The sequence below is a fragment of the Acinetobacter sp. YH12102 genome (assembly GCF_013419125.1).
Taxonomy (GTDB): domain Bacteria; phylum Pseudomonadota; class Gammaproteobacteria; order Pseudomonadales; family Moraxellaceae; genus Acinetobacter; species Acinetobacter pseudolwoffii.
The window spans coordinates 1-48620 of record NZ_VPAS01000016.1 but is presented as its reverse complement, the minus strand read 5'-3'; the positions used below and the strand labels follow the sequence as shown (position 1 = coordinate 48620).

At 43.7% G+C, this 48620-nt stretch carries 41 protein-coding genes and 1 pseudogene; 23 read left to right on the top strand and 19 right to left on the bottom strand.

Annotation, left to right across the window (positions count from 1 at the left end; all coding sequences use genetic code 11):
• Nucleotides 1-292: 292 nt before the first annotated feature.
• Nucleotides 293-865, bottom strand: coding sequence for a peptidylprolyl isomerase (locus FTU42_RS13110; RefSeq protein WP_074383779.1), 573 nt, complete (start codon nucleotides 863-865; stop codon nucleotides 293-295).
• Between the two features lie 103 nt (nucleotides 866-968).
• Here FTU42_RS13110 and FTU42_RS13105 point away from each other — a divergent pair, with 103 nt between their 5' ends.
• Nucleotides 969-1643, top strand: a complete 675-nt coding sequence (locus FTU42_RS13105) for an acetoacetate decarboxylase family protein (protein WP_100535518.1) — start codon at nucleotides 969-971, stop codon at nucleotides 1641-1643.
• 71 nt (nucleotides 1644-1714) lie between these two features.
• On the opposite strand, the gene FTU42_RS13100 is transcribed toward FTU42_RS13105, so the two are convergent.
• On the bottom strand, nucleotides 1715-2785 hold the full coding sequence (locus FTU42_RS13100; protein WP_180083541.1) for an alpha/beta hydrolase: 1071 nt from the start codon (nucleotides 2783-2785) through the stop codon (nucleotides 1715-1717).
• Nucleotides 2786-3001: 216 nt separating this feature from the next.
• Between FTU42_RS13100 and FTU42_RS13095 the strand changes: the two genes are divergently transcribed.
• From FTU42_RS13095 to FTU42_RS13070, 6 genes and pseudogenes are all read left to right on the top strand, one after another.
• Complete coding sequence (locus tag FTU42_RS13095) at nucleotides 3002-3511, top strand: hypothetical protein (RefSeq protein ID WP_180083538.1); 510 nt, start codon at nucleotides 3002-3004, stop codon at nucleotides 3509-3511.
• Nucleotides 3512-4363: 852 nt separating this feature from the next.
• Entirely contained in the window at nucleotides 4364-4912 is a 549-nt protein-coding gene (grpE, locus tag FTU42_RS13090; RefSeq protein ID WP_005173545.1) for a nucleotide exchange factor GrpE, read from the top strand.
• A 155-nt stretch (nucleotides 4913-5067) separates the two neighbouring features.
• Nucleotides 5068-7011: a molecular chaperone DnaK gene (dnaK, locus tag FTU42_RS13085; protein ID WP_074383783.1), complete on the top strand. Its 1944-nt coding sequence runs from the start codon at nucleotides 5068-5070 to the stop codon at nucleotides 7009-7011.
• 170 nt (nucleotides 7012-7181) lie between these two features.
• Nucleotides 7182-7442 (top strand): annotated as a pseudogene (locus FTU42_RS13080) (OXA-134 family carbapenem-hydrolyzing class D beta-lactamase); the annotation flags it as partial.
• A 60-nt stretch (nucleotides 7443-7502) separates the two neighbouring features.
• Nucleotides 7503-8411: a matrixin family metalloprotease gene (locus tag FTU42_RS13075; RefSeq protein ID WP_100329869.1), complete on the top strand. Its 909-nt coding sequence runs from the start codon at nucleotides 7503-7505 to the stop codon at nucleotides 8409-8411.
• A gap of 105 nt (nucleotides 8412-8516) precedes the next feature.
• A complete protein-coding gene (locus FTU42_RS13070) occupies nucleotides 8517-8894 on the top strand; it encodes a hypothetical protein (protein ID WP_167381287.1) in 378 nt (125 codons plus the stop codon).
• A gap of 55 nt (nucleotides 8895-8949) precedes the next feature.
• Here FTU42_RS13070 and erpA read toward each other — a convergent pair whose 3' ends face one another.
• The 4 genes from erpA to FTU42_RS13050 all read right to left on the bottom strand — a co-directional run bounded on the left by erpA (nucleotide 8950) and on the right by FTU42_RS13050 (nucleotide 12875).
• Nucleotides 8950-9285 (bottom strand): iron-sulfur cluster insertion protein ErpA, encoded by a 336-nt coding sequence (erpA, locus tag FTU42_RS13065; protein ID WP_004281944.1) that lies wholly within the window; start codon nucleotides 9283-9285, stop codon nucleotides 8950-8952.
• A gap of 121 nt (nucleotides 9286-9406) precedes the next feature.
• The gene (locus tag FTU42_RS13060; RefSeq protein WP_257225595.1) at nucleotides 9407-10414 is read right to left on the bottom strand and encodes a putative solute-binding protein; all 1008 of its coding nucleotides are present in this window, start codon (nucleotides 10412-10414) and stop codon (nucleotides 9407-9409) included.
• A gap of 192 nt (nucleotides 10415-10606) precedes the next feature.
• Nucleotides 10607-11617, bottom strand: a complete 1011-nt coding sequence (locus FTU42_RS13055) for a putative solute-binding protein (RefSeq protein WP_159138959.1) — start codon at nucleotides 11615-11617, stop codon at nucleotides 10607-10609.
• A 253-nt stretch (nucleotides 11618-11870) separates the two neighbouring features.
• Complete coding sequence (locus FTU42_RS13050; RefSeq protein ID WP_100329866.1) at nucleotides 11871-12875, bottom strand: putative solute-binding protein; 1005 nt, start codon at nucleotides 12873-12875, stop codon at nucleotides 11871-11873.
• A gap of 217 nt (nucleotides 12876-13092) precedes the next feature.
• Between FTU42_RS13050 and FTU42_RS13045 the strand changes: the two genes are divergently transcribed.
• Together FTU42_RS13045 and FTU42_RS13040 are read left to right on the top strand one after the other, a co-directional pair.
• Nucleotides 13093-15024, top strand: a complete 1932-nt coding sequence (locus FTU42_RS13045; protein WP_180083536.1) for an ATP-binding cassette domain-containing protein — start codon at nucleotides 13093-13095, stop codon at nucleotides 15022-15024.
• Nucleotides 15025-15368: 344 nt separating this feature from the next.
• Nucleotides 15369-16532, top strand: coding sequence for a zinc-dependent alcohol dehydrogenase (locus FTU42_RS13040; RefSeq protein ID WP_005173519.1), 1164 nt, complete (start codon nucleotides 15369-15371; stop codon nucleotides 16530-16532).
• A 1177-nt stretch (nucleotides 16533-17709) separates the two neighbouring features.
• Here the strand turns inward: FTU42_RS13040 and gyrB are convergent.
• The 4 genes from gyrB to dnaA form a co-directional block, all read right to left on the bottom strand.
• Nucleotides 17710-20181, bottom strand: coding sequence for a DNA topoisomerase (ATP-hydrolyzing) subunit B (gene gyrB / locus FTU42_RS13035; protein WP_005173515.1), 2472 nt, complete (start codon nucleotides 20179-20181; stop codon nucleotides 17710-17712).
• Nucleotides 20182-20237: 56 nt separating this feature from the next.
• A complete protein-coding gene (recF, locus tag FTU42_RS13030) occupies nucleotides 20238-21320 on the bottom strand; it encodes a DNA replication/repair protein RecF (protein WP_005173511.1) in 1083 nt (360 codons plus the stop codon).
• 25 nt (nucleotides 21321-21345) lie between these two features.
• Nucleotides 21346-22494 (bottom strand): DNA polymerase III subunit beta, encoded by a 1149-nt coding sequence (gene dnaN, locus FTU42_RS13025; RefSeq protein ID WP_100355779.1) that lies wholly within the window; start codon nucleotides 22492-22494, stop codon nucleotides 21346-21348.
• 108 nt (nucleotides 22495-22602) lie between these two features.
• On the bottom strand, nucleotides 22603-23979 hold the full coding sequence (dnaA, locus tag FTU42_RS13020) for a chromosomal replication initiator protein DnaA (protein ID WP_074383792.1): 1377 nt from the start codon (nucleotides 23977-23979) through the stop codon (nucleotides 22603-22605).
• A gap of 660 nt (nucleotides 23980-24639) precedes the next feature.
• Between dnaA and rpmH the strand changes: the two genes are divergently transcribed.
• The 5 genes from rpmH (at nucleotide 24640) to mnmE (ending at nucleotide 28745) form a co-directional block, all read left to right on the top strand.
• Nucleotides 24640-24774 carry a 50S ribosomal protein L34 gene (rpmH, locus tag FTU42_RS13015; protein ID WP_000831329.1) on the top strand — a complete coding sequence of 45 codons (135 nt, stop codon included), beginning with the start codon at nucleotides 24640-24642 and terminating at the stop codon, nucleotides 24772-24774.
• Nucleotides 24775-24803: 29 nt separating this feature from the next.
• On the top strand, nucleotides 24804-25196 hold the full coding sequence (gene rnpA, locus FTU42_RS13010; protein WP_005173501.1) for a ribonuclease P protein component: 393 nt from the start codon (nucleotides 24804-24806) through the stop codon (nucleotides 25194-25196).
• 9 nt (nucleotides 25197-25205) lie between these two features.
• A complete protein-coding gene (yidD, locus tag FTU42_RS13005; RefSeq protein WP_005173498.1) occupies nucleotides 25206-25526 on the top strand; it encodes a membrane protein insertion efficiency factor YidD in 321 nt (106 codons plus the stop codon).
• Nucleotides 25527-25531: 5 nt separating this feature from the next.
• The gene (gene yidC / locus FTU42_RS13000) at nucleotides 25532-27295 is read left to right on the top strand and encodes a membrane protein insertase YidC (RefSeq protein WP_005173495.1); all 1764 of its coding nucleotides are present in this window, start codon (nucleotides 25532-25534) and stop codon (nucleotides 27293-27295) included.
• A gap of 91 nt (nucleotides 27296-27386) precedes the next feature.
• Nucleotides 27387-28745 carry a tRNA uridine-5-carboxymethylaminomethyl(34) synthesis GTPase MnmE gene (gene mnmE, locus FTU42_RS12995; RefSeq protein ID WP_180000549.1) on the top strand — a complete coding sequence of 453 codons (1359 nt, stop codon included), beginning with the start codon at nucleotides 27387-27389 and terminating at the stop codon, nucleotides 28743-28745.
• A 388-nt stretch (nucleotides 28746-29133) separates the two neighbouring features.
• Here the strand turns inward: mnmE and FTU42_RS12990 are convergent, their stop codons facing one another.
• On the bottom strand, nucleotides 29134-30279 hold the full coding sequence (locus FTU42_RS12990) for an MFS transporter (RefSeq protein WP_180083546.1): 1146 nt from the start codon (nucleotides 30277-30279) through the stop codon (nucleotides 29134-29136).
• Nucleotides 30280-30695: 416 nt separating this feature from the next.
• On the opposite strand from FTU42_RS12990, the gene FTU42_RS12985 reads away from it, so the two are divergent.
• On the top strand, nucleotides 30696-31397 hold the full coding sequence (locus FTU42_RS12985) for a DsbC family protein (RefSeq protein ID WP_100358100.1): 702 nt from the start codon (nucleotides 30696-30698) through the stop codon (nucleotides 31395-31397).
• A gap of 77 nt (nucleotides 31398-31474) precedes the next feature.
• Here FTU42_RS12985 and FTU42_RS12980 read toward each other — a convergent pair whose 3' ends face one another.
• The 5 genes from FTU42_RS12980 to FTU42_RS12960 all read right to left on the bottom strand — a co-directional run bounded on the left by FTU42_RS12980 (nucleotide 31475) and on the right by FTU42_RS12960 (nucleotide 36666).
• Nucleotides 31475-31732, bottom strand: coding sequence for a GlsB/YeaQ/YmgE family stress response membrane protein (locus FTU42_RS12980; protein ID WP_005173486.1), 258 nt, complete (start codon nucleotides 31730-31732; stop codon nucleotides 31475-31477).
• A gap of 172 nt (nucleotides 31733-31904) precedes the next feature.
• Nucleotides 31905-32432 (bottom strand): hypoxanthine phosphoribosyltransferase, encoded by a 528-nt coding sequence (gene hpt, locus FTU42_RS12975; protein ID WP_005173483.1) that lies wholly within the window; start codon nucleotides 32430-32432, stop codon nucleotides 31905-31907.
• A gap of 218 nt (nucleotides 32433-32650) precedes the next feature.
• Nucleotides 32651-33988, bottom strand: a complete 1338-nt coding sequence (gene guaD, locus FTU42_RS12970; protein ID WP_180083533.1) for a guanine deaminase — start codon at nucleotides 33986-33988, stop codon at nucleotides 32651-32653.
• 187 nt (nucleotides 33989-34175) lie between these two features.
• Nucleotides 34176-35141, bottom strand: coding sequence for a TerC family protein (locus FTU42_RS12965; protein WP_100329858.1), 966 nt, complete (start codon nucleotides 35139-35141; stop codon nucleotides 34176-34178).
• Nucleotides 35142-35472: 331 nt separating this feature from the next.
• On the bottom strand, nucleotides 35473-36666 hold the full coding sequence (locus FTU42_RS12960; RefSeq protein ID WP_005173477.1) for a sugar transporter: 1194 nt from the start codon (nucleotides 36664-36666) through the stop codon (nucleotides 35473-35475).
• Nucleotides 36667-36819: 153 nt separating this feature from the next.
• Here FTU42_RS12960 and FTU42_RS12955 point away from each other — a divergent pair, with 153 nt between their 5' ends.
• Complete coding sequence (locus FTU42_RS12955) at nucleotides 36820-37104, top strand: GNAT family N-acetyltransferase (RefSeq protein WP_005173474.1); 285 nt, start codon at nucleotides 36820-36822, stop codon at nucleotides 37102-37104.
• A 24-nt stretch (nucleotides 37105-37128) separates the two neighbouring features.
• On the top strand, nucleotides 37129-37419 hold the full coding sequence (locus tag FTU42_RS12950; RefSeq protein ID WP_005173472.1) for a GNAT family N-acetyltransferase: 291 nt from the start codon (nucleotides 37129-37131) through the stop codon (nucleotides 37417-37419).
• Nucleotides 37420-37560: 141 nt separating this feature from the next.
• Here FTU42_RS12950 and FTU42_RS12945 read toward each other — a convergent pair whose 3' ends face one another.
• Nucleotides 37561-38643: a zinc-dependent alcohol dehydrogenase family protein gene (locus FTU42_RS12945; RefSeq protein ID WP_100329855.1), complete on the bottom strand. Its 1083-nt coding sequence runs from the start codon at nucleotides 38641-38643 to the stop codon at nucleotides 37561-37563.
• Nucleotides 38644-38951: 308 nt separating this feature from the next.
• A complete protein-coding gene (gene mpl / locus FTU42_RS12940; protein ID WP_005173468.1) occupies nucleotides 38952-40316 on the bottom strand; it encodes a UDP-N-acetylmuramate:L-alanyl-gamma-D-glutamyl-meso-diaminopimelate ligase in 1365 nt (454 codons plus the stop codon).
• Nucleotides 40317-40558: 242 nt separating this feature from the next.
• Here mpl and FTU42_RS12935 point away from each other — a divergent pair, with 242 nt between their 5' ends.
• The 4 genes from FTU42_RS12935 to FTU42_RS12920 all read left to right on the top strand — a co-directional run bounded on the left by FTU42_RS12935 (nucleotide 40559) and on the right by FTU42_RS12920 (nucleotide 44702).
• Nucleotides 40559-40900: a DMT family protein gene (locus tag FTU42_RS12935; protein WP_074384157.1), complete on the top strand. Its 342-nt coding sequence runs from the start codon at nucleotides 40559-40561 to the stop codon at nucleotides 40898-40900.
• A 199-nt stretch (nucleotides 40901-41099) separates the two neighbouring features.
• Nucleotides 41100-41612, top strand: coding sequence for a 5-(carboxyamino)imidazole ribonucleotide mutase (purE, locus tag FTU42_RS12930; protein WP_005173464.1), 513 nt, complete (start codon nucleotides 41100-41102; stop codon nucleotides 41610-41612).
• 27 nt (nucleotides 41613-41639) lie between these two features.
• On the top strand, nucleotides 41640-42761 hold the full coding sequence (locus FTU42_RS12925) for a 5-(carboxyamino)imidazole ribonucleotide synthase (RefSeq protein ID WP_180083530.1): 1122 nt from the start codon (nucleotides 41640-41642) through the stop codon (nucleotides 42759-42761).
• A 645-nt stretch (nucleotides 42762-43406) separates the two neighbouring features.
• Nucleotides 43407-44702, top strand: coding sequence for a lytic murein transglycosylase (locus FTU42_RS12920; protein WP_218949830.1), 1296 nt, complete (start codon nucleotides 43407-43409; stop codon nucleotides 44700-44702).
• A gap of 73 nt (nucleotides 44703-44775) precedes the next feature.
• Here FTU42_RS12920 and FTU42_RS12915 read toward each other — a convergent pair whose 3' ends face one another.
• On the bottom strand, nucleotides 44776-45903 hold the full coding sequence (locus FTU42_RS12915) for an anhydro-N-acetylmuramic acid kinase (RefSeq protein ID WP_100355773.1): 1128 nt from the start codon (nucleotides 45901-45903) through the stop codon (nucleotides 44776-44778).
• An 80-nt stretch (nucleotides 45904-45983) separates the two neighbouring features.
• Here FTU42_RS12915 and tyrS point away from each other — a divergent pair, with 80 nt between their 5' ends.
• Together tyrS and FTU42_RS12905 are read left to right on the top strand one after the other, a co-directional pair.
• Entirely contained in the window at nucleotides 45984-47198 is a 1215-nt protein-coding gene (gene tyrS, locus FTU42_RS12910) for a tyrosine--tRNA ligase (RefSeq protein ID WP_100535507.1), read from the top strand.
• A 519-nt stretch (nucleotides 47199-47717) separates the two neighbouring features.
• The gene (locus FTU42_RS12905) at nucleotides 47718-48005 is read left to right on the top strand and encodes a hypothetical protein (RefSeq protein WP_074383803.1); all 288 of its coding nucleotides are present in this window, start codon (nucleotides 47718-47720) and stop codon (nucleotides 48003-48005) included.
• Nucleotides 48006-48620 lie beyond the last annotated feature (615 nt).

Here is a 48620-nt window from a genome sequence, read left to right as displayed (position 1 = left end):
ACAAGTTGTTCTTCATAATCTCTTAATGATCTTTCTAACACCTCGTCAGTGCCAGAAGCTGGACTTCGATATACTTAACAACTCAGCAATCTGCTTCGTTCGTTTCCGTCTATCTCGTCGGTATGGGCTCATTATAGGGTAATTTCCTACAGGTGCAAGCGCTTTTAACTCACAGGAATCACGACTGTTTTATTTTTATGCACCAATTTGGTTCGTATTTATACAAAACATCACATAACTACATATTTTTAAAACAGAAATATGAATTAAATATTTCTGTTTTATTCTGTACCTAGTTTCTCACAACTGGCGCTTTAATGTTCACACTGTTGATCTTGATAGGCTTCACCGGCACATTTTGATGCATTCCATAGTTTCGAGTCGGCACTTTGGCAATCTGATCGACAATATCCATACCTTTAGTGACCTTACCGAAGACCGCATAGCCTGCATTTCGGGCAGAACGATCCAGAAAATCGTTATCGACCAGATTTACAAAGAATTGTGCTCGTGCAGAATCCGGCTGATTGGTACGCGCCATCGCTAAAGTACCGCGTTTATTTTGCAGACCATTCGATGATTCATTTTTAATTGGAGCTTGGGTATTGGCCTTTTCCTGCATATTGCTATCAAAGCCCCCACCCTGCACCATAAAGCCAGGAATGACCCGGTGAAAGATAGTGTCCTTATAGAAGTTGCTCTTTACATAGTTTTCAAAGTTTTTTGCCGAGATCGGGGCTTGATCATTAAAGAGCTCAATTTCAATATTTCCCGATGAAGTTTTCATCTCAATAAGGGTATTGGCAGCAAAACCTGGCAGACTGATGGCAGTAAGGGCGATCGCATATAATGATTTCTTTAACATTTTTTAACTCATCTACTTAGAAGTAATGGTTGTGAATGACTGTATATTAATCTTTTATAACTCATAATGCAGTTGCCTGCCGACTAAAGACAAGAGAATAAGAATGAGCCATGCATTATTACAGGAGCAAAATATCCACCAGTTTCCGCCTTGGCATTTACAGGGCGAAGGTTTTATTTTGAATTACTGGCTAACACCCGGCTTTATTCAGCAAGCCAAGCAGTTCCGTATTGCCCCCTCCCCACTGGGTCGCGTGGTACAAGTGTTATTGGTGCGTTATCATTCTTCACCCATTGGTCCTTATGATGAGTTACTGATTCTGGATCATCCTTTAATTAGTAAACGACGCCTCAGCTCGATTCCTAAAATTTATGTGTCTACTCATGAATCTGTCATACACGGCCAGCATTTATGGGGTATTCCCAAAGAACATGCAGAATTTGAATGGCAGGAAAAAAATCAGGAAATATTGTGTCATATTCAGCATCAAAACCAGCGTATGACGATTCGACTCAAAAAAACCAAATCTGCGCGCAAGTTCTATATTAATAGTCATCATATTCCAGCCTCTATGCTCAAAATTCAGCAAGCCTGGAAAGGCCAGCGTTTTCAGTTCAGCCCACAATTCCGTGGCCATCTTTCCAAGCTGTCCCAAGTGGAATGGCAAAATATCAATAATATATTTCCAGATTTTTCTAAAGCCAAGTTGCTACAGAGCTTTTATGTCCCCAAGTTTAATCTGATCTTCCCTGAAGCAAAGATTGCGACCAAGCCATAACAACTTATATCAAGCCAGGTATAAAAAAGGCATTTCCATGAGAAACACCTTTTTGTATGTACGTTTTGGATTTAACTATGTTTATCCCAAAATTTGCGAAAATCCTTGCTGATCTCGATTACATATTTTTTAGCACGGCGGGAAATCGGGGTTAAATTGATAAAACCATGGGCCTGATCGATATAGTCATGATAAGAAACACTTACCCCATTTTGACGTAATTTATGTGCATAAATAGAACCTTCATCATGCAAAACATCATGTTGTGCGGTAATCACATAAGCAGGCGGCAAGTTTTTCAATTGACCATAGGTGGGAGAAACCAATGGATCATCCAGTTCAATCTGGTGGGTTTGGGCATACATCAAGGTCACCAGATCAATATCCTGATCTGACAATACCAAGCCGTCTTTATAAGCATAAAAAGAGGGATGGCGGCTTTTAAAATCAACCGCCGGATAAAGCAAGAGCTGGGCACGTGCTGCATAAGATTTGCCTGCACTACGCTGCGTCACCACTGCCGCCAGATTTCCACCTGCACTGTCTCCCGCCACCGCAATCCGGTTTTTATACACTTTCAGCTGTTTACTATGCTGATGTGCCCAGGCCAGGGCATCTTCACAGACCTGTACCATCTGCAAGGGACTAAATTCCGGTGTCAGCGGATAAGCCACACTCAGCACCTGTGCTTTGGCATGCACTGCCAGAAGGCGACAGAACTCATCATGGCTGTCCAGACCACCCACCATAAAGGCACCGCCATGATAAAAAATCACCATAGGCAACTTCTTTTGCGGTGCAGGATGATAATGCCGGGCAAAGATGCTGCCACTTTGCAAAGGCAGACGCAGCTCTTCTATCATTTTCACAGCAGTCGGTCTGGCCTGAATTGTTTTCATGCGCGCATCAAACGCCACCCGTGCCTGTGCGACATCTTCACTCAGAAAGCTGCCATGCCCCTGTTTAAGCTGAATCGCCATCAGGCATTTGACCATGGGGTCTAAATCAGGATAGTGATGAGGATAGTCCAAAGCCTTAACCAATGCGTCTTGTGCAATACCAGGTAAGAGATCCAGCATACGCGCTGCTGTGCCTTGCCCTTTCTCCATGACACTTTTCAGTACTGGATGATTCACAGTCATTATTTTTAGTCCTTATTCTCTTAATTCTTCATAGTTTCTACACGATTAGCGTTTCAGTGACCATATTCTTATATAAGTCTTAATATCTAAGTACATATAGTTTTATCCAATACGTTAACCTGATTTATAAAAGATGTCATTGACCGTTTAAATGGTATTTTTGACGTAGTTTTGCGAGCTTCAGTATATTTTTTATTTCAAGTTGGGAGAATGCCTATGGCTGGCAAAATTATAGCTCTGTCTCTGGCGACTACATTTTTGGCTGTAGGCTGTGTTGCTTTCCCTGAAGATGGTGGCTACTACGATGGCCGTTATGATCAGCGTTCTGATCGCCGCTATGAACAGGACCGTCGTTATGAGCAACAGCGTCGTTATGATCGGCAACGCTGGGAATATGAACAGCAACGTAAACGTATTGAACTGGATCGACGTAAACAGGAAGTGCAGCGTCGTAACTGGGAACAGGACCGTAAAAGACAGTTAGAACAGGACCGACGTAAAAGCCAGCTGGAACGACAACGCCAGGAACAGCAGCGTAAAAACATGATGAGCCAACGGCAAAAACAGGCTGAAGCAGAACGTAATAAACGCCGCCTGGAGCAGGATCCTAAACGGATCACCGATCAGCGTGTCAGAAAAGCCCAGCAAAACCGTTCATCTAACCCACGCTGGAGCGATAATCGACGTCAACAGCAACAACAGCGCCCACGCGATCGCCGTGATTAATACTTTGATTTCACTCTTTGTTAAAAAAGCCTGTAGCAGGCTTTTTTAATGGAAAATTTTATCTCAAGCTGATTGAATAAAAGCAGTATTTTTGCATGAAGGTCGGACTAAGCCGCCAAGCAATCATTTTTATCTTGATCAGATCAAGAATGCTCAATTTTAGCAAAAAAAAGGCCTATCTTAGAGAAAAAGATAAGCCACGAAAACACATTTCAAAATAAGAAGAAACTACAGCGATAGAATCTGGAATAAATATTAATCAAAAGTTCATCTATTGAGAAATACTTTATTGCTTAGATATTAATCGCTTTTATGTCTAATAAATAATCAGGCAAAAAAAAGCCAAGTCTTGGGGGAACTCAGCTTGAAAAAAGTAACTTGAAATAAGGCAACAGCAACCGAGTTCGGCTCTCTCCTCTGAACAAGGTCGCTGTCTATGTCAGTATCATGCAATTTTTTTACTAATATTTAAAACAGATTAAAATTATTAAATTTATTTAAAAATACGATTATCAATTTTTTATATTTATTTTCAAATAATTCATGTTTTATTTTAAAGCTCAGACTGTCTATTCAGCGACGTATACAACAATGATCAGATGACTCCTTGATCATTTACTTCAATTTATCTCCGCCTATATCGCGGTAAAAGCCTGCCATCTGCTCGCTGTTTTATTCAGAATTTTGTATAAATCTTAAATTTAATCTTGACTGACGCTTGAATTTTTACACCCTGCCCCGATTTCTTTAGGTAATCAAGAACTTCAACCATGGCAGTTCAGCATTAACGCAGTGAATACTGAGGCCTGAGGACTGTACATGTTTAAGAACCCATTTAAACGGAGTAAATCAATGGCGACTGAGCAAAACGAGCAAGCTCAAAAATTTGAGCAAGAGCAAGCGGAGCAAGATACAGCGCAAACTCAAGCTGAAACCGAGCAGGCTGAAGTTTCCGTTGAGTCTTTACAAGAGCAGATTGCGCAGCTTGAAGGTGACTTAAAGTTAGAAAAAGCACGTACGGCCAATGCAGTCTACGAAGCACAAAAAAGTGTGGAACGTATTCAGCGTGAATCTGAAAAGCATAAAGATACCGTTTTAGAAAAGTTCTCTAAAGAACTTTTAGAAACCGTCGACAATCTCGAGCGCGCCATTGTTGCCGCAGGTGAAGAGAAAACTCCACTGCTGGAAGGCGTTGAACTGACACTTAAATCTTTATTGAATACCTTAGAGAAATTTGGAGTCGTGGTGGTAGACACCAGTAACGGCTTTAATGCTGATCTGCATCAGGCAGTTGGGATTGATCCAAATGCCAAAGCCAATGAAATTGGCACTGTTTTGCAAAAAGGCTACACGCTGAATAATCGCCTGTTGCGTCCGGCGATGGTCATGGTTGGCGCTTAAGCCAAATAAATTCGGGAGTTTGTGAAATTTTTTCAACAATTTTACTTGAAAAAAATCGAACGGCTCTCATATCGGATAACAAGTAAATCCCTTTTAATTTCCCTTTGATAAAGGGAAAAGTTTGGGAATAAAAAAATTTTTGAGGAAACATCCAAATGGCTAAAATCATTGGTATTGACTTAGGTACTACAAACTCATGTGTTGCAGTACTTGAAGGCGACAAAGTTAAAGTAATCGAAAACGCTGAAGGCGCGCGTACAACGCCATCAATTATTGCCTATAAAGATGGCGAAATTCTGGTAGGTCAATCGGCAAAGCGTCAAGCGGTAACGAATCCGAAAAATACCTTGTTCGCGATCAAACGTTTGATCGGTCGTCGTTATGAAGACCAAGCGGTACAAAAAGATATCGGTCTGGTACCGTACAAAATCATCAAAGCTGACAACGGTGATGCTTGGGTTGATGTCAACGACAAGAAACTTGCGCCACAGCAAATCTCTGCTGAAATCTTGAAAAAGATGAAAAAAACAGCGGAAGATTACCTGGGTGAAACAGTAACTGAAGCGGTCATTACCGTTCCTGCTTACTTCAACGATGCCCAGCGTCAAGCAACGAAAGATGCAGGTAAAATTGCAGGTTTAGAAGTGAAACGTATCATCAACGAACCAACTGCTGCTGCACTTGCGTTCGGTATGGACAAGAAAGAAGGTGACCGTAAAATCGCGGTTTATGACTTGGGTGGTGGTACATTCGACGTTTCAATCATTGAAATTGCGGATCTTGATGGCGACCAGCAAATCGAAGTATTGTCTACTAACGGTGATACATTCCTGGGTGGTGAAGACTTCGATAACGCATTGATCGAATTCCTGGTTGAAGAGTTCAAGAAAGAACAAAACTTCAACTTGAAACAAGATCCGCTTGCGCTGCAACGTTTAAAAGAAGCTGCTGAAAAAGCGAAGATCGAGCTTTCTTCTTCGAATGCAACTGAAATCAACCTGCCATACATCACTGCAGATGCGACTGGTCCTAAACACTTGGTGATCAACGTAACACGTGCGAAACTTGAAGGTTTGGTTGCTGACTTGGTTGCGCGTACCATTGAGCCATGTAAGATTGCACTTAAAGATGCTGGTCTTTCGACTTCAGACATCTCTGACGTGATTTTGGTGGGTGGTCAATCACGTATGCCAATGGTTCAACAGAAGGTTCAAGAATTCTTTGGTAAAGAGCCACGTAAAGACGTAAACCCTGATGAAGCAGTTGCAATGGGTGCTGCGATTCAAGGTGCGGTACTTTCAGGTGACAAAACTGACGTACTTCTTCTTGACGTAACTCCGCTGACACTTGGTATCGAAACCATGGGTGGCGTGTTAACAGCAATCATCGAGAAAAACACCACGATTCCTGCGAAGAAATCTCAAGTGTTCTCGACTGCTGCTGACAACCAGCCTGCTGTAGACATTTCTGTGTTCCAGGGTGAACGTAAAATGGCACAGCAAAACAAATTGTTGGGTAACTTCCAATTGGGCGATATCCCACCTGCGCCACGTGGTGTGCCACAAATTGAAGTGTCTTTCGATATCAACGCTGATGGTATCTTGAAAGTATCTGCAAAAGACAAGAGCACGGGTAAAGAGCAATCGATCCAGATTAAAGCAAACTCAGGTTTGTCTGATGCTGAAATCGAAGCAATGATCCGTGATGCTGAAGCGAATGCTGAAGAAGATCGCAAATTCGAAGAATTAGCGAAAGCACGTAACGAAGCGGATGCGTTAGTTTCTTCTGCTCAAAAAGCAGTGAAAGATTTGGGCGAGCAAGTGACTGCAGACGAAAAAACTGCAATTGAAACTGCGGTTTCTGAGCTTGAAGCATCAACTAAAGAAAATGATGTTGAAGAAATCAAAGCGAAAACTGAAGCGCTTCAAAACATCATCATGCCGATCACTCAGCGTGCCTATGAAGCAGCTCAAGGCCAAGGCGGTGCGCAAGGGTTTGATCCGAACGCATTCGGTGGTGACGCTGGTCAACAACAGCAAAAAGCGGACGACGGCGTTGTAGATGCTGAGTTCACTGAAGTAAAAGATGACAAAAAATAATTTGTCGCTTTAACTGAAAAACCGCGCAATAGCGCGGTTTTTTTATGTCCAAATTTTAAAGCATGAAGGTAAAATGACTAAAAATGGATCGTATGTTCAAGTAAAGCTGTTTAAGCTAAATCCAGCATGAAACGACCATCAACCCTGAAAATTCTGATTTTGCGGCCTTTCAGCAATGGGTTAAAGCCATGTTATTGCTACAGGAACGCCACGCTTGTCGACTGTATGCCAAATCCGGCCGGGGTATGGAGCTGGAAGCGCAAGTTGGCTGACGCACGGGCTGGATCGAAACACCACAGGCTGACATCGTGGCCTTTTCCCTGAATATGCAGATGCACAGTCATATGGATCCGGCGATTCGCCTGGACATTTTACAGCAAACCTTGGCCGAATTAGGACTTTATCCAAAAGCTGAGCAGGAAGGCAAATAAGCATGGGAAATGCCTTAAAATTAAGCTATATTTTTTAAAAATAAGCATCTCAATAGCAATATGCGCCTTCTATTTTGTCTGGTCATCGTTGGGTTAATCCTGTCTGCCTCTATGCATATGCAGACCAAAGCTCATCCACAACTGCGCTACAACTCGCTTGCAGACCGGCTCAGTCATCCTTTTGACACACGTTTACGCTTTAAGGTCGATCAGGTAGATGCAGGCTTTGGGCTGAGTAAAGAGCAAGTGATTCAACTGAGCAAAGAAGCCGTCGAGATCTGGCATCAGGGCACCCATCGCGATGATCTGCTGCTCTATGATGAAAATGCCCAGCTGAGTATTCATCTGATCTATGATCAACGGCAACAGGAATATAATGCCTTAAAGAAAGTCGAAAAACAGTTGCTGGCAGATGATGCCCAGTATCAACGTCAGGTCAAAAATCTGGAAGCATCTTATCAACATCTGGAAAGTCAGCAACAGCGCTTGATCCAGCAAAGAGATCAGATTAATTATGAATTTCAGAAGCTACAGCAACGACGGCATCAGCCAAATTTATCTGCCTATGAGCACGAACAATTAGAATATGAGTTTCAGGCTTTACAGCGCAAATCGGAAAATTTTAAACGGGAAGCCGAGTATCTTCAGCGACAGCAAAGTTCTTTTAACCTGAATGTTTCGCTACATCAACATAGTCTTGAAAATCATCAACAGAATATCATTCAGGCCCAGCAACGTTTTCCTGCCCGTGAATTTCATAAAGGGGTATTTATGGGTCATCAGATTCATGTATATCAGTTTGATGCAGAAGATGATCTGCGTCTGACACTGGCTCATGAACTGGGGCATGCTTTGGGCCTGTATCATCATGATGATCCAGAGGCGCTGATGTATCCGGTACTGGGAAAACAGAATTTACAACACTTTCAGTTGCGACCTGCCGACAAGACTTTGCTGTATCACCGTTAAGTGATCAGCCTGAATTCCTTAATTAATTTAAGTGTATAAGTGTTATAAAAAACACTCTATTCGGATTTCATGTTATTGTGAACGGCTACATTGTTCAGGCCATCTTTGGAGATTCATGTGAGTTACTACCATATTTTAATTGAAGTAAATGACCACATTAGTACGATTGATGAAACGCGTGATATCGAGATCTTTGATATTGAGGATATTCAGCCACATCTTCATGCGATTTTATTGCCTTATTTCAATGAACAGCTGATTGAACTGGACGATGAGAATCTGGAATATAAAGATATTTTACATCTGGAAATCAAACAGACCCTCTTGCCGATCAATGACCTGATCGAAGAAGAGCAGCGCCTGTTGCCAAGTGATACCGATATTACCATTAGCGCTTATGAGATTTTTAATAATCGCGAGCTGAGTCAGGATGTCACATCAGTAATTTTTGACCTCTTGGAAGCGGTAAAACTGGAAAATTAAGTTTTCTTCAGATATAAAAAAGTCCTCATCAAGAGGACTTTTTTATTGTGCGCGTTTAGATCGAGAATGAAGATCCACAACCACAAGTGGTGGTCGCATTCGGGTTCTGCACCACAAAGCGTGAACCTTCCAGACCTTCTAAATAATCTACAACGGAACCGACCAGATATTGATAGCTGAGTGAATCGACCAGTACTTTCACATCGCCGTTGGCAAATTCTGCATCATCTTCATTCTGACTTTCGGCAAAGTTAAAGCCATAAGAGAAACCTGAACAGCCGCCACCGGTAACATACACACGGAGCATTAAGTCTTGGTTACCTTCACTGTCACGCAACTGGCGTACTTTATTTGCGGCATTGTCGGTGAGCACAAGCGCTTGGGCATTCATGGCGGATTCCTCTGTTGAATGGAATGTCTTTAAAAAGAAAAGACCATATCGAAGTATAACACACTCAATATATGGTCAGTCTCTACAGATTAAAAGTCAAATCAGAGTAATTTTATCAGGATTATTTGTAGTTCTCATCCTGTAAGGCACATTCGAAGTTTTGCGGGTTCTGCTTACAACGGAATTGCCACAGCAGTTTCATCATGCGTTTGTCATATACGCCGCGTTTGGTCAGGTTGATTCTGGAATCGCGCATCATTTTCTGATAGCCCGGTTTATCTGCAGCCGGAATATCCATCCAGTATTTTGCAGGAATATCGGCTTTCATTTTGCCCAGAATACCAAAAGCGCGCGGCAACTGGCTTCTCACCCATTCACGTGATTTTTGACCATAACCCGCCGGGAATTTATCGGGACGGATAATGATATTACCGGTCACTTGCAACACCGGATAATTCACAATCGCACCTTTTGTACCTAAGCCTTTGTGTAATTCTAGCGGCTTAAATACCGCAGCGGGTGCGCCAATGATATCAACCTGACCATTGTTAAACTTGGCGCCAAAGTTGGTGACATCGGCACTGACGGCTTGAGCACCAACCTGCTGCACCATGATTTTTTGTGCTTCATCATAGTCGAGTACCGCAATTTTTTTACCTGCGGCTTTGGCCACGGTATTAATACTACGGTCATTGACCAACAGAAAAGCATCACCGACAGGAATCACCCCCACCACTTCATATTTGCCATTGAGCATATGTTTGGCAAAAGTCGGACTCGCCAGACCCTGCATCACTTTAACGGCCAGATTCAGATCTGGAATCGCCCCGATAGCATCGAGTGAGCCGGTAAAGCTGTTAAACTGACGTCCGCGCATTCCAGTGACACTAATCCCGTCACATTTTCCAGCCTTAAAATCTTCTGCAACCACGGCTTCATTGGTATTCACTCTAAGCTCGATATCAGCGCCCCAGTTTTTCGCTGCCAGCTGATAATCTTTCATGACGCTATACACATCGCCATTTTTGCCCACCAGATCAAATACGCACATCACCTGTTTGGCCTGTACCAGACCTGAAACAGTAAATGTCGCTGCGGCCAATGCCAGTATTTTCCATCTTCTTTGCATCATCCTAATGTCCTTATACCTTGTTTTTGTTATTGCGATTTCAGCCGCATCTAATTGTTTTTATATCAATCATAAGAAATCAATCTTTAGATCAAGCTTAAGCTATTTAATCAGCTGTACAATGGCTGATCTGCCTCAGTTCAACCACAAAAAAAGCTTAGACTCAGCTAAGCTTTTTCTTTAAAAATCAAATTACTCACCCGAAAGTGAACACTCAAAATTGGCTTTGTCGACAGAACAGCGTGCGCGTTTTAACACTGACATCATGCCAGCATCATAGATTCCGCGTTTGGTCATGTCCATACGGCCATCACGTAACATTTTCTGATACTTGGTTCTATCTTCAGCGCTCAGATTCATTTTATATTTCGACGGAATTCCGGCTTCCAGACGGCCGATCATGGCCATACTTTTTGGCAGGTTTTTGATAAACCAGTCACGCGATTTTTGCCCAAAACCTGCCGGGAATTTTTCCGGGCGAATGACAAAATCGGACGTCACATGCAGCACCGGGAAATTAAACATCGCGCCGTTATTGCTAAGGCCTTTATAAATCTCTAGCGGTTTATAAGCATAGGCTGGTGCCCCCACCATATCCACCTGACCATTGTTAAATTTGGCCACAAAATTGGATACATCGGAAATCACGGCCTGCGCGCCCACACGCTGCACCATAATTTTCTGGGCATCGTCATAGCCCAATACCGCGAATTTTTTACCTGCGGCTTTTTCGATCGAGTTAATATTTTTGTCACGGACAAAGATGAACGCCGAACCAAGTGGTGCAATCCCGGCAATTTCGTATTTTTTACCACCCAGATTAGTCACCATTTTGCTGGCATTGCGTTTGTCCAGCGCAAAACTAATGGCACGCTGTGCAATTGCATTGCTCGGTGCACCGCCCAGTGCATCGATAGAACCGGCAAATTTATTGTATTGACGGGCGCGCATGGCAGTCATAAATACGCCATCACATTTTCCGGCTTTAAAATCATTATCAGCAACAGCTTCATCCTGGCGGGCAATCAGATTGATTTCTGCGCCCCAGCCTTTTGCAGCCAGTGCCCATTCTTGCGCCATCTGGAAAGACTCACCCGATTTACCCAGTAAGTCAAACACGCAGATATCGACTTTTTCTGCATGCACCGCATTGGCAAAACCAAATGTAGAAAGTGCAGCCAATGATAAGAGTGCTTTTTTCATTGTATTATCCTTTGGAATCTTGTTATTCGCTGAGTGTCCTTACACGGAACAAATATTAAGCAAGTTTAATTAAAAAAAATAGAGCATTTACTCCATTTAAAACCCGTGTTTTGGCCTATAAAGATAAATAAGCGTATTTTCTAAATATTATTTTATAAAATATTTTTAAATATCAATTTCTTAATATTTAATAGAAGTTTCGTATCATTACATTTAATCCGTAAGAGTTACAAAGATATACATCATTTGAATTTTATTCGCCACTAATTGAACATTCAAAATTGGTTCTTTCGACGGTACAGCGGGCACGCTTCAATACCGTCATCATGCCGGGATCATAAATCCCCTGCCGGGTTAAATCGATGCGGCCTTCGCGCAGAATCTTCTGATAGGCAATGCGATCTTCACGGCTTAAGTTCAGCTTATATTTATTGGGAATTTCCGCTTCCATACGTTTCACCATGGCAAAACTGCGCGGCAACTGTTTCACAAACCAGTCTCTGGATTGTACTGCGAAAGAGTCAGGAAATTTATCCTGCCGGATGATCAGGTCGGCAGTGACATTGATTACTGGAAAATTAATCATGGCGCCTTTATTGCCCAGACCTTTTTCTAATTCAAGCGGTTTAAAGGCATAAGCCGGTGCAGCCACAATATCGACTTCGCCCTGATTAAATTTACGGATAAAATTGGAAATTTCCGACATTACCGGCACGGCTTCAATCCGATTGACCATAATTTTCTGGGCATAGTCATAATGTAGCACGGCAAATTTCTTGCCTTTTACCTGTTCCAGTTTATTCAGCTCGCGATCACGGACAAAAATATAAGCCGGGCCAATCTGTCCGATCCCAGCCACTTCAAATTTTTCTTTGCCAATCTGGGTGATCAAGCGCTTGCTGTTGCGTTTGTCCAGTACATAACTGATGGCTTTCATGGCAATGTCATTATTTGGCACACCACCAATCGCATCAATCGAGCCGGCGAATTTGTTATAGGCGCGGGCCCGCATGGAGGTCATATAGAAGCCATCGCATTTACCTGCCTTGGCATCCTGATCCACTTTGGCTTCGTCCTGATAGGCAGTCAATTGAACATCAGCATTCCAAGCTTTTGCAGCTAAGGCCCATTCTTCCAGTAATTTAAAAGATTCGCCAGACTTGCCCAGCAAATCAAAAACACAGACATTTACTTTGGCATGACTTGAAGTCGATGCCAGTAGACCCAGTGCAGATAAAACTAAAAATCCCTTTTTCATTTTTATTTTACTCTATCGTATTTTTTGCTCGATCAGCTTCTACTATAAACAACTGTTAATGCTGAAAATAGAGCTTATACTCAACTTATGCGTCCATAATATATAAATTCACAGTATTTAAAAGCTGGCTCATTTCAGTAAAAGTCGCAAGATTTTTCATTTTCACAAGGCTTTCCTTTAGAATAGGCGCATCTTATTTCTTAGCTTTGATTTCTCAATGATTCAGTTAGACCAGTTATCTATACGTCGCGGTGGACGTGTTTTATTTCAAAAAGCGTCGATGCAGTTACACCCAGGATGGAAAATTGGCCTAACCGGTGTCAATGGTGCCGGGAAATCGACCCTGTTTTCAGCCTTGCTCGGTGGCATGGAGTCAGACACCGGTTCGTTGACCCGTCCTGCGGTTTGGACCGTGGCGCATATGGCACAGGAAATCAAAGCGCTGAATATGAAAGCCATTGATTTCGTCTTGTCCGGCGATGAAGAATACTGGGATATTCAGCAGAAACTGGAGCAGCCAGATCAGCTGGATGATGCAGAACTGGCGCATTTATATGGCCGTTTTGATGAAATTTCAGGTTATTCTGCGCCGGCCAAAGCTTCGCAACTGATGGCCGGTCTGGGCTTTTTTGAACATCAATCCCAACTGGATGTGTCCAGTTTTTCCGGTGGCTGGCGCATGCGCCTGAATCTGGCGCGTACCCTGATGAGCCGTTCCGATTTACTGCTCCTTGATGAACCGACCAACCATTTAGACCTGGATGCCATTCTCTGGCTCGAAGACTGGCTGAAAGCCTATGAAGGTACGCTGGTGCTGATTTCGCATGACCGGGATTTCCTCGATGCGATTACCGATCATATTTTACATATTGAAAATCAGGAACTGATTTTATATACCGGTAACTACTCGACCTTCGAGCGCACCCGCAGTGAACGTCTGGCGCAGCAGCAACAGGCTTATGAAAAGCAGCTGGAAACCCGTGCACATCTGCAAAAATATATTGACCGTTTTAAAGCGCAAGCCACCAAAGCCAAGCAGGCACAGAGCCGGATCAAACAGCTGGAGCGTATGCAGGAACTGTCTGCTGCCCATGTTGATACACCATTTACCTTCAGTTTCCGTGAACCGACCAAAATGAGTTCGCCTTTATTGCAACTGGAACATGCCGATATTGGTTATGGTGACAAGCTGATTGTCACCAATGTCAATGTACAGATCACGCCAAGCAGCCGGATTGGTTTACTCGGGATGAATGGTGCCGGTAAATCTACCCTAATTAAATCGCTGGTCGGTGATTTAAAATTGCTTCAGGGTCTGCGCAAAGACTCGGAACTGCTCAATATTGGCTACTTTGCCCAACACCAAATGGATGCACTGGATGGCAATGCCAGCCCGATGTTACAGCTGGCACGTATTGCCGATAAAAAAATCAGTGAAGCCAGCTTACGTTCTTTCCTGGGCAGTTTTGGTTTTAGCGGCGAACGCATGGATACGCCGAGTGAAAGTTTCTCGGGCGGTGAACGTGCCCGTCTGGCTTTGGCATTGATTGTCTGGCAGCGTCCAAACGTGTTGATTCTGGATGAACCGACCAACCATTTAGACTTGGATATGCGTCATGCATTGACCATGGCCTTGCAGGATTTTGAAGGTGCTGTGGTGCTGGTATCGCATGAACGCCAGCTGATTGCCAGTGTCTGTGATGAATTGCTGCTGGTACATAATGGTCAATGCCGTGAATTTGACGGTGATCTGACCGCTTATGCCGACTGGTTACGTCAGGCCCGCATTGAGATGATCAAAAACGGGCAGAAGCCAGCCGAGCCGGTGAAATCTCAGGTCGAAGTCAAAGCAACCATTTCCAAACTGGACAAAGAAGCACAGCGTAAGGAAGCGGCACGCCAGCGGGAACTGAGCCGCCCGATTCGTAAAAATATCGAAAAATGCGAAGCACAGATTGCAAAGGTTACGCCGCGTCTGGCTGAAATTGAAACTTTACTGGGTGACAGTGCTTTATATGAAGCCTCACGTAAAAATGATTTGCTCAAACTGATGAATGAGCAAACCGAGCTGAAAGCCAAACTGGAAACAGCCGAGGAACAGATGCTGGAACTGATGATGGAACTGGAAAGTCTGGAGCAGTCCTTCTAACGCTATTTCAATACCCCCCATTATCTGAGAGATGAGTAACAAGCGTTATTCATCTCTTTTTTTTTATTAAAACCACCCATTTTTAATATTTTCCTCCTGCTTTTCATCTTCGTGTAGTTCCTCGCTATTCTTGAGTGCTGCATCTCTTCTTCAAAACTCGACACATTTTGTCGTGAATTACGCAAGTGCCATATAAGTTTATTTTTTAAACAGTGGAGTGGCTTTTTTCATACATTAATTTACAGCGTCAGCTTGCATCCTAAGGCTCTAATACAAGTGTTTTTTAATTTTTGGCAGCCTTGATTCGAGTCTGTTTAATGTTGAACTAGAGAGAGGAAATCCGCATGCGTGCTCTTACTTATCACGGTACTCGCGATGTACGAGTTGAATCTGTTCCTGATCCAGTCATTCAGGAAGCAGATGATGTCATTCTCAGAGTAACTGCTACTGCTATCTGTGGCTCAGACCTGCATCTTTATCGTGGGAAAATTCCCGCAACCGAACAGGGTGATATTTTCGGTCATGAATTTATGGGGGTGGTCGAAGAAGTCGGTCCTGAAGTCACTTCAGTAAAAAAAGGCGATCGGGTGATTATTCCCTTTGTGATTGCATGTGGCCACTGTTTTTTCTGTGAACACGAGCTGATGGCTGCCTGTGAAAATACCAATAGCGGACGTGGTGCAATTATCAATAAAAAACAGATTCCACCAGGTGCCGCCCTGTTTGGTTATAGCCATCTGTATGGCGGTGTGCCAGGCGGTCAGGCCGAATATGTGCGGATTCCCAAAGGCAATGTCGGACCGTTTAAGGTTCCCGGTTCCCTGCCTGATGAAAAAGTATTGTTTCTGACCGATATTTTACCCACAGCCTGGCAAGCTGTGACCAATGCCCAGATTGGCCGAGGTTCCAGTGTCGCCATTTATGGAGCTGGGCCGGTCGGTCTGCTGGCTGCGGCCTGCGCACGCATGCTTGGTGCTGAACAGATCTTTATGGTCGATCACCATCCTTATCGCTTGCGTTTTGCTCATCAAACTTATGGGGCGATTCCGGTCAATTTTGATGACGTGGATGCAGCCGAATTCATCATTCAAAATACGGCAGGTTATCGTGGTGTCGATGCGGTGATTGATGCGGTGGGTTTTGAGGCCAAAGGGAGTATGCTGGAAACGGTAATGACCAATCTAAAACTGGAAGGTTCGAGTGGTTCTGCGCTAAGACAATGTATTGCGGCGGTGCGCCGTGGCGGTGTGGTCAGTGTGCCGGGGGTTTATGCCGGTCCAATTCACGGTTTCCTGTTTGGTGATGCCTTCGATAAAGGCCTGACCTTTAAAATGGGACAAACCCATGTGCACAAGTTCCTGCCACAATTACTGGAACATATTGAAAATGGTGATCTTTCGCCAGACCTGATTATTACCCATCGCATGAAACTGGAAGATGCTGCTGAAGGTTATCGCATTTTCGATAAACGTGAAGAAGACTGCCGCAAGATTATCCTGACACCATAAAAATTTAAGCAATAAGAAAGCGCCGTCAGGCGCTTTTTTTGTTTTTTACCGCATTTGATGAATTGTATTTTTTCTATTTTCAATTCACAAAACTTTGATGTCCTTTTCTGTTTTTTCTAAACATCATGCATAGCATGATTGTCAAAATGAAATTTAGACCTTAACCAGCAGATACAAATCTAAAGAGTTAAGAAAGGAAAGTAATAACACGATGATTTTAAATTAAAAAAATGAAAATTCACTTGATTGTTAAATTAATTATGTAGTTTAACTACACCCTCTATTTTTCAATCAAAATATGTTTCACGCTCATTATTAAATAAAACTACAATAGATATATAAGTAATTAATTTTAAAAGTATTTATAGTTTTCAATAAAAATAGCTGCTCAAGCATGCTGACGAGTAGCTATTGATTTTACAGGGTTGTATAACAGAGGAAATATAACTCTAAATAGCACTTTAAATTCAAAACGCCATTTTAAATTCAAAAGCACTTGTCCACAAGCCAAATATTTTTAAATTTAAAACCAGGAGCTAACTAGAGAGGGAGTTGGTTTGTGGATAAATACAATCTTATTCACATAATTAATTAGGGATAACTTTGTAGTTATCCACATATTTGATCATATTTAGAGCAGACCTTAAAATAATCCTATTCACATATTATTTGAGATACGGCAGGATATTTTAATAAGCCATTCAAATAATAGAATTTAAAAAAACCAGCTTTATCATTTTGTATTTATTATTTTCCAGCTCTATCGCTCTCCACTCTTCAATTCGGCCTTCGCTACGGGTATTTTTCATACACCAACTTTGGCTTCAATGGCTTCTACACGCTATTTTGCAGCACATGTACAATTGATCCTAGTATCGGTAGTTATCCTTTAAACCCTGCTAAAATCTTCATATTTATAGTGGCACAATTACTTCCCCACCATGATAAATTGCATTCATCCAGATCTCATACTTGTCTTTATATTGCTTACTTATGGATAATTTTTTAGGTCGATTAGCCACCGCTTAATTCGACTTTTTTTGCAGCTAAAATCAGCTGATCATTTGGCAGAAAAGCACGCTCTAGGTTGGAATTCCTCCAAAAAAATTCAGATGATATTCGCATAAATTTTGCATCAAAAAAGCGCCTCGAAAGGCGCTTTTTAAAATCATCTTAATCAGGTATCAATGTCTGCATTCAAGGCATTTTCTTCAATGAAGGCACGACGTGGTTCCACATCATCGCCCATCAGACAAGAGAACATGCGGTCTGCTTCAATCGCATCGGTGACTGTCACTTGCAGCATGTTACGGTTATCCGGATCCATGGTGGTTTCCCACAACTGTTCCGCATTCATCTCACCCAGACCTTTATAACGCTGGATCATCATACCGCGACGCGAGTCAGACAGAATATGCTGCCAAACCTGATGAAAATTGTTCACGTTAATCTTACGATCACCCTTTTGTAAATAAGCACCTTCTTCAAGCAGGCTGAACCAGCTCTTCGAATTCTTTAATAAACGTGCATATTCACTTGAACCTAAAAGCACAGAGTCTAATAGATAACTATGTGGCAGGTTATGCACATAGATGGTGATTCTTGGTAACCAGCTTTGAGTTTTCTGGCCATCTGCCAGTTCTTTCTCGAAAGATTCCAGCGTTAATTCTGGACGTAGCGTCGGCTGAATGGCTTCAATCGCTGCACGCAGGTTTTCACCCCAAGTTTCGACATAACTTTTATCTTCAAGCTGATCGAGTTTAAAGGCGTCCAGCGACAGCAAAGCATCGAGCAAGCTCGCCGGATAACGCTGGGTTAAACGCGCCAAGCTCTTCTGTGAGGTTTGATAATCGGCAATCACCCTTGCCAGTGCTTCACCACGAATCGCAGGTGCTTCAGCACTGATATGCAGTTCTAGCTCGTCAATGGCATTGGAAATCAGGTAAGTTTCCAGTGCATCGTTATCTTTGATGTACTGTTCCTGCTTGCCTTTTTTCAGCTTGTAGAGTGGTGGCTGGGCGATATAGATATGACCACGCTCGACCAGTTCCGGCATCTGACGGAAGAAGAAGGTCAACAGCAGCGTACGAATGTGCGAACCATCGACGTCAGCATCGGTCATGATAATGATTTTATGGTAACGCAATTTGTCCGGGTTATATTCTTCACGACCAATACCACAGCCAAGTGCAGTAATCAGTGTGCCGACTTCCGCAGAGGAAATCATCCGGTCGAAACGCGCACGCTCTACGTTCAGAATCTTACCTTTCAGCGGCAAAATCGCCTGCATTTTACGGTTACGGCCTTGCTTCGCAGATCCACCCGCAGAGTCACCCTCGACCAGATACAGTTCAGACAAGGCTGGATCTTTTTCCTGACAATCGGCCAGCTTACCTGGAAGACCGGCAATATCCAGTGCGCTCTTGCGACGGGTCATTTCACGGGCTTTACGCGCTGCATCACGGGCACGCGCGGCATCAATAATTTTGCCGGCAATCGATTTCGCTGCTTGTGGATTTTCTAAAAGATATTCAGAAAATGCCTTGTTCATGGCCTGCTCAACCGCAGTTTTTACTTCACTCGACACCAGTTTTTCTTTGGTCTGCGAAGAGAATTTTGGATCAGGCACTTTCACCGAGACGATCGCGGTTAAACCTTCACGGGCATCATCCCCCGAGACTGCAACTTTTTCCTTTTTCAGGATATTTTCGCTGTCCATATAGTTATTTAAACCACGGGTCAGTGCAGCACGGAAACCGGCCAAATGTGTACCACCATCCTTTTGCGGGATGTTATTGGTAAAGCAGCGTACGTTTTCCTGATAAGAATCATTCCACTGTAATGCCACTTCTACCGTAATGCCGGTATCGAGCTGTGCAGTAGTGAAATGGAAAATATCGTTCAGATGCGTTTTGCCTTCGTTAATGTATTTAACGAACTCAGATAAACCACCTTCATAGTCATAGATATTTTCAAGGTTGACGCGCTCATCGCGAAGTACAATGCGTACACCTGCGTTCAGGAACGACAGTTCACGCAAACGACGCGCCAGAATATCGACATTGAATATGGTTTGGCTAAAAGTTTCAGCACTTGGGTAAAAACGTACAGTGGTACCTGACGTTTCGGTTATCCCTGTTTCACGTAATTTATAAACAGGATCACCATGACGGTATTCCTGTTCATAAGTTTTACCTGCACGACTGATGTTCAACAGTAGTTTTTCAGAGAGTGCGTTGACCACAGACACACCTACGCCATGCAGACCGCCTGAGACCTTGTAACTGTTGTCATCAAACTTACCGCCGGCATGCAGAATGGTCAAAATCACCTCTGCCGCAGACACGCCTTCTTCAGGGTGAATATCGGTTGGAATACCACGACCGTTGTCAGAAACTGAAACCGATTCATCTTCATGAATAGTCACTATAATTTCATCACAGTGGCCTGCCAAGGCTTCATCAATCGAGTTATCGACTACTTCGAACACCATGTGGTGCAAGCCTGTACCATCGTCTGTGTCACCAATGTACATGCCCGGACGCTTACGTACTGCGTCTAAACCACGTAATACCTTGATGCTAGAGGAATCATAAGCCTTTTCAATGGTTTGTTCTGTTTGAGAAGCAGCTTGATCTTCTGAACTCATGGTTTCTCCCTAGTGAAAAATAGGTCTATCCCAAGATGGGTAAAACTAAAAAAATACTATTGCACAACAACCTGAACTGTACCGTTTTCAACATTGAATAACTGATATGAGATAGACAAATCATGTAAGTGCTTTTGTACTGATTCATGGTCTAAGGTGGTAATAAAAACTTGACTACCAAGTTGGCTCAATCGCTCAATTAAACGTTGTTGTGCGGTTAAATCTAATTCTGCTGTCACATCATCTAATAATACCACAGTTTCCTTATTACAAGAATGCAGCATTGCGATTTGCGACAGTTTTAACGCCATCATCAGCAGCTTTTTTTGCCCGCGTGACAGGATCACATCAGCATCCCCCAGAGGGGTTTTCAGACGCAAATCTGCGCGATGTGGACCGTATTCTGTATAACGTCTTTCCAGATCTTTTGCATGCTGATTGGTCAGATCATTCAGCAGGCCGGTTTCACTATGAAACCCCGGACTGTATTCCAGACTGATCTGTAGATCAGGCAATAGCTGCTTTAGATCATCTTCAAAAAAGGACTTCCACTGTTCCACGATACCCGCACGTTGCGAATGCAGAAGTTCACCATACTCACTCAGCATCTGGTTCCAAGGCTCCAGATCGGACAGACTCAAGAAACGTTTGCTTTTGAGCAAACTATTGCGCTGCTTCAAGGCACGCGAATAATATTGCCAGGCATGATAAAACTCAGGTTCCACGTGGAACATTAACCAGTCTAAAAGTTGACGTCGTGGCTTGGCACCATGATCAATAATATCGGTACTTTGTGGGTCAATCAGCTGCAAAGGCAATAGCTTGGCGAGTTGGCCCTGCGTTGCCACCAGATCACCATTGACCTTAATCAGCTGTTCCCCGCTGGCCATTTTTTGCATGCCGATTTTTTCGGTCGCGGACTGTGCAAACACAATCGCGTCTTGTGCGCCATGCTGAATATAATTTTTCGGGATATGGGTACGGAAAGAACGACCGGCAGCTAGCAAATGAATCGCCTCTAAAATCGAGGTTTTACCTGAACCATTTTGGCCATAAAAAACATTAAACGGCTGCAATCTGTGGAGAGCAACCGTCTTTAAATTCCGTACACGCTCAATATGTAAACGCGTTATATGCATGATTTATACGAGTATCTCTAGCCGCTTAGACACGCATCGGCATCACGACATAAGTCTGATCGGTATGTGCCGGATCCTGTACCAGTACAGACTGATTGGCTTCAGTCATGGTCATTGATACATCATCGCCATCCAGTACACCCAGTACTTCAATCAGATACTGCGCATTGAACGACATCTCCAGCGGTGAGTCGGCATATTGAATGGCTAAGTCTTCAATCGCCTCGTCCTGCTCCGGGTTATTGGCGCGCAGCTGCAAAGAATCGGCATTAAAATTCAGGAACACGCCACGGAGTTTTTCATTACTTAAAATCGCCACACGCTGCAAAGACTGCTTGAACACATCATGCGCAATCATCACGATTTTGTCACCGCCACGTGGAATCACACGACGATAATCCGGGAATTTACCATCAATCAGTTTGGTGGTAAAACGCACGGTAATATCGGCCTGTTCCTTGTCACGGCTTGGCATATTGATGGTCACATTCAGCAGTTCACGACCAATCAGCAAAGATAACTGCTCATCTTCAACACTGAGCAGACGCTGTAATTCCGCCACGGCTTTACGTGGCACAATCGCTTGAATCGGCTGGGTCGCAGTAGATTGAGCCGCAGTTTCACAAAGCGCCAGACGGTGGCCATCGGTGGTCACAGCACGCAGCTGGTTGGTATCAATTTCCAGCAAAGTACCGGTCAGGTAAAAACGCACATCCTGCACCGCCATCGCAAAGGCAGTTTTCTCGAATAAACGCTTCAGCTCACGCTGGGTGACTGTTACTTGCGTACCTTGGGTGTTTTCAGTATTCAGTAATGGATAATCATCAGCAGGCAAGGTACCCAGCACAAAACGGCTGTTACCTGATTTGAGAATGCAGCGCTGATCTTCAGTAATATGCAAATCCACCAATGCCGCTGAAGGAAGTGACTTACAGATATCAATCAGCTTACGCGCCGGAACTGTGGTTTCCCCGGCCTGCAAACATGCACCTTCAGCCAGTGCGGTACTGGCCACCAGTTCAACCTCAAGGTCGGAACCGGTCACCGTTAATGCCTGGGCAGTCACCTGAATTTTCAGGTTAGATAAAATATTTAAGGTATGGCGACGTTCAACCGCTCCTACGACATGTGAGAGAACATTCAGTAAGCTTTCTTTCGCGATTTTTAAACGCACGGTGCATTCCTCTAAAGCTGAAGATTAATATAGAAAAAGTGAATTTTTAACGGTTTACTATGCGGCAAAAGCAGCCGCATAGCAAGAATAGAATTTGAGCGATTTAGGTCAACTTTGCAACAGACGTTGCAGGTTTTTATAGTCTTCGTTAAAGATTGGATCTTCCTCACGCAGGCTCTGCACTTTCTCGCAGGCATGCATCACGGTACTGTGATCACGACCACCAAAAGCCATGCCAATTTCTGGAAAACTGTCGCCGGTCAGTTCACGTGCCAGACCCATCGCCAGCTGACGTGGACGGGCATAAATTCGGGTGCGTTTCGGTCCGACAATCTCTTTTAAGGGAATACGGAAATATTCACTGACCACACGCTGAATATTTTCAGTACTGATGGTGCGGGCACGAATCGCCAGCACATCTTTTAAGGATTCACGCACCACATCCAGATCAATCGGTGTGCCTTTAAAACGTGAAATTGCCACCACTTTGTTTAGCGCACCTTCTAGTTCACGCACGTTGGCCACCACCTGCTGCGCAATAAACAGGGCACAGTTACGCGGTAAATCCACCTGATTGCTTTCGGCTTTTCTTAATAAAATTTCAATCCGGGTTTCAATATCCGGTGGTTCAACCCCGACCGACAAGCCCCAGGAAAACCGTGAAACTAAACGTGGATCCAGTTCAGTCAGTTCTTTTGGATAGCGGTCCGAGGTCAGAATAATCTGCTTAGATTCATCTAAAAGTGCGTTAAAGGTGTAGAAAAATTCTACCAGGCTGGCTTCTTTACCGGCCAGTAAATGGATGTCATCGACCAGTAACAAATCCAGAGAACGGCAATTTTTCTTAAATTCTTCCACTTTGCCTTGCTGCAAAGAACTAACAAAATCTTGTACAAAGCTTTCCGCGGTCATGTACATCACCCGTGCATTCGGCTTGGCCTGCAACAGTGCATTGCCCACGGCCTGCATCAAGTGAGTTTTACCCAGACCGGTCGGCCCATATAAAAATAAGGGATTATGCTGTGAAGCACCGAGTTGGGTCAGTACCTTGCGACAGGTTTCTGCTGCCATCTGGTTAGAACGGCCTTCGACAAACAGCGAGAAAGTAAATAACGGATTGAGCTGACGTCTACGGCTATTTTTAACCGTATCTTCTTTTTCTTTTTTCGGTTTTTGTACCGGCATTGGGGTTGAAGTCAACGCCGCGGTGGTGGTCGCTGGCTGTTCACTGGCCGATAAAATCGCACCAGGACGTGAATCGACCAAAATTTCGACCTTGCGTACCCGTCCTTCAGACAGCTGTTCGGCCAGAATCGTAATCAGTTCCAGATGATGCTCTTGAATGTAACGCGTCCAGTAAGGATTAGGTGCATACAAACGCAAGCTATCTTCCAGCTCTTCTGCAACCAATGGGCGAATCCACATTGTAAAGACATTTCCAGAGAGCTCTTGTCGCAGGCGATTTAAGCAGTCCGTCCAAAGCATGTGAATCCCCTATTCATTCCATTGTTCATTCAAAAAGATGACCGCGACCAAAAGCGGGTCGCCATTCTAACCAAGTTATCCACATCTGTCATGATCATTTCCACAGAAACTGTGCAAAAAGCCATCATCGTGCATAAATTTAAATTTAAAACCCGGTGTGGATAAGTTTATCCGCAAGCTGTGGATAAAATATAGCACAAAGTTATCCACAAAGTATAAAATTATTAGAAACAGTTTTATCCACAACATAAATGTATGTTTAGTTAAATAAAAAGTGGCTTATCCATAGAAAAAGTGCTCCCTAATAATAATAAACTTAAATTTATAAATTTGAATTTATTTATAAGCTTTGAGTTTTCTGTGGATAAATCGAGAGATTACGAATTTAAATTCAAAAACAGAATCTTGCTTTTCAACACTAAATAGATTGTGGATAACTTTGTTGATAGAGTTGTTTATAAGTTATATATCTATGTATAACAATAATTTAATCTGTGGTTAAGTATAATTTAGTCATTTCACCAACAGTTTTTTTGAAAACTCGTATAAAAATCTTTTTTAAGCTTATTTGAAAAGAAAAGTGCTTTTGCATTGACAGCTCAAGCAATGAGCACTAAAATCGCGGACCTTCATAGAAAGATCATTTTTTGGAGTTTCAATATGAAACGTACATTCCAACCATCTGAATTAAAGCGTAAGCGTGTTCATGGTTTCCGTGCTCGTATGGCTACTAAAGCTGGTCGTCAAGTATTAGCTCGCCGTCGTGCAAAAGGTCGTCATAGCTTAACTGTTTAATCAGTTACGCTAAGACGATTTTGGGTGTTATGACAAAACTTTATAGTTTTGGTACAGAGTTGCGATTACGCTGTGCCGCCGATTATAAAGGTGTGTTTGATGGTGCGCTTTTTAAAGTGCATCAGCCCCATTTCTTATTTCTTGCAAAACATTCCGAACTGCCAAATAGCCGTTTGGGTTTAGTTGTTGCTAAGAAGAAAGTGCGCCGAGCACACGAACGAAATAGAGTAAAACGACTTGCTCGCGAAAGTTTTCGCCTGCATCAACAGCAATTAGATGACTTAGACATTGTAATCATGCCAAAAATGGGTGTGGAAGCAGTGCCTAATGCAGAATTGCATCAGCAATTACAATTTGCTTGGCAAAAACTGAACCGTCTTGCCAAAAAGCATACAAAAATAGCCCCCTCCCCACAAAAGTAGAGTAGGCCAATGGTACGTTTACTACATTGGTTGATACGTTTCTATCAGATTGCGATCAGTCCTTTATTAGGACCGCGCTGTCGTTATATTCCAACTTGTTCTCAATATTCCTTGGAAGCAGTCCAGATACATGGGGCTGGACGTGGAGTGTGGCTGGCTACTAAGCGTATTTGCCGTTGTCATCCGTGGGGGGGCTCGGGATATGATCCTGTTCCCTCTAAAGCGATTCGTTTTATTTCATTTCAGCAAATAGATTCTCAAACGCTTCACGTTGCTGTACCCTTTCGTGATCGTTTATTGAACCAAAATCACTCTCACCACTTGGGGTAATACATATGCAACAATGGGCCAGGATTGCAATTCTCGGAGCCATGTTTGTTGTCGCATATTTGCTCATTTTGGCGTGGCAAAAAGATTATGGAAATGCTGAAACCAAACCGCAGCCAGAAACTGCTGTTGTTTCGCATGACGTATCTGCAGATTTGCCAAATGCTCAGACGGCTACTGTTGCCTCTGATCTGCCACAAGCGAATATGCCAGCGCAGCAAGCCACGGATGCCACAGCACCTGTAAGTCAGCAGCTTATTTCAGTACAAACTGACCTTTATCATCTTTGGATCAATCCGAAAGGTGGTGATATTGTTCGTGTTGAATTACTCAATCATGATAAAAACAAGGACAGCGATGAACCGTTCGTGATGCTGGAAAGCGATGCGAAACGTACTTATGTCGCTCAGTCTGGTCTGATCGGTCTAAATGGACCGGACAGCAGCCGTAACGGCCGTCCGACGTATGAGCTGGAAAAAACCGCTTATACCTTGGCAGACGCGAAAGCAACCAAATCTAAAGAGGGTGAAAACCTTAAAGTCTTGTCTGTACCGTTGGTATTTAAAACCGCCGATGGTGTCGAGATTATCAAAACCTTCAATTTCACTGAAGGTGAATATCCGGTTGTTGTGAACCACAAAGTGGTGAACCGCAGTGCTCAGACCTGGCAAGGTCAGATGTTTGGCCAGATCAAACGTGATAATTCAGAAGATCCGGGTAAATCAGACCAGGGTATTTTCACGCTAGGGACTTTCCTGGGGGGTGCCTGGGGTACGCCAGACGAGCAGTACAACAAGCTTAAATTTGACAACTTTGTTGAAGAAAAAGTCAGTACTGAAGCGACAGGTGGCTGGGTTGCCATGGTACAGCACTACTTTGTCAGTGCTTGGGTACCTGGTAATCTGAAGTTGACTCAGGGTAATGGTGAAGCGTATAGCGCCAAGCTTGAATCACGTAAATCAACCGATAACATGAACATTATTGGTTTTACTTCTCCAACCTTTAATGTGCCTGCAGGTACTGTGGCCGAGATTGATGCGACCTTCTATTCAGGTCCAAAAATCCAGTCAGAATTGAAGGATTTGGCCACAGGTTTAAACCAAACAGTCGATTATGGCTGGTTATGGCCAATTGCGAAACTCTTGTTCGTAGGTCTGGAATTCTTCCATGGTTTAGTGGGTAACTGGGGCTGGGCAATTATTCTATTGACCATTCTGGTGAAACTGATTCTGTGGCCATTGTCGTCGAAGAGCTACCGCTCAATGGCGAAAATGCGTGTGATTGCTCCAGAAATGCAGCGTATGAAAGAAGAGTTTGGTGAAGACCGTATGCGCTTCTCTCAGGAAATGATGGCACTGTATAAACGTGAACAGGTCAATCCGCTTGCGGGCTGTTTACCGCTGTTATTACAAATGCCAATCTTCTTGGCTTTGTACTGGGTCTTGATGGAATCGGTTGAACTGCGTCATGCGCCATGGATGCTCTGGATTCAGGATTTATCCTCAATGGATCCATGGTTTATTCTGCCATTGTTAATGGGTCTGACGATGTATATTCAACAGTCCTTAAATCCACAACCCACTGATCCAATGCAAGCCAAAGTCTTCAAGATTATGCCGGTGATTTTTACCGTATTCTTGCTGTTCTTCCCTGCGGGCTTGGTTCTATACTGGATTGTGAACAACTTGATCACCATCCTGCAACAAGGTTTGATTAACAAGTCTGTTGCTAAAGAACGTGCCAAACGTGATGAAGCAACGCCAGTCAACTAAGTTGTAATGACGGGCTGAATAAATCCGCTTAAGATGATACTCTTAGGCGGATTTTTTTTGGCTGAACTTTTGGATTTTTTAGGTGAATTTTATGCTCAACCGAACCACGACTATTGCTGCGATTGCAACGCCACCAGGACGTGGCGGCGTTGGGGTGATTCGCCTATCGGGTCCAAAATCCTATGAAATTGCCGAAGCACTCACAAAACAACCCCTTGCCGGTGCACGCTATGCTGCCTTTCGTAAGTTTTACGATACCGCTGGTGAAATTATGGATGAAGGCCTAGCCATTTACTTCCCGAATCCGCATTCTTTTACCGGTGAGGATGTAGTGGAGTTACAAGGTCATGGCGGTCCGGTGATTCAAAATGCCTTGCTTGCACGTTTGCTGGAACTGGGTGCGATTGCTGCCAAAGCCGGTGAGTTTTCTATGCGTGCTTTTGAAAATGGCAAGATGGACTTGGTACAGGCTGAAGCCATTGCTGACCTGATTGATGCCACTTCACAAGCAGCTGCGCGTTCTGCGGTTCGTTCCCTGCAAGGTGCATTTTCAACCAAAGTCAATACGGTGCTTGAGCAGCTGGTGCATTTACGTTTGCATGTGGAAGCCGCAATTGATTTTCCAGAAGAGGAAATTGACTTTCTGGCTGATGGCAAGATTCTGAATCTGCTCGATGGTGTGGCGACTGCGGTCACGCAAGTTCAGCAATCAGCACGTCAAGGTCAGTTATTGCGTGAAGGTTTGCAAGTGGTGATTGCCGGTAAACCGAATGCCGGTAAATCTTCATTACTGAATGCGCTGGCCGGGATTGAACGTGCGATTGTGACGGATATTGCGGGTACTACGCGTGATGTGCTGCATGAAAAAATCACCTTAAATGGCTTGCCAATTACCCTGACGGATACCGCAGGCTTGCGTGAGACCGGGGATATTGTCGAAAAAGAAGGGATTCGCCGCGCAATCAAGGAAATCGAACAGGCCGATTTGTTACTGCTGGTCTATGACCTAAGTCAAGGTGAAGATCCGCTGCAACTGGCCCAAGAATATTTTGCTGAACATATTGATGCAAAACGTCTGATGCTGATTGGGAATAAGTGTGATCTGACTGGTGCTGAAGCTGCAATTGCTGATTTGAATGGTTTTCGGCATATCGCAGTCTCTGCCAAGCAGGAAACTGGTGTGCAAGCGCTCATAGAGGCGATTACAGCGCATGCAGGCTTCCAGCCTGAAGAAGATACCTTTATTGCGCGTACCCGTCATTTAGACGCAATGAAGCGCACTCAACTCTATTTGGCTGAAGCACGTGAACAATTGGTGGTGTACAACGCCGGTGAACTGGTGGCGGAGTCCTTACGTCTAGCCCAGAATGCACTAGGGGAAATTACCGGTGACTTTAGTGCCGATGATCTGCTTGGAAAAATTTTCGGTTCGTTTTGTATTGGAAAGTAAGCAAAAAATTATGCATAAATAGCCCTCATCAGAGGAATGCCAGTCAGTTAAGAAATTGACTAGTATTTTCTTTTTTAAATTCATGATCATATTTGACAAGTAGAAAAGTCATCCGCAACTGTTTGAGGCAGGACTAGATTTAAAAATGATTGTTTCTGCGACAAATTTACTAGTCGATGGTGGCTGACGAGTTTTGCGGTGAGGAGTGTTGCTCCGCAAGATGCCTTCCTTGCGAAGCTTCGCTTCTCATTTGGGCGAAACCAAAGTAACAAATTATTTTCAAGTATTTGATTTATAAGGTGAAGACTCCGTCATGAACGACTAAAAAGTTAAAGAGTCTATTTCTAAACTCCTTAACTGATCAGCATTACCTCATCAGAGGGCTATTTTAAGCTTTTACACTGAGCTTCTGGTGGCATAACCAGAGCACGACACATAAAGCACTCATCGCCACACAGAAGCTGATCACAGCGAAATTTAATCCAAAATGGTCGGCCAAGTAACCCACCGCAAGAATCGGCACAATGGTGCCCAAATAGCCAATAAACAAGTAGGTCGACATCACCGCGGCCCGGTTTTGCAAAGTGGTTATAGCATGAATTATGCCAAAAGCCCCCATCAGGGCAAAACCATGCCCAATACCAAATAAGAGATCGCTCACGAAGAATAAGAAACTTGCCTTAAGCAACATACACAATGCAAGGCTGAGCAGGCTAATCAGCATCATGACCAAGCCGATATTCAGACATTTTTTTGCAGCCACCGCTTTGGCCAGGTATTGCACCACTGCAGATACCAGCAGAATACAGGTAATGGCGGTACCACTTACTAAAGGGCCATGCCACGGTAAAATATCTTGCACAAAAGAAGGCGAAAGTGAGGCAAATAAACTAAAGGCAGCAAAGGCATTAAATGCAGTGAACCCAATGATCATAAATACAGCATGATATTGAGCCTCAGGACGCTGTAATTTGGGGGTGATACTAAAGGGCTGACGCTCAAAAGCAGGCACTTTTAACCAGAATAAGCCGATAAAACAAAGCACTGCTCCAACAATAATCGGAATATAGGGAGTCACCAGTGGGGCTTGAGAAAACTGCGCAATGACACCTCCGATAAACGGACCCAGACCAAAGCCAATCGCAGTCAAAATAGAGACCCATTGCGGCGCAAGCTGCTTATGACTCTCCGGAATGGTCTGCATCATGCCAAGCATGGCAGAAGTCGTCATCAAACCAGAGGCAATCCCGATAATGAAACGGCCCAGAGATAAAATCAGGGCATTATTGGCAAAGACCGAAATAATCAAACCCAGACTAATAAACACGAGGCCAATTTGTAGAGTTTTTAAAAAGCCAATGCTATTGCTGGTGCGCCCCAGGAACAATAAGGTGCCCAGACAGCCAAACATATAGGCGACAAAAATATAGGTAATCTGGCTTGGGGATAAATTCCAGAGTTGTTGATAAATCGGATAGAGTGGACTCGCCAAAGCAGTACCAATCGTTCCCATGATTAAAGCCAGGCTGACCATCCAGAAGGGTCGCCAAGTGGTTATTGTTGTCATGAACATGCCGTTATAGTGTTGATCCTTGGCCAATCCATGTCAGGGCATAGCGAGGAAAAAGGAAAGTATATGCAGTGTAGAGCGGGCCAAGAAACATGGTCAAGGGCGAATCAGTAAAATATTTTAAATCAAATAGATATGTTTATATGGATTTCAATAAAATAATATATTATTTTATAAGATATAAAATCTTAACCAGAATGTAATGTGGTGCAAGAATTTATTTTTGTCCGTCATTTAAGCTTCTTTTATCGCTTCTGTTCCACGTGAAACATAATACACTAATTAAACTTGGAATAAACAGTAACATAAATCCGTGGGTAATTTAAAAGCAGACCCATTAGAATCGAAGCATATTTTTATCTGATTCATGTAGAACATTCATGTTAAAAAAAACACTGATTATTGCTTTAAGTACATTTGTTTCAAGCTTCGCATTCGCTAATATTGATATGGTAAAAGCCAATCTGGCAAAGAATAGCCCCAATTTAAAAATCGAAAATATCCAGACCACGGAAATGAAGGGTATCTACAGTGGTTTTATGCAGGGTCAGGTGGTTTATCTGAATGAAGATGCCCAGCATCTGCTTGCTGGGTCGATGCTGCGGATTCAGGATCAGCATAATCTGACCCGTGATTTGATGCTAAAACAGAACAGTGTTGACTGGAAAAAATTGCCGCTTCAAGATGCTGTGAAAAGTGTAAGAGGTACGGGTAAACGTCAGATTGCGATCTTTTCTGACCCAAATTGCCCGTATTGTAAACAGCTTGAAGTAGAGTTGAAAAAACTCAAGGATGTGACGATTTATACTTTTATTCTGCCTTTAAAGCCACAATCGGTTGCGCCTTCAAAACAGGTGTATTGCGCGTCTAATTCTGCTCAGGCCTGGGAAGATCTGATCACTCAAGGTAGCCTGCCAAAATCGAAAAAAAGTTGTGCCAATCCGATTGAGCGAAATAAAAAACTGGCCCAGTCTTTGGGTGTGAATGGGACACCAGCAATTATTTTTTCGAATGGTTTTAAAGTCATGGGGGCCTATCCGGCAGAACAGATCGAACAGATTTTTAAGGAATTTTCACTATAAAGTTGAGAGATATACAAGAGCAAAAAGCACCCGACTGGGTGCTTTTACTGGAACTGCTCAGATTGAGCCAGAACCGCTTAGACCGTACGGCGTTTGGTTAGCATGTTATAAATAAACAGAATAATCACCGCACCGATCACGGAAGCAATCAGACCTGCCGCAGAATCTGCCGAATAAAGACCGAGCATACGACCAGCAAATGTAGCCAATAAGGAACCGGCAATACCTAACAGGGTCGTCATGATAAAGCCTGCCTTGTCATTACCCGGATGAATTGCACGTGCAATCAGACCCGCGATAAAACCAATGACAATCGCAACAATAATTGTCCACATAGGTATGCTCCTTATTATCATGTCTTTGTTTTTACATCATGTTTAATTATCTTGAAACAGAATAGAAAGCAAAAAAAGTTGAATCCTGAAACGAGATGTTATTTTTTGTTCCTATTTTTCTGTCTATTTGAGACATAAAAAAAGTGGCCTAAGCCACTTTTTTAAATAAATTTTAAAGACCGATTTCACCAATAAATGGCAGATGACGATACTTCTGGTCATAGTCCAGACCATAACCTACGATAAATTTATCTTCAACTTCAAAGCCCAAAAATTCGACCTTTAAATCGATTTCACGACGTGATGGTTTACTTACCAAAGTACACAGTTGAATCGAGTTTGGTTGGCGGGTTTGCAGGATTTCCAGCACCTTGCTCAAGGTATTTCCCGAGTCAATAATATCTTCAACCACCAGCACGTCTTTGCCACGGATTTCGCCGTCTAAATCTTTCAGAATTTTTACATCACGCGAAGATAGGGTGCCACCGCCATAACTGGATACCGTCATGAAATCCAGTTCATGGGGTTTGGAAATCACACGACACAAATCGGCCATAAAAATCACTGAACCACGTAATAAACCGATGAGCACAAGGTCTTTGTCACTATTGGCATAGTGTGCATCGATTTGAGCACCAAGCTCTTTGACTTTAGCTTGAATTTCTTCAGCGGAAATCATTACGCTCATTTGAACGGTCATGGGTAGATACCTAAAAAGTAAAAATAGCAAAATAAAAAAGGTGTTGACCTGCAACACCTGAATACACTGTAATTTTAATACATCCCTACTGCAGATGCACCTGTTTTGCATGCTGTAAATGTAATCATTTCTTTGCTGCCTGCGAATCCCTGCGCAGGATGAAAGTACAGGTCAGCAACATGGCAGAGACGATCAGCCAGCAATGGCGGTGCTGGGTTTTAGTCGTCTGAGCGGGTACATCGGGCTTTGACATAGATAGCTTCTCCGTAGACATAGGTCACTGCAATATTACGGTCATCGCCGAGCATGGTCAGTGCAAAAAATGCATCTTCAATATTTTTGGCTCTGCTTTGACGTAATTGCTGTAAGGCAGTGGCATTTAGATCCAGCACCACAAAGTCCGCTTCCTTGCCGATATTAAAGTTCCCCAAACGATCGTCCAGACTTAAGGCTTTAGCACCGCCCAGCGTTGCATGATACAAGGCTTCAAAAGCAGAGAGTTTTTCTCCCTGCAATTGCTGCACTTTGTAGGCTTCATTTAAGGTCTGTAGCTGGTTAAACGAGGTGCCTGCCCCGATATCGGTACCCAGACCGACTTTCACCTGCTTGTCCCACGCTTTCTTTAATGGGAATAAACCACTGCCCAGAAACAGGTTTGAGGTCGGACAAAAGGCAATCGCTGAATTGGTCTGCTGCATGCAATCCCACTCCTGCTCTTCCAGGTGTACACAATGTGCAAACACTGATTTTGCACCGGTTAAACCATAGTGATGATAGACATCCAGGTAGCCTTTACGTTCCGGAAATAACTCTTTGACCCAGGCAATTTCATTTTTATTTTCACTTAAATGGGTATGTACATAGACATCTGGATATTCGGCTTTGAGCTGACCTGCTTTTTCAAGTTGTTCATTGGTGGACGTCGGGGCAAAGCGAGGGGTAATGGCATACAGGTTACGGCCTTGCCCATGCCATTTCTCAATCAGCGCTTTAGAATCGGTATAAGCACTTTCTGCCGTATCCGTCAGCGCTTCCGGTGCATGTCGGTCCATCAAGACTTTACCGGCGATCAGACACATATTTCTGCGGCTCGCCGCTGTAAACAAAGCATCTACTGATTCAGGATGTACGGTACAGAAGACCAGTGCCGTGGTGGTGCCATTTTTAAGCAATTCCTGCACAAAAAATTCGGCGATTTTTTCGCTATAGGCTGTATCTGCAAACTGGATTTCTGTTGGAAAAGTATAGGTATTTAACCATTCCAGCAGTTGTTCGCCATAGGCCCCGACCATCTCGGTTTGCGGGAAATGAATATGGGTATCGATCAATCCCGGCACAATCAGCTGTTCAGGATAATGGGCGACCTGGATATTTTCAGCTAGATGTTTCTGCCCTTCATCCCAGCTGCCAAACCATTGAATCTTGCCATCTTGCATGATGATCAGACCATCTTCTACATAGCGCACCTGGTCATCAATCTCATGTGCCTGGGCAACTGTATGCTGGATATCAAGGAAACGACCGCGGACTGCCGTTGTTGCAATCTGAGAAGACATGTTAAAACCTGTGCTTTTAATTTTTTCAATAGATTGTAACCCACTTCAGTAGATTTATAACGTGATCATGCTGACTTCATTTGCCTGAGTTAAGTCGAAGCTGTGGTAAGGCAGTCGAGCAATAAAAAAAGTCCGCTCATGATTGAACGGACTTTTTTGACGCTAAAGATGATCGTCTATACAGTTATTAGAGCGTGGTTTGGTTATGTTTTTTACTGTGGCGAATCGACAGGATCGCCGTGATCGTCAAGACAATCACAATAAAGCTCAGTGAAATCCAGATTGGCATATGGAATACATCCAGCATCAGCATTTTAAAGCCGATAAAGACCAGAATAATCCCGAGGCCATAGGGCAGATAATGCATTTTTGATGCGGCACCCGATAACAGGAAGAACATCGCGCGCAGACCCAAAATCGCCATCAGGTTAGCAGTCAGTACAATGAAGGGATCGGTGGTCACAGCGAAAATTGCCGGAATAGAATCGACCGCAAAGATCACATCCGAGGCTTCGACCAGAATCAAAACCAGGAATAACGGCGTTGCCCACAGTAAACCATCTTTACGGATAAAGAATTTGTCAGCTTCAAGTTGCGGGGTAATCCGCATACGTTTACGCAGCCATTTCAGAATCGCCATATCTTCAATATTGCTTTCTTCTTCATCCTGACCACGCAGGAATTTAAAGCCGGTATACACCAGGAAGGCACCGAAGATATATAAAATCCATGAGAATTCCTGAACGAACCAGGCGCCAATAAAAATAAAGATGGTTCTGAGGACAATCGCACCGAGTACACCGTAGAGCAGCAATTTACGTTGCAGCGCGGGTGGAATGGCGAAAGCAGCGAAGATCATCAGCCAGACAAAGACGTTATCAATTGCCAGGGATTTTTCCAGCAGATAACCAGCGAAGTATTCCATGACCTTGGCATTGGCAATTGCAGTACCTGCGGTCTGCTCCAGATAGAGCCATAAACCACCACCAAATAAAGTCGCGACACTGACCCAGGCAATACTCCAGTAGGCCGCAGTCCGGACTTTGACCTCCTGACCATGCTGATGTTTAAAGCCGACGAAATCGATGATCAGCATGACTGCGACAATCGCGAAAAAGACAAGATACAGCCACAGCGTACCAATTGTTTCCATGTGAATTCTCCACATCTGACAATCGGCCATAAAAAAACCTTGACCTGTTGTCAGATGAAAAACATCTATACCAACATGATCAAGGTCTTGCCTACATCTTAGTGTTACACTTCTCATTGAAAGTGTCGCAGTAAGATGCTCAGATACCGACTTTTTGCAAAGTGTAATGACGATATTCTGACACGTTGAACAATCTGAACTACAATTGCTAAACGTTTGGAGGAGGCTACTCCCCTTGTTCAAACGAAATTCTGTTTGAGCAAATGCTCAATATGCAGAAGCATGACAGATTTTTATTAAGACTACAATTTCATTTACAAAAATGCATGATTCAAGCTATTTTTTGAGCAATAAAATCCGGACGGCGAATTAAATATAACGTGATGAGAAAACCCAGACTGGCCAAGATGGCCCCGAGCCAGCCAATACTGTGCAAGCCGATCTGTGCCGTTGCGATCCCACCGAGTAAAGCGCCAGCACCAATTCCAATATTATACAGGCCAGAATAAATCGCCATGGCCACGTCGGTGGCATCGGAGGCCAGATTTAAGGTCTTGGCTTGTAAGGCCAGACTGAAACCAATAATACTGACGCCCCAGAGTAAAGCCAGGGTATTTAACTGCAAGACATTGCTGGACAACGGCAGCAATAATAGCAACGAGATAGCCAGTCCAAGTGTGAACAGTGGAATAGTAAGTTTGGGAAAATGCGGTGCAAAACGGCCAAATAGATAAGAGCCGATTAAACCTGCCCCACCATAGACCAGTAATAAAGTCGTGGTCTGTACAGAACTGAGCTGGGCAATATTCAGTGAAAATGGCTCGATATAACTATAGGCGGTGAATTGTGCACTAATTACAATGACCGTCAGGGCAAATACCAGCATCAGGCTTGGACGTTTTAACAAGGTTTTCAAGCTGCTGAGTGAACCTGAATTGACACTCGGTAATAAGGGCAAGGTTTTGGCCAGTAGCAGGCAGACCACGCTGGCGACGATGGCAATCAAGGCAAAACTATTGCGCCAGCCATAGGCCTCCCCGATCATGCGACCAAAGGGAATTCCCAGAACCATGGCCATGGCAGTACCTGTGGCCAATAAACCCAAGGCTTGAAATTCTTTGCCTGCTGGTGCGACACGTACTGCAAGCGAAGCGGTAATTGACCAAAACAGCGCGTGCGCTACTGCAATCCCGATCCGGCTAAATACCAGAACACTGAAACTCCAGGCAAAATAAGACAGCACATGACTGGAAATGAAGACCGCAAATAAAACCATCAACAAGAAACGTCGTTCAATGTTTTTGGTCAGTAGCATCATCGGTAAAGACAATAAAGCCACGACCCAGGCATAAATGGTCAGCATCAACCCGACCTGAGTCGCCGACATGTCAAAACTTGCACCAATATCACTGAGTAAGGCCACGGGAATAAATTCGGTGGTGTTGAAAATAAAGGCGGCACTGGCTAACGCAATTACGCAGATCCATTGACGTCTTACCGAGGAGCTAAAAGAAGGGCTGGACATAAATATCTGGCTTAAACAACAGACAGGCAGTTTAAACCTGTTCATTGCACGGTGATATCAGGAAAGAGCACAGATTCACAATCGTTTAAAGAAATCGAACAATATGCGACTGAAAAATATGTCAGTCTGGATTAAAAATACGGAGTTTAGAGGATGTTGATTGAGCATCAGCAACAAGGCAGTCAAGGTCAATGGTTTGTCGAGCCAAATGAAAAGCGTCTGGCCGAAATGAGCTATTTCTGGAAAGATGAGGATCGACTGGTGATTGAACATACCTGGGTCGATGACAGTTTGCGTGGACAGCATGTCGGACATTATCTGGTCGAAGCAGCGGTCAAGTTTGCCCGTGAGCAAGGGGTCAAGATTATTCCGGAATGCCCTTTTGCTCAATCGGTATTTGAGCGTGATCCTAATTTCAGCGATGTGTTAAGCAGTTAAAAATGAAAATAAAGGTGGAGATCTATGCAGATTCAATATCAAGATTCAAAACGCGGTGGTGTATTTTTTATGGAAGATAAAGGTCGACGTCTGGCCGAGATTACCTATCAATGGCGGGAAGCCTCGGTGATTATTGCAGATCATACCTGGGTCGATCATTCCTTGCGTGGTCAGGGCGTTGCCCGAAAAATGCTGGATGTGCTGGTCGATTTTGCCCGTGAAAAAAGTTTAACCATCATTCCGCAATGTTCCTATGTGGATGTGATGTTTAAGCGTGACCAAAGTTTATCTGATGTCGCGGCCTCTTCTACTTAATCATTTAGATCGATTTGCCAAGAGCAAAACGGCCTAATGAGCTTTCAATACAAGCTGATAAGTAGTGCGGTGATATGCCCTATTTTTCACTCCAGCTACAAATAAAAAAAGTCCGCCAAGCGGACTTTTTACTTTCCCGCATTAATTGAGTTCGATCATCACTTTCAAGGCCTTTTCATCGGCTGCATGCTTGAACACATCATAAGCTTTTTCAAATTCATTAAATTTAAAGTGATGGGTCGCCAGTTTTTCCAGCGGTAATTTACCGGAACAGCAGGTTTTGAGCAGCATAGCAGTTGTATTGGCATTGACCAGTCCGGTGGTGATGGTCAGGTTTTTAATCCAGAGTTTATTCAGTTCAAAATTAACTGATTTGCCATGTACGCCGACATTGGCAATATGTCCACCCTCTTTGACTACATGCTGGCAGATATTCCAGGTCGCCTCCAGACCAACCGCTTCAATGGCACAATCGACCCCTCGCCCATCCGTCAGCTCCAGCACACGTTGTATGGCATCTTCTTTCGCGGAGTTAATGCTATGCGTCGCTCCCACTGTTTTGGCGAACTCGAGTCGGTTGTCATCGACATCGACCATGATGATGTTGGCCGGTGAATAGAATTGAGCGGTCAGCAGGCAGCTCATGCCGATCGGGCCGGCACCGACAATCACCACATTATCTCCGGGTTTGACATCGCCATATTGCACACCAATTTCATGTGATGTCGGCAAGATATCCGACAGGAACACAGCGACATCTTCATTTAACCCTTCAGGTAAATGATAAAGAGAAGTATCCGCAAACGGCGTGCGTACATATTCGGCATGAGTACCATCAATCATATAGCCCATGATCCAGCCGCCTTCATTGCGACAATGTGCATACAGCTGTTTCTGACAGTTTTCACAGGTTCCACAGCGGCTGACACAGGAAATAATCACCCGGTCGCCTTTTTTGAAGTTTTGAACGGCAGAACCGACTTCTTCTACAATACCAATGCCTTCATGACCTAAAATACGGCCATTAAAACTGCCCTGTTTGCGTGTGGCTTGCTGTTCAATTTCCGGGTTTTTACCTTTCCAGATCCCGAGGTCTGTACCACAAATAGTGACTTTAGTGAGTTTGATAACCGCATCGCTGGGATGCAAAATAGTGGGAATGGGACGGTCTTCAAACCGGATGTCGTTTTTGCCGTAATAGACCATGGCTTTCATTGTTGTCATGACACATCTCCTGAAGGAGTGAGGAATGAGAATGACCTGATTCTGATCTGGCTGTCAGGTCTATAAATACCTGTGTTCTTCTCGATTGTGCCTTGAGTGATGTGCTGCTGCAATCTATCTCGCGTTCAGATTGCAACAAAACATCATGCGTAATGGCTGATGAGTGATCGGCATTTTAGGCCAATTTGACATCATGCAATGCAAAGGTCAAAACAGCCATTCTCTCTTGATTGCTAAAACAACTGCCCTGAAAAAAGAAGCCCGCATCGCGGGCTTCTTTTTTTCACATACTTATCCACGCATCTATTTTATGCGTTTAAAGCACTGATCAATTTCTGATGTAAACCACCAAAACCGCCATTTGACATAATCACTACGGCATCGCCCTCACCTGCCTCTGCTACCACGGTCTGAATGATGTCATCCAGTGTGCGTGCAATTTTGGCTTTATTTGGCGCAGCATTAATTATCGGTTGCAGATCCCAGTCCAGTCCTTCCGGTTGATACCAGATTACTGCATCGGCCAGACGTGCTGAATGAGCCAGACCCTCTTTATGACTGCCCATACGCATGGTATTGGAGCGTGGTTCAATAATTGCCCAGAGTTTACGTTCACCCAGTCGTTTGCGCGCGCCCTCCAAGGTCGTATCAATCGCTGTGGGATGATGGGCGAAATCATCATAAACCTCAATACCACGGACTGTGCCTAATAGTTCCATACGGCGTTTTACCCCACCGAAATTAGATAAAGCTTCACAGGCGGTTTCAATGGAGACGCCGACATGCTCGGCAGCGGCAATCGTCGCGAGCGCATTGGCCACCGAATGCTGTCCGGTCATGCTCCACTGCACTTCACCTTTCACCACACCGTGTTGCAAGACTTTAAAGTGAGAACCATCTGTCGATAACTGTTCGGCATACAGTTCAGATTTTTCATTGGCATCCAGACTGGTGCGCACCACCGGTGTCCAGCAACCCTGCTCTAGTACTTCATCGATATTGCTTTCGGTAATCGGCGCAATGATTCGGCCTTCGCTTGGAATGGTACGAACTAAATGATGGAACTGTTTTTGAATTGCAGCCAGATCATCAAAGATATCAGCATGGTCAAATTCAAGGTTATTTAAAATCGCCGTTTTTGGATGGTAATGCACAAACTTGGAACGCTTGTCGAAGAAAGCCGAATCGTATTCATCCGCCTCGACACAGAAATATTTGCCGCCACCGAGACGTGCACTCTCACTAAAACCCAGTGGCACACCACCAATCAGGAAGCCTGGCTCTAAACCGGCTTGATCCAGCACCCAGGCCAGCATGGTTGTGGTGGTGGTTTTGCCATGTGTACCCGCAACCCCCAATACATGTTTGCCTTGCAGAACATGATCTGCCAGAAACTGCGGGCCTGAAATATAAGGCAAGCCTTCATTCAGCATATATTCTACTGCATCAATACCACGCTTCATGGCGTTGCCGACAATGATCAGATCTGGATGCGGCTGCAAGTGACTACGCTCATAACCCTGCATCAAGCTGATGCCTGCATTTTCAAGTTGGGTCGACATCGGTGGATAGACGTTCAAATCTGAACCTGTCACCTTGTGGCCCAGGTCGCGTGCAAGGAGCGCCAGCGATCCCATAAAAGTGCCACAAATACCCAAAATATGCAGATGCATCTACTTCACTCCGTTCCTGTCTGACCCATCACCTTATATTGGTGCGGTTATCATGATTTATTCAATTTGCAAGCAACGATAGCAAGGCTTACACGGAAAAGATAGTCAAAGTTCAAGCATTGCTGCGGGAATTTTTAAATCCTGTTTCACGGATAAATTCAGAGAAAATTTCAAATTTAGAGAATATCTTTTTGCAAAATAAATCGTAGAATAAACCCGATCTTTTTGCAGAGTACATGCCGATGTTACCGGCTTTATTTCTTCTGGTAATTGCCAATTGCTTTATGACCTTGGCATGGTATGGGCATTTAAAATTTTTACCGCATGATGCGCCGTTGTGGCAGGCAATTTTATTCAGCTGGATGATTGCCCTGTTTGAATATAGTCTGATGATTCCGGCCACCCGATTACTGGCACAGCAGGGACTGGCCGTGGGGCAAATGAAAATCACTCAGGAAGTGGTGACCTTGCTGGTCTTTGTGCCTTTTATGATTTTCATGTTTAAGCAGCCCTTTAAACTGGATTATCTCTGGGCAGCCTTGTGTCTGTGCGGATGTGTGTATTTTGTCTTCAGAAGTTCCTGATCGAAAGCTTTGCAGACTACACGCCTATTTTTATTCCAGTTTTTAATATTCTGCCAAAAAAATAAGAAAAATCGAACCTTGCTTTGACCGTTAAATTTTATGAAGCCGAAAAATCAGTCTATAATAAGCACCTCCTATTAAAGCTTGGCTCTCTCGTCGAGATTTATTTTTTGTTACTTTAATCTCTGGAAAATTTGCAATGAATGCGGCTGCTGCACAAGATGCTCCTCTAGTAGGAATTATCATGGGTTCTCAATCAGATTGGGCAACTCTCGAACATACTGCCAACATGCTCAAGCAGCTTGGTGTCCCATTTGAAGCTGAAGTCGTTTCTGCACACCGTACTCCTGACCGTTTATTTGAATATGCTGAGCAGGCCCGTGATCGTGGCATTCAGGTGATTATTGCCGGTGCGGGTGGTGCTGCGCATTTGCCGGGCATGTGTGCGGCAAAGACTGATCTTCCAGTCCTGGGTGTGCCAGTCAAATCATCGATTTTAAACGGCGTCGATTCTTTGCTTTCAATTGTACAAATGCCAGCAGGTATTGCGGTGGGTACGCTTGCGATTGGCCCTGCCGGTGCAACCAATGCAGCCATTATGGCAGCGCAAATTTTAGGTCTGACCCGCCCTGATATCGCGAAAAATGTTGCAGATTTCCGTGCGGCACAAACAGATAAAGTGGCAAGCAATAACATTCCTGGTCAAAACTAAAACCAAGCTTCATACGGGACAGACATCATGGATAAAACCATCGGTATTTTTGGCGGCGGTCAGCTCGGGCGCATGATGGCGCAAGCGGCATTGCCATTGAATATTCAATGTACTTTCTTTGAAGCAAGTACGGATTGCCCTTCTGCGGCACTCGGTCAAGTGATTTCCAGCAAGGCCGAAAATGGTCTACAGGATTTTATGCACAGTGCTGATGTATTCAGTCTGGAATTTGAAAATACCCCGCTTTCAGATGTGGATGTGCTGGTGAAAAATAAAGACCTGTATCCACCACGTCAAGCCTTGGCAATTGCACAGCATCGTCTGTCTGAAAAAGCCCTGTTTGATACGCTCGACATTCCTGTTGCGCCGTATAAAGCAGTGACTGCACTTGAAGGTTTACAGGCTGCTGTGGCTGAACTGGGCTTACCGATTGTATTAAAGACCTCTCGCGGTGGTTACGATGGTAAGGGGCAATTTGTCCTGCGGAGTACTGATCAGATTGAGCAGGCTTGGGCGGAACTTGGCCCTGCCGGTGAACTGATTGCAGAAAGCTTTGTGACGTTCTCACGTGAAGTGTCGATCATTGCGGTACGTGGTCAAAATGGTGATGTAAAAACCTGGCCATTGGCTGAAAATCATCATCACAATGGCATCCTGTCGCACTCGATTGTGCCTGCACCGAACAGTGCAGACTTGCAGCCGGTCGCACAGGACTACATCACTCGCCTGCTCAATCATCTGAACTATGTGGGCGTATTGACCCTTGAGCTGTTTGTGACAGACAAAGGTCTATATGCAAACGAGATGGCACCACGTGTGCATAACTCAGGGCACTGGTCGATTGAAGGTGCAGTCTGCTCACAGTTCGAAAACCATATTCGTGCGGTGGCCGGTCTGCCACTGGGTTCAACGGAAGTGATTCGTCCAAGCGTACTGGTGAATATCATCGGACAGCATCCAAAATCTGCAGATGTTCTGGCTTTAGAAGGTGCGCATTTGCATCTGTATAACAAGTCAGAGCGTGAAGGTCGTAAGATTGGTCACATTACCCTGATGCCAACCGACAGTACTCAGCTGACGACTTTATGCCGTCAACTGGCGAAGATTTTACCGAATCCACTGGCATTGAGCGAAGATATGACCATTTAAGCGCTATCTTGCTGATAAAAAAAGCGATCACTTCGGTGGTCGCTTTTTTATTTCTCCAGATTCAGGCATGATTGCGCCTCTTCGAAAATGCCTGCCATTTATCGGATCATGATATTTTTCAATTGATTGTAAAATAAACAATTGCGTATACATAAAAGAGTCTAAATGAAGATTCACAGACCACAGAGAAATACTTTGAATTTAAAAATTCAATGCTGGTTTGAATTCAAAATAATAAATTTAAAACAGTCTTTGAGTTTAAATGAATTCAAAATATGAATTTAAATTCAAATCGCTACTTTGAATTCAAAGTTTTAAATTTAAAAATAAACCAAGTCACCCTGTTTTTTAATTCACAAAACAAGACCTTGATAAATATCTGATTAATCCTGTTTATATTAAGTTATCCACAAAGAAGGTTTTGAATTTAAAGGTTGTTTCCTAGATTTTAAATTTAAATTCAAACAGCGCCGCTGCTTTTGAATTTAAAAACAAGTTGTGGATAAGTTATTTTAAATTTAAAACTACAAAATGAATTCAAAAGTGCAGAAATTATGAATTTAAATTTACCTATTTGAGCTTTAATTTTTAGATTGAGCTGCTATGTTAAGAACATAATTCAAAATCTAAATATTCAAGGGTCTTATGCAACGTTTTGCGCTTGTGGTTGGTTCTTTATTCTTGGCTGTTTCTCAGGCAAATGCCGAGCTGATTATTAATGGTCAGCGTGTCGACACGACTGCTTTGCCTTCAGCGGCCAGCAGCCCGTCAAATTTCCCTGTCCAGAATAATTTTCAAAACTGTTTGGCGAATTTACGTAGTCAGGCTGTAGCAAAAGGTGTTAGTGCAGCCAGCTATGACCGTTATACGCAAAATTTAACGCCTGATTACTCCGTAATTGAACGTTTAAACTATCAACCGGAATTTTCTACCCCGATTTGGGACTATTTGTCTGGTTTGGTCGATGAAGAGCGGGTTCAGCTCGGCCGGCAAAAATTACAGCAACATCGCGAAGTCTTAAATCGTGTTTCCGCAGCCTATGGCGTGCCTGCAGAAACGATTGTCGCGGTATGGGGTGTAGAAAGTAATTTTGGTGATATTTCCGGTCGCTATCCTTTATTGCAGGCACTAGGAACATTGAGCTGTGAAGGGCGACGCCAGAGTTATTTCCGTGGTGAGTTTTTTACCACGATGAAACTGTTACAGCGCGGTGATGTACGAGAGGATCAGCTGAAAGGTTCATGGGCTGGAGCTTTTGGTCATACCCAGTTTATGCCATCGACCTATGATGAGCTTGCGGTCGATTTTGATGGCGATGGCCGCCGTGATCTGGTTTCGAGTATTCCGGATGCTTTGGCATCAACCGCCAACTTTTTAAGCAAGCGTGGTTGGCAGACCGGACAGCCTTGGGGCTTTGAAGTAAAAATCCCGCAAGGCATGTCAATCTCAAATGAAGGCCGTCGCAATAAAAAATCACTGAATAGCTGGATTAGCCGTGGTGTAGTGCGTGCCGATGGTTCCCCTTTAATTCAAGGGAATTTATCAGCATCTTCTCAAGCTGGCTTGCTTGCGCCTGCCGGCCCAAATGGCCCGGTGTTCCTGGTCTTTAGAAACTTTGATGCCATTTATAGCTATAATGCAGCAGAAAGTTATGCCTTGGCGATTGCGCATTTATCCGATCGTTTGCAGGGTAAAGGGAGCTTCAGCACATCTTGGCCAACCGATGACGCGGGTACTTCGCGTTCAGAACGTCGCGAGATTCAGCAATTTTTACTAAATCGTGGCTATGACATTGGTGCGGTGGATGGTCTGATCGGTGATAAAACCCGTCAGGCGATTCGTCAGGAACAGCAGCGTTTAGGCTTGAGTCCGACCGGCCGCGCCGGCCAGCAGATTCTGCGTGCGTTCCGTAATGAAAATGCCAAACTGATGATGCAATAAGTAAGATTGAAAATGAAAAAGGTCTGTATAAATGTAGACCTTTTTTTATAACTTTAGATTGCTCTGGTCGGGTTTAAATAGCAGTAATGGTTCCCAGAACACGGTAGCCTAAAGCACCGGTCACCGCTGGCAGGTTGCCATTGAGTTGCTTGATAAAACGCATCGCCAGCCAGGCAAAGGCGGTGGCTTCTACCCAGGTCGGACTGAGGCCCAAATCAGCCGTGGTTTGTATGCTCCATTCATGTTTGCGTAAGCGCCAGCGCAGTTGCTCAAGTAAATAAGAATTATAAGCGCCACCACCACACACGAAAACTTGTCCAGTATCCATGCCAGAACGATAAATGGCTTTTTTAATGGCACGGGTGGTGAGCTTTAATAAGGTCGCCTGCACATTTTCCGGGGTATCTTCCAGTTCATCGTATTGCAGGTCATTGCGCCAGTCGGCAATCTGTTCATCCAGCCATTCCAGGTTAAAGTCTTCACGGCCGGTACTTTTAGGCGGTTCTTTAGAGAAAAATTCGTGTGACTGTAAACGATCCAGCAGGCTGCGAATCGGCGTACCATAAGCGGCCCAATTGCCATTTTCATCATAAGGCTGGCCGGTATAACGCGCGCACCAGGCATCCATCAGAATGTTGGCCGGCCCTGTATCAAAGCCATAAACATCATCAGGCTTTCCGGCAGGTAACAGGCTGACATTGGCAATCCCGCCCAGATTTAAAATCACCCGGTGAATGCTGTCATGCTGGAAAATATCCTGATGAAAGGCCGGCACCAATGGTGCGCCTTGACCGCCAGCCGCCAAATCACGACGACGGAAATCTGAAATCACCGGAATCTGGGTGATTTCGGTAATAATATTGGGGTCACCAATTTGCAGGGTAAAACCATGCTCAGGGCGATGGCGGATGGTCTGACCATGTGAGCCAATGGCTTTAATTTTAGATTTATCTAACTGGTTGTTTTCAATCAGTTGGTTGATACCATGACCAATCATTTCTGCCAAGGCCACATCGGCCTTGCCCATACGGTCAATTTCATTGTCATCGGGCAAAGTCAGTGCCATCAGCTCATGCCGCAGGTCAGGATCGAATGCCAAAGTGAGTGTGGCATGAAGCTGTAAAGGATCAAAAGAAGCAGCAACAATATCGACACCATCCATGCTTGTGCCGGTCATTACCCCAATATAGATCGCTGTCATGGTTATTCTTAAGCCTGCAATATGCTGAAAAAGTGTTAGTATATCGCACAAATTGAGTAACTGATGTATTGGATTTTGTGATGTCAAATTTCCTGCCGGCTGAAGAACAACTTGCCCTCATTCAACGAGGCACCCATGAAATTATTTCTGAAGAAGACCTTCTTAAGAAATTAAAAAAGAATCGTCCATTAAAAATTAAAGCAGGTTTTGACCCAACTGCGCCTGACCTGCACTTAGGTCATACGGTTCTCATCAACAAGTTAAAAGTATTTCAGGATTTGGGCCACGAAGTATTCTTCCTGATCGGTGACTACACGGCGATGATCGGTGATCCAACAGGTAAAAGTGCTACACGTCCACCATTATCACGTGAACAAGTTTTAGAAAATGCAAAAACCTATCAAGAACAAGTGTTTAAAATTCTTGATCCAAACAAAACCAAAGTTGTATTTAACTCGGAATGGTTTGCACAAAAAACCGCGGCTGATTTAATTCAATTGGCATCACAGCAAACTGTGGCGCGTATGTTGGAGCGTGACGACTTTACCAAGCGTTATAACAGTCAACAGCCGATCGCGATTCACGAATTCTTGTATCCATTGGTACAAGGTTATGATTCGGTGGCTTTAGAAGCGGACGTAGAGTTGGGTGGTACAGACCAGACCTTTAACCTGTTGATGGGTCGTACGCTACAAGGTCGTTATGATCAGGAAGCACAAGTGTGTATTACGGTGCCTATTCTTGAAGGTTTAGATGGCGTGAATAAAATGTCTAAATCTTTAGGCAACTATATTGGTGTATTTGATGCGCCAGGTGCGATGTATCAAAAAGTGCTTTCAATGCCGGATGCATTGATTGAGCGTTATTTTGATCTGCTCAGCTTTAAATCAATTGAAGAAATTCAGCAGTTGCTAAAAGAAATTGCTGAAGGCCGTAACCCGCAAGAGGTGAAAAAGATTCTTGCGCTGGAGCTGGTTGAGCGTTTCCATGGAAGTGACGCTGCTGCGCATGCACATAAAGGTGCGGGTAATATCATTACTGAGGGTGAATTACCGGAAGGTACGCCAGAAGTGACTATTTCACGTGGCGAGTTTGGTGGTGAAATCTTTATTACTTCAATTTTACGTGAAGCAGGTTTAACCAAGAATGCGGCCCAAGCCAAAGATGCTTTAGGTCGTGGCGCGGTGAAAGTGGATTGGCACACTGTAGATAGTTCTTATTCGGTTAAGGAAAATCTGACCTTGATCGTTCAGGCCAGCAAAAAAGCGATTGCGAAAGTTACTTTTACCGATTAAAAAATTGATAAGTTATTGAAATAAAAGCAGGCTTCGGTCTGCTTTTTTATTGATGTCCTATATTCATAAAGCAAATAAGCAACTTCAAAAAAAACCCTATAAAAACAAGAGTTAAATTTTCCCAAATTGCTTGCTTTTCGGGTTTATTATCTATAGGATTTATTCATCTAGAGAATTGGTTCAAAGCATCTAGAGGGTGATAATAAGACAACTCCACAATTTATAAGGTCTCTTCCCCAAGAGACTCTTTTTTAAGCTTTAAAGTGAATAACTATAATAATGACATAATGGATCGGGTAAAGATTCAATTCTAAGGAGGAGATTTTGGGAGAGATCTCTTCCTTTTTTATTTGTAGCGATTTCATTCTGAACCTTTAAAACCGCAGGTATTATTTTCTTGGAGGACATTCCACCTAGAATTCATCCTCTAATTAAGTGTTGTTTTGCTAGCTAAAGGGTGGCTGACTATATTGGTTCGCAAAAGACAGCACAATATAAAAAGAAAACAGAGGGGGTTCGATGTATCGCTATCCAACAGAAAATATTTTTGATGAAGACATTGATTGTATTTTAAGTTTCTTATTTGAATATCAGTCTGCCGAACAAAAACAGCAACGTTATATCCCTGTCTATAACTTATTTATGCAGCTTGATCTGGCTGCGAATTACTATCTATTTTCCCTGATTGAAGAGCGTTTACCGCGACGCGCAAAACTATTCTTTGTTGCTGAAGACTATCAGGGCAAAAAAGACATGATTATAGAAGTCATGCAATACTGGCTTGAGCAGCGCAAGCAGGAAAAGTAACTGAATAGAATTAACCTGCTGATATGTTCTATCTCTATATCTATATAGATAAGCAAGCTTGTGCGGCCTTATACCCAAACACCAAAATCATTGAATAACGTCTTTATAGCCTAAGATACCTATACGCTTTTATAAGAAGTTTCACTGAAAAAGTGCGAATGAACTACCAAGTCGAAGGGAAAGAATCGTTGGTTTCGCTAATATGTCATGATTTGGTTTTGTTTCTGGGGGTTGAACGAGATAAAAAGCATTATTTAAAGATAAAAAGTAAAAAATCACTACTCTAGCTATTATTTTGATCGCTTTTAAGTCTAATTAAATTTTGGCTTATAAAAATAAAATGATGTGTTTAGTGCATTTATTGCATAAAAACGCTTAAAAATTAGATAAAAAAGCGATTTTTTAGGATTTTTTGTAGAAAAAAAAGACATACGTGAAAAATATAGTGAATAGGGGGTTGCAATGATTCTGAAATCCTCTAGAATGCACCCATACCGACGAGATAGACGGAAACGAACGAAGCAGATTGCTGAGTTGTTAAGTATATCGAAGTCCAGCTTCTGGCACTGACGAGGTGTTAGAAAGATCATTAAGAGATTATGAAGAACAACTTGT

Coding starts and splice junctions, on each gene's coding strand:
- FTU42_RS13105 (WP_100535518.1), top strand. CDS start 969: ATGAGCCATGCATTATTACAGGAGCAAAATATCCACCAGTTTCCGCCT.
- FTU42_RS13060 (WP_257225595.1), bottom strand. CDS start 10,414: ATGCAAAGAAGATGGAAAATACTGGCATTGGCCGCAGCGACATTTACT.
- FTU42_RS13100 (WP_180083541.1), bottom strand. CDS start 2,785: ATGACTGTGAATCATCCAGTACTGAAAAGTGTCATGGAGAAAGGGCAA.
- yidD (WP_005173498.1), top strand. CDS start 25,206: ATGGTACGTTTACTACATTGGTTGATACGTTTCTATCAGATTGCGATC.
- recF (WP_005173511.1), bottom strand. CDS start 21,320: ATGCATATAACGCGTTTACATATTGAGCGTGTACGGAATTTAAAGACG.
- rpmH (WP_000831329.1), top strand. CDS start 24,640: ATGAAACGTACATTCCAACCATCTGAATTAAAGCGTAAGCGTGTTCAT.
- FTU42_RS12955 (WP_005173474.1), top strand. CDS start 36,820: ATGTTGATTGAGCATCAGCAACAAGGCAGTCAAGGTCAATGGTTTGTC.
- FTU42_RS13075 (WP_100329869.1), top strand. CDS start 7,503: ATGCGCCTTCTATTTTGTCTGGTCATCGTTGGGTTAATCCTGTCTGCC.
- FTU42_RS12980 (WP_005173486.1), bottom strand. CDS start 31,732: ATGTGGACAATTATTGTTGCGATTGTCATTGGTTTTATCGCGGGTCTG.
- mnmE (WP_180000549.1), top strand. CDS start 27,387: ATGCTCAACCGAACCACGACTATTGCTGCGATTGCAACGCCACCAGGA.
- grpE (WP_005173545.1), top strand. CDS start 4,364: ATGGCGACTGAGCAAAACGAGCAAGCTCAAAAATTTGAGCAAGAGCAA.
- tyrS (WP_100535507.1), top strand. CDS start 45,984: ATGTCAAATTTCCTGCCGGCTGAAGAACAACTTGCCCTCATTCAACGA.
- FTU42_RS13095 (WP_180083538.1), top strand. CDS start 3,002: ATGGCTGGCAAAATTATAGCTCTGTCTCTGGCGACTACATTTTTGGCT.
- guaD (WP_180083533.1), bottom strand. CDS start 33,988: ATGTCTTCTCAGATTGCAACAACGGCAGTCCGCGGTCGTTTCCTTGAT.
- FTU42_RS13055 (WP_159138959.1), bottom strand. CDS start 11,617: ATGAAAAAAGCACTCTTATCATTGGCTGCACTTTCTACATTTGGTTTT.
- mpl (WP_005173468.1), bottom strand. CDS start 40,316: ATGCATCTGCATATTTTGGGTATTTGTGGCACTTTTATGGGATCGCTG.
- FTU42_RS13040 (WP_005173519.1), top strand. CDS start 15,369: ATGCGTGCTCTTACTTATCACGGTACTCGCGATGTACGAGTTGAATCT.
- FTU42_RS13045 (WP_180083536.1), top strand. CDS start 13,093: ATGATTCAGTTAGACCAGTTATCTATACGTCGCGGTGGACGTGTTTTA.
- FTU42_RS12925 (WP_180083530.1), top strand. CDS start 41,640: ATGGATAAAACCATCGGTATTTTTGGCGGCGGTCAGCTCGGGCGCATG.
- FTU42_RS12985 (WP_100358100.1), top strand. CDS start 30,696: ATGTTAAAAAAAACACTGATTATTGCTTTAAGTACATTTGTTTCAAGC.
- rnpA (WP_005173501.1), top strand. CDS start 24,804: ATGACAAAACTTTATAGTTTTGGTACAGAGTTGCGATTACGCTGTGCC.
- FTU42_RS12960 (WP_005173477.1), bottom strand. CDS start 36,666: ATGTCCAGCCCTTCTTTTAGCTCCTCGGTAAGACGTCAATGGATCTGC.
- FTU42_RS12945 (WP_100329855.1), bottom strand. CDS start 38,643: ATGACAACAATGAAAGCCATGGTCTATTACGGCAAAAACGACATCCGG.
- FTU42_RS12935 (WP_074384157.1), top strand. CDS start 40,559: ATGTTACCGGCTTTATTTCTTCTGGTAATTGCCAATTGCTTTATGACC.
- FTU42_RS12920 (WP_218949830.1), top strand. CDS start 43,407: ATGCAACGTTTTGCGCTTGTGGTTGGTTCTTTATTCTTGGCTGTTTCT.
- FTU42_RS12990 (WP_180083546.1), bottom strand. CDS start 30,279: ATGGTCAGCCTGGCTTTAATCATGGGAACGATTGGTACTGCTTTGGCG.
- yidC (WP_005173495.1), top strand. CDS start 25,532: ATGCAACAATGGGCCAGGATTGCAATTCTCGGAGCCATGTTTGTTGTC.
- dnaK (WP_074383783.1), top strand. CDS start 5,068: ATGGCTAAAATCATTGGTATTGACTTAGGTACTACAAACTCATGTGTT.
- FTU42_RS12905 (WP_074383803.1), top strand. CDS start 47,718: ATGTATCGCTATCCAACAGAAAATATTTTTGATGAAGACATTGATTGT.
- gyrB (WP_005173515.1), bottom strand. CDS start 20,181: ATGAGTTCAGAAGATCAAGCTGCTTCTCAAACAGAACAAACCATTGAA.
- erpA (WP_004281944.1), bottom strand. CDS start 9,285: ATGAATGCCCAAGCGCTTGTGCTCACCGACAATGCCGCAAATAAAGTA.
- FTU42_RS12965 (WP_100329858.1), bottom strand. CDS start 35,141: ATGGAAACAATTGGTACGCTGTGGCTGTATCTTGTCTTTTTCGCGATT.
- purE (WP_005173464.1), top strand. CDS start 41,100: ATGAATGCGGCTGCTGCACAAGATGCTCCTCTAGTAGGAATTATCATG.
- dnaA (WP_074383792.1), bottom strand. CDS start 23,979: ATGCTTTGGACGGACTGCTTAAATCGCCTGCGACAAGAGCTCTCTGGA.
- FTU42_RS12915 (WP_100355773.1), bottom strand. CDS start 45,903: ATGACAGCGATCTATATTGGGGTAATGACCGGCACAAGCATGGATGGT.
- FTU42_RS13110 (WP_074383779.1), bottom strand. CDS start 865: ATGTTAAAGAAATCATTATATGCGATCGCCCTTACTGCCATCAGTCTG.
- FTU42_RS13050 (WP_100329866.1), bottom strand. CDS start 12,875: ATGAAAAAGGGATTTTTAGTTTTATCTGCACTGGGTCTACTGGCATCG.
- FTU42_RS12950 (WP_005173472.1), top strand. CDS start 37,129: ATGCAGATTCAATATCAAGATTCAAAACGCGGTGGTGTATTTTTTATG.
- hpt (WP_005173483.1), bottom strand. CDS start 32,432: ATGACCGTTCAAATGAGCGTAATGATTTCCGCTGAAGAAATTCAAGCT.